A 57671-nucleotide genomic window follows, 5' to 3' on the forward strand; every position below is an offset into this window, starting at 1 on the left:
CTTTAGATAAACGCGCGTGAACGTATTTTCTAATCTTATCGTCTTCGGCAAGTTTATCACCATAATCGTTTCCTCCGTACCAGTTAGATTCCCATCCTCTGATAATTCCTAAGCGATTTCCGATTGGATTTGTCTTTTGTCCCATATCTATCTTAGCTTTGTGTATTATTGTTTGCTCCAACTACGATTGTAACGTGGTTTGAACGTTTTCTTATTCTATGTGCACGACCTTGAGGTGCTGGACGCAATCTTTTTAACATAGCCCCGCTATCTACTCGTATCTCTTTAACAAAAAGTTCTGCTTCTTCAATAGATGCGTCTTCGTTTTTAGCTTGCCAGTTTGCAATTGCAGATACTAACAACGTTTCTAAACGTTTTGAAGCTTCTTTTGAATTAAACTTTAAAATATTAAGTGCTTTTTCTACTTTTTCACCTCTTACTAAATCGGCTACTAAACGCATTTTTCTCGGTGATGTAGGACAGTTATTAAGCTTAGCAAAAGCAATTTGCTTTTTAGCTTCCTTAATAGCGTCTGCCATTTGTTTTTTACGACTTCCCATAGCTTACTACTTTTTACCTTTATTTTTAGCACCAGCGTGACCTCTAAACGATCTTGTTGGTGAAAATTCTCCTAATTTGTGACCTACCATATTTTCTGTTACGTAAACTGGTACAAATTGACGGCCATTATGTACTGCGATAGTTTGTCCTACGAAATCGGGTGTAATCATACTGGCTCTTGACCAAGTTTTGATTACTGTTTTCTTGTTGGAATCAACATTAGCAGCAACTTTCTTCTCTAATTTATAATGAACGTAAGGTCCTTTTTTTAATGATCTTGCCATGTCTTATTTCTTTCTACGTTCTACAATATATTTATTACTCGCTTTAGTTTTAGAACGTGTTCTATAACCTTTTGCTGGTATACCATTTCTAGAACGTGGATGTCCACCTGAAGATTTACCTTCACCACCACCCATTGGGTGATCAACTGGATTCATTACTACTGGTCTAGTTCTTGGTCTTCTACCTAACCATCTGCTTCTTCCGGCTTTACCTGATACTAACAATTGGTGATCTGAATTAGATATAACTCCAATTGTTGCCATACAAGTAATCAAGAGTAATCTTGTTTCTCCTGAAGGCAATTTAATTGTTGCGAATTTACCATCTCTTGCCATTAACTGTGCAAAAGCCCCTGCGCTACGCGCCATAACAGCTCCTTGTCCTGGACGCAATTCTACACAAGAAATAATGGTTCCTAATGGAATATTTGCTAAAGGCATTGCATTTCCAATTTCTGGAGCCACATTTTCACCTGAAACAATAGTTTGTCCAACTTGTAAACCATTTTGAGCAATGATATAAGCTTTCTCACCATCTTGGTAATTCAACAATGCGATAAACGCTGTTCTGTTTGGATCGTATTGAATTGATGCGACTACAGCAGGAATGCCTACTTTAGCTCTTTTGAAATCAATAATACGGTACCTTTTCTTATGACCACCACCTTTGTAGCGCATAGTCATACGACCTTGACTGTTTCTACCACCTGAACGTTTTTTCGGAGCTAATAAACTCTTCTCCGGCTTATCAGTTGTAATGGCGTCAAATCCATTAACAACTCTAAATCGCTGTCCTGGTGTGATTGGTTTTAATTTTCTTACTGACATTTGTCTTTAATTACATGTTAGTGTATAAATCAATTATCTCACCTTCCGCCAGTTGTACAATCGCTTTTTTCATCGCGTTTGTTTTACCATGTTGAATCCCAGTTTTTGTAAACTTGGTTTTTCTATCTGGACGGACATTTATGGTACGAACTTTTTCAACAGAAACTCCATAAGCAGCTTCAACTGCTTTTTTAATTTCTACCTTGTTCGCCTTTGTATTCACGAAAAAACTGAAACAGTTGTTTAATTCACTATTTGCAGTTGCTTTTTCTGTGATTATCGGTTTAATTAAGATATTCATCGTTTCCTTATTTACTTAAATTCGTTACAATTCCTTCTAAAGCTCCTTCTAAAAGCACAACTTGATTTGCATTTAAAATCTTGTAAGTACTTAATTCTGAAGCAGTTACAACCTCAGAGCTTTTTAAATTGCGTGACGACAAATATACATTATTATTCGACGCACCCAACACAAAGAGAGATTTTTTGTTTTGTAAGTCTAAAGCTTTCAAAATATTAGTGAAATTTTTAGTCTTTGGAGACTCAAAATTAAAGTCCTCTAAAACAACTAATGCTTTCTCATTTGCTTTCATACTTAATGCAGATCTACGCGCTAAACGCTTTAAGTTCTTATTAAGTTTTATAGAGTAGTTTCTTGGTCTTGGTCCAAACATACGACCTCCACCTCTAAATACTCCAGACTTGATACTACCTGCTCTGGCGGTACCAGTTCCTTTTTGCTTCTTAATCTTACGGGTACTTCCTGTAATCTCAGCTCTTTCTTTCGACTTATGTGTTCCTTGTCGTTGATGTGCTAAATATTGCTTAACATCTAAGTATACCGCATGATTATTAGGCTCAATAGCAAAAACATCGTTAGAAAGGTCTGCCTCTCTACCTGTTTTTTTTCCGTTTATATCTAAAACTGCTACTTTCATTATTTTCTAACAATTACATAAGCGTTTTTATGTCCAGGTACACAACCTTTAACAACTAGTAGATTCTTTTCAGCAACTACTTTTAAAACTCTTAAATTTTGAACTTTGATTGTATCTCCTCCCATTCTTCCTGCCATTTTCATTCCTTTGAAAACTCTTGCAGGATAAGATGCAGCTCCAATAGAACCTGGCGCTCTTAAACGGTTATGTTGACCGTGAGTAGCTTGACCTACACCACCGAAACCATGGCGTTTTACAACCCCTTGAAATCCTTTTCCTTTTGATGTACCTGATACATCAACAAACTCACCTTCTGTGAAGTGCTCTACAGTGATTGCATCACCTAATTTGTACTCCTCATCAAAACCTTGAAATTCTACGATTTTGCGTTTTACAGAAGTCCCTGCCTTTTTAGCATGACCTAAGTCAGCTTTAGTAGCACTTTTTTCTGTCGCGTCATCGAAACCAAGTTGAATAGCTTCATAGCCATCAACTTCTTCAGTTCTGACTTGGGTAACGATACATGGTCCAGCTTCGATAACTGTACATGGAATGTTTTTTCCATTTTCATCGAAGATGCTGGTCATACCGATTTTCTTTCCAATTAACCCAGACATAATTATTATTTATTTGTTATTATTATTTATTAAAAATACAAGGCTGAAAATACGTTTCAGCCTTGAATTGTATTTTTACCGTTTTTCCTTCGCTCGCAGCTTAGGACATGTTGTTTACTACTTAAACCTTAATTTCTACTTCTACTCCACTTGGTAATTCAAGTTTCATTAAAGCATCAATTGTTTTAGAAGATGAAGAGTAAATATCTAATAAACGCTTATAAGAGCTTAATTGAAATTGTTCTCTAGACTTCTTGTTTACGTGTGGTGAACGTAATACAGTGAAAATTTTCTTGTGTGTTGGTAATGGAATTGGCCCAGTTACTACAGCACCAGTACTCTTTACTGTTTTTACAATCTTATCAGCAGACTTATCAACTAAATTGTGATCGTAAGACTTTAATTTTATTCTAATTTTTTGACTCATTTTCTTTAGTTTTAAGCTTCTACGCCTTTAGCTGCCTTAATTACTTCTTCTGAAATATTTTGAGGCGTTTCAGCATAGTGTGAAAATTCCATTGTAGATGTTGCTCTACCAGAAGATAACGTTCTTAATGTGGTTACATACCCAAACATTTCAGATAAAGGCACTGTAGCTTTTACTGTTTTTGCTCCTGCTCTATCTCCCATATCACTTACTTGTCCTCTTCTTCTGTTTAAATCACCTACGATATCACCCATATTTTCTTCTGGAGTAATAACTTCTAATTTCATGATAGGTTCCATAATTACAGCTTTTGCTGCTTTCGCACAGGCTTTAAATCCTAGCTTAGCCGCTAATTCGAAAGATAATTGATCTGAATCCACATCGTGATAAGAACCGTCTTTTAGTGTAACTTTCATAGCATCGATTTCGTAACCTGCTAAAGGCCCGTTTACCATTGCCATTTTAAACCCTTTCTCAATTGAAGGAATAAATTCTTTAGGAACATTACCCCCTTTAATTGTAGATTCAAACTGAAGTCCAACTTGACCTTCATCTGCAGGTTCTACTGTAAATACAATATCTGCGAATTTACCACGACCACCAGATTGCTTCTTATAAACTTCTCTATGATCTGCACTTTGGGTTATAGCCTCTTTGTATTCTACTTGAGGCTGCCCTTGACTTACTTCTACTTTAAATTCACGCTTTAAACGATCTACAATTACATCTAAGTGAAGTTCACCCATTCCAGATATAATAGTTTGTCCTGAAGCTTCGTCTGAACGCACTGTAAATGTAGGATCTTCTTCAGCTAACTTAGCTAAACCAATACCTAGCTTATCAACATCTGCTTTCGTTTTTGGCTCTACGGCAATACCGATTACTGGATCTGGAAAATCCATAGATTCTAAAACAATAGGACTTTTTTCTGCTGAAAGTGTATCTCCTGTTTTTATAGATTTAAATCCTACAGCTGCACCAATATCTCCTGCTTCTATATATTCAATTGCATTTTGCTTGTTAGCATGCATTTGATAGATACGAGAAATACGTTCTTTTTTACCAGATCTATTATTTAACACATAAGAACCTGCATCTAGACGCCCTGAATAGGCTCTAAAAAACGCCAAACGTCCTACGAAAGGATCTGTAGCAATTTTAAAAGCTAAAGCTGCAAATGGTTCTTTTACATCTGGTTTACGAATTTCTTCTTGATCTGTATCTGGATTAACACCGACAATACCTTCCTTATCTACTGGAGACGGTAAGTAACGACATACAGCATCTAATAAAAACTGCACCCCTTTATTTTTAAACGCAGATCCACAAATCATAGGAATAATAGCCATATCCATCACAGCAGCTCTAAGTGCAGCATGCACTTCTTCTTCTGTAATAGAATCTTCATCTTCCATAAATTTCTCTAAAAGATTCTCATCGTAACTTGCTACTTCTTCTATTAAAAGTGCGCGATACTTACGTGCTTCTTCTTTCATATCTTCTGGAATATCGATCACATCAAAGGTTGCACCTTGAGTGTTATCATGCCATACAATAGCACGATTTTTAACTAAATCGATAATCCCTTTAAAATCCTCCTCGTCACCAATATTTAAAACGATTGGCACCGCATTAGATTTCAACATATCTTTTACTTGTTGGCAAACGCCTAAAAAGTCAGATCCTTGACGGTCCATTTTATTAACAAACCCTATTCTTGGCACTTTATAGTTATCTGCAAGTCTCCAGTTTGTTTCAGATTGAGGTTCTACACCATCAACTGCACTAAACAAGAATACTAAACCATCCAATACACGTAAAGATCTATTTACTTCTACAGTAAAATCTACGTGACCAGGAGTATCTATAATATTAAAGTGATATCCTTTTGTTTCAGGTGTAGGTTCTCCATTTTCAATTGGAAATTTCCACTCACATGTTGTAGCAGCAGAAGTAATTGTAATACCTCTTTCTTGTTCTTGCTCCATCCAGTCCATTGTAGCAGCACCATCATGCACTTCTCCAATTTTGTGAGAAACTCCTGTATAATAAAGAACACGCTCCGTTGTTGTTGTTTTACCAGCATCAATATGAGCTGCGATCCCAATATTTCTTGTGAATTTTAAATCTCTTGCCATTTCTTATTAAAATCTAAAGTGAGAGAATGCTTTATTTGCTTCAGCCATTTTATGAGTATCAACTCTTTTCTTAACCGCCGCGCCTTCTTCTTTAGCTGCTGCTAATATCTCTGAAGCTAAACGTTGCGCCATAGATTTTTCGTTTCTCTTTCTTGAATAGCTAATTAACCATTTCATTGCTGTAGAAACTTTACGGTCTGCACGTATTGGGTTAGGAATTTGAAAAGTCGCTCCCCCAACTCTACGACTACGCACTTCTACGTGAGGCATAACGTTAGACAAGGCATCCTTCCAAGTTTCTAATGCTGTTTTTTCTTCATCTGTTTTTTTTGAGTCTACGATATCAATTGCATCGTAAAACACTTTAAAAGCTACAGACTTCTTACCATCCCACATCATCATGTTAACAAAACGAGTTACTAACTGATCGTTAAAACGTGGATCCGGCAAAAGCGGTCTCTTTTTTGCTGCTCTTTTTCTCATGTCTTCTTCTTAAAGTTTTAATTACTTTTTAGGGCGTTTTGCTCCATACTTAGATCTACGTTGCGTTCTTCCTTCGACACCTGCGGTATCTAAAGCTCCACGAACAATGTGGTATCTAACTCCTGGCAAATCTTTTACCCTTCCACCTCTAACCAATACTATCGAGTGCTCTTGTAAATTATGACCTTCTCCAGGGATGTAAGCATTTACCTCATTACCATTTGTTAACCTTACACGCGCTACTTTACGCATTGCCGAGTTTGGTTTTTTAGGTGTTGTGGTGTAAACACGCGTACATACCCCTCTTCTTTGAGGACACGAATTTAAAGCAGCCGATTTACTCTTCTTGGTTATTTTGGCTCTTCCTTTTCGTACTAATTGTGAAATTGTTGGCATATATTTTATATATAATTTTACGTTCCCTTCTTCTAAGGGGCTGCAAAGGTAGTAATTAAAATTCAAAATTCAAATCCTAAAAGATTAATTTTCAGTAGTTTTTAAAAATTAAGCAATTACATATATTATATGTATTGTTTTTGCGTTAGTTTTACAAAACGAACTTATAGACAGCAAAGTGCAAAAACAGTATTCCCTTTTTTTTATTGCCATTTTTTTTCTCGCTCTGAACGCCTATTCTCAAAATTTAACACTTAAAATTATTGGTACAAATGATACTGAAACAGAGACCCTAAAAAACTTTTTATCTCAAAAAGAATTCACAGACTACAACTCTATGGTTTCCGAAACAAACACTATTAGGGATTTACTTTTTAAAGAAGGTTATATTGAAAACAGATTAGACACATTAACAAAAACTAATGACAGCTTATTCACAGCCACCATAACCCTAAACACAAAATACAAATCTATTTTAATACATTATGACACTACAGTTGTAGACAGAAAAACCGTAAAACACCTTTCGAATAAAAACTCAGAACACAACTTTACAATTCCCTTTAAAGATACTGAATATACCTTAAACTTCATAAACTCTAAAATTGCTGAAAACGGGCTTCCTTTCACCAAGCTTAAACTTTCTAGAATAAGAATTAAAAACAAAAACACACTCGAAGCCAACCTCATTATTATTAAAGATAATAACAAAAGAAGTTTAGACAAAATTGTTATTAAAGGCTACAAAAAATTTCCTAAATCATTTTTAGAACGTTACCTAAAAATCAAACCTGAAAACACCTTTAATATAGAATCCATAAAAAAAAGAATACAAGCACTAGACAACTTAAGCTTCGCTAAACAAATTAGAGAACCCGAAGTGCTTTTCACAAATGACTCTACGCAATTATACCTTTACATTAAAAAAACTTTAAGCAATACTTTTGATGGTTTTTTAGGTTTCAGTACAAATGAAGAAACAAACAATATAGAACTAAATGGCTACCTTAACCTTGAACTCAACAACAATCTAAATTACGGGGAATCCTTCAAGTTACTATATAAAAGCGATGAAAGCGAACAAAAGAATTTTGAAATCAAACTAAACCTCCCTTATTTATTTAATTCCCCCATAGGTACCGAGCTAGAATTAAATATTTTCAAAAAAGACTCCTCCTTTAACACGATAAGTCAAAAAGCAAAACTATTTTACCAATTAGACCCTAAAAGCAAATTGTTTTTAGGTATTGAGACTACAGAATCAAACCATTTACTAGAAGACGAAAACCTAACAAATATTGACGACTACAAGTCTAGATTTTTTGTGTTGAAATACGATTTTATAAACAGAACAAACCAAAACAGATTATCACAAGTCAAGACCCTATTAACTATAGAAACAGGCTTTGGAAACAGAGACTTAGACAACACTACTGAAAAACAAACAAAAATAAATCTGTCTGCTCATCACATATTCAAACTCAATCAAAAGCACAGCTTTCTACTAAGATTAAGTGGAAAATCATTAACTTCAAATTCCTTTCTAGAGAATGAATTGCTCCGTTTTGGTGGCATCAATTCCATAAGAGGCTTTCAAGAAAACAGCTTATCCGCAACACTTTATAGTTCCATAAACACAGAATACCGATACAATTTAAGCGACAACATATACACGCACACTATTATTGACTACGCTTGGCTAGAAAACAAAATTACTAATCAAAAAGAAAACCTATACGGCTTTGGCTTAGGTTTTGGAATTATCACTCAAGCTGGGTTGCTAAAATTCAACTTCGCTAATGGAAAATCTAAGAATCAAACATTCCAACTCTCAAACTCTCAAGTTCATTTAAGCTTAACTGCTTTATTTTAATCAAAACATAGTAATTTAACACAAAAACAGATTAAGACAACTCATTTTAACATTTAATTATTGTTTTATTCGGTATTTATTCTAATATTTAGAACAAATAACTAACAAAAACCCTTGAGTTCGATTAAATAATTGATTTTATATGTTTTTAACTACCTTAATTTTCATTACACTTTTGAGAACTGATCTAGTTTTAAAACCTAACAATATCCCTACAACTGATTTTAAGTTGTTTACTTAATATTTTTTTTACAACAAAATATTAAGTAACGATATTCTGCACCTAAAATCTAAAGTTTGAATCGCCTCAAACTAAAACCATTAGCAACACTTATGAAAACAAAAAGTAGTGTAATTTTAACGCTATTTCTAGCGTTAGCTGTGCAATTATCCTTCGCACAAGAAAAAACAATTTCCGGTACAATTTCCGATGAAGATGGAATTCCTCTCCCAGGAGTAAACATTGTAGAAAAAAACACGAGCAACGGCACACAAAGTAATTTTGATGGGAAATACGATCTTAATGTAAATACTGGAGCTACAGTCATTTTTTCCTCACTTGGCTTCAAAACCATCGAACACGTCATTGACACTCTTGACACAATCAATATCACAATGACCGAAGAAGCCTCCACACTAGAAGAAGTTCTCATTACAGGAGCTGTTGGAATTAAAAGAAAGCCTGATGAAATAACCACAGCCTATGAAAACGTAAAAGCAGAAGAAATTGTAGCCGCCAACAACCCTGATGCTGTCCAATCCTTAACAGGAAAGGTCTCAGGTCTACAAATAAACACAACCAACACTGGCGTTAATCCAACCACCCAAATTAGACTTAGAGGCACAAGATCTATATCTGGAGGCAATGAAGCCTTAGTTGTAATAGACAATGTCATCTCAACGGCTGGAATACTCTCAGATCTCGACCCAGAAATCATTGAATCCATCAATGTTATAAAAGGACCAAATGGAGCCGCTCTTTACGGCTCAAGAGGAGGCGATGGCGTAATAGTCGTGACCACAAAAAAAGGAAGCGAAAACAAAGGTAAATTAAATATAAATGTATCCAGCACTGTTACCTTTGAAGACATTGCTTTCCTCCCAGAACTACAAGACCGCTACGGGAAAGGATATTGGGGAGAGATAGACGCTTTTGATCAAGGCTCATGGGGTCCTGAATATGATGGCTCAACACAACCCGTAGGTTTACCTTACCCGACAGTGGATGATTTTAGATATGAAACCTATGCTTTTAAAAAAGACAACATCAAAGATTTTTTTGAAACAGGAACCATTATACAAAATACAATTTCCGTAGCCGGAGGAGATAAAGATGGATTTTATTCCCTAACAGCTAATCGAAGAAAAAACGATGGTATTATTGGAGACGATCAATTTAAAAAAGATTTTTTTGCTGCAAGCGCAGGAAAAACCTTTAATAAGCTATTTGTTTCAACCAACGCGCGTATAACAACGGAAAAACTAAATATATCTAATGGCGTTTATGGCCAATTATCTCAAGTACCTAGCGATATTGACATTTCTCAATTCTCATCAGGCAGCAATGCCGATCACTGGACCGCTTTTGGCAATAGTCCATATTGGGTAAGAGACAACCAAAGAACAATATCCAGAAGTACTAGATCTGATTTTTCTTCAGAAATAAACTACAAATTTAATGACAATATCAATTCTTTAGTAAGAGGAAATATTGTTAATAATAGCAGCTCAGGCTACTCATACATTAACGAATACCAAGAAGCCTATACCGTAACAGGAGATGGTAGAGACATTCAATCTGAACTAGAAGTTTTTCTTAACGAAACCAGAACCTTGTATTTTGACTTTATAAGCAATTTCAACTACAAACTTACAGATGATATTGGACTAAAATCCCTAATAGGGCTTAATGCTACAGAATCTAGAGGCTTTTCTCAAGTCACATCAGGGACAGATTTAACATTACCTGGCTTGTATACCGTTGAAAACATCTCTAGCGGAATACAGTTTAATGAAGACAACCTAACACCTAGATTTAAAAACTCTCTACAAGCCTTATACACGAACATAGATTTTAGCTACAAAGATTATTTATTTATAAACCTAACCGGTAGACAAGAATGGGATTCTAGACTACAAACTCCAGAAAGCACAACTAAATCTGTTGGATTTTTCTACGGCTCCGCAGGCGCTTCATTTATACCAACAAAAGCATTTCCTAGCATAAAGAGTAAAACGCTACACAAAATAAAAGTCTCAGGTGGCTATGTAAGCACTGCCAATTTATCCGCATTAGCCCCTCATGACTTGTTTGATATTGGTGTTCAACCAGCTGGGTTCCCTTTTCCAAACGGCACAAACTCTTTTATCATCCCTACTTCCACTTCTAGCAACAATATAGAACCTGAATTCGTTAGTACTTATGAAACAAATTTAAACTTGGAACTCTTAAATCATAATGGCACTCCAAGAATTACTTTAGATGGCAGCTATTCCTTCTACACTAATGACAACCAGATATTAAACACATCTGTTTCTAGCGCTACAAGCGTATTTAATGCCTTTGTAAATGTAGGCCAAACAGAAACCAATGCCTTTGAATTTGATCTAGGTTTAACCCCCATAAAAACAGACAATCTTAGATTAAATTTAAATTTTAGTTATGCTACGCAAAAAGCAATAGTTAACAAAGTTACAGATGCCTCTAACGAAATCGCCATCACCAACAGAGCTGGCTCGCTTAACCTATTTGCTGTAGAAGGAGAAGAATTTCCTTTAATAAAAGGATCTGCCTACGAAAGAGATGAACAAGGACGTATTATTATAGATGATAACGGAGTGCCAAGAATCGCTTCTGGTTTAAAAGTACTAGGAAAAACAACACCCGATTACATACTAAATTTCGGAGCAGAAATCACCTATAAAGGACTTAGATTAAGCGCTACTGCCGACTATAGAACTGGACATGTTTTCTACTCGGGTGTTTACAACAACTTAACCGGACAAGGACGCTCTTTCATTACAGCAGAAAATGGCCGCGGACACTTTATACTCCCCAATTCAACCGTGGCAGATTCTGGAGAAACCAACACCTCTGTGTTAACAGGCCCTTCTTACAGTGCCTCAAACCAGTACAGAGCTTACCAATCGTACATCCAAAGCCCAAATTTCCTAGGGGTAGACGAAAACTTCATCTTAGACGCTACCGCATTCAAAATAAGAGAAATAGCACTTAGCTACACCGTTTCAAGCGATTGGCTTAAAGACATCTTTCTTACAAACTTATCGTTCGGCATAAGCGGAAGAAACATATTAACAATTACACCTAAAGAAAACAGAAACTATAACGATCCAGAAATTGGATCTGGCATAGGAGGTTACGGACAAACCCCTCCAACTAAATTCTACTCAATGAATGTAAAACTTAATTTCTAAAAAAATGAAAACAGAAAACAACATATACACACTCTTCTTCATTGCTTTAGCTTTAATTATAACATCTTGTGAAGATGTTTTAGTAAACGAAGATCCAAATGGCGTAATCATTAACGAACTTAGCCCAGAGGTTATACTACCTGGAGCACAAACGATCCCTGCCAGCACCCTTATCACAACAATGAACGAGCTTGGAAACACAATGATAGCCACTTGGTCAGGTAACACTCAGCAAGTCCAAGCACCATACTTTATAGAATTTCAATACCAATTATCGACAGATTTCTACAGTAATATTTGGGACAACCTAATGGCAAGAACAGGTGATTTAACACAAATTATCGACAGCGAAATCCCAGATAATTACGATTATTATAAAGCTGTTTCAAAAATATACAGAGCTTTCTTTTTCCAATATTTAGTTGATTTATATGGAGACATTCCGTTTTCAGAAATTCATCAACGCGGAAGCAACCTATTCCCTAAATATGACAATCAAGAAGAAATTTACATCGCCTTAATCACACAAATAAACGAGGCCATAGATCAAATAAACAATACCGATACAGTAACCGCAATTCCACTAGGAAGTAACGATGTGGTTATGAATGGAGACACTAGCAAATGGATCAAATTTGCAAACACTTTAAAACTAAGAATGCTTTTACGCATCCACGATTACGCCACTACTAGCTCCATATCAACTTTTGTAAACGAGGAGTTTGCATTACTAAACAACTCAAACACTGAGTTTTTAGGCCCAAATGAAGACGTAACTATTAATCCTGGTTACACAGATCAAAACGACAAAATGAATCCTTTTGCAGCTACTTTTGGTTACACCGCAGGGAATTTCGGTATTGATGGTAGCGCCACATTCTCTAACAGAAGAGCTGGCCCTACAACCTTTTTAGTAGAATACCTTAACGGCACCACAACAGGCATAATTGACGACAGGTTAAATAGACTATATGCCGTTAGAGGCTCCCAAACCTCAATACAAGGCAATACACAAGGTGGTAATGGTCAACCTTCTCGAATAGGTCCAGGCCTACTATCCTCTCCTCAGCAAGATGGTTATATTATGACCGCTTCCGAGGCCCTATTTCTACAGTCTGAAGCCACACATAAAAACCTTTTAACAAATGGTAATGCAAAAACATTATTCCAAGAAGCAATAACGGCTTCCTTTACTAGACTTGGGGCATCAACAGGAACTTACATTACAGACTCTGATAACGTAGATAAAATTGGCTGGGAAGGCACTCCTAATAAACTTGAAGCTATCATCACACAAAAATGGATAGACTTAGGAGGCACAAATGGCATAGAAACCTGGATAGAATTCACACGAACAGGCTTCCCTAGCAACATGCCACTACCCGTAATAGCAACCAGACCCAATAGACCTTACAGATTACTATATCCCACCTCAGAATACACAGGTAATTCAGAAAATGTCACTCCATTTGGACAAACTGTAGACTCCGCATTTAACACTAATATTTTCTGGGACATTAACTAAAAAAAACTAAAAATGAAAAAAATACAAATACTATTAATCGCATTTATATCTTCTTTTTTAGCGACCGCCTGTCTAGTAGATGATGATCCTTCTGAAAAAGAAATTAATCAAGCTAACACCCCTATTGTTGTTGGTTTTCAAAACTCACAAGAAACAATAAGTCATTTTACAGATATAGGCGTAGTCGAGAACACCTTTCGCATGCTATATCTTGGTGGAGGCAAAGGATTCACAGAAACAGATCTAGAAATACCTTTTGAAATAGATCCTTCTAGCACAGCACAACAAGGGGTTGAATTTAACCTAAACTCAACAAGTATTTTACTCCCTTCTCATAGAGATTTTGGCAATCTTTTAATGGAAGTAAATACTGGAAGTTTTAATATAGACAATCCTACAGAGCTTATTTTAAGATTAAAACCCAACCCATCAGTTAGCACTACAGAAGCTCAAAGCTCCTTAAAAATCATATTCATTGGCTGCAAATCAAATTTAGGTGGCATCTATACGAATCCTGATTTACCTTCTGGAGCAAACGGCATCACCGATTTCACAGAAACAACTCCAAATAATTTCACTTTCACAATGCCATTTCTTGGAACTGGAGGCGGAATCAATCCTGTCTCAATGACTCTAGTAGATATTTGCGGAGACATCACACTTACTGAATGGGAAGGAGCTACCGCCATATCCGGCGATGTTTCAATTAACGAAACCACAGGTCAAATTACTATAGACAATTTAATCATATATAATGGAGACACTATTGACCCTGAAGACATTTGGTTCGATTTAGGAAGCTCTATTTACACACCTCAATAAAAAATAATATGAGAACTACTTTATTAAAACCAATAACGCTAGCGATATTAATTGCTAGCTGCATCACATTAAATTCCTGTGAAGATAATGATGATACTATAGAAAAAGAAGGCAAACCATCAATAACACTTTTAAACAATTCGGTTACAGTTACTGAAGGCGAAACCGCTGTATTCAACATGACTGTAGAATATCCGATCAACAATAAAATTGATCTTAGAATAGATTTATTAGACGAAAATAATAATCCACAGCCAATAGGAGAAGTATTAAATGGTAATGGCTTTGATTTATTTACTTTGGACAACATTCATTTTCCAATACATCCGGACGAGGCTAATTTCAGCCCCACATCATGTAATGAATTATCAGGCAATATGTACCGCAGTTGGTTCGGAGGAGGAGAGTTTTCATATGGGTATTTAGGAGGATCAGGGTACTACACATGCTATGAACCCTTTTCTGAAAGCCTACAATTAAACATCCCTACAAATGGAAATCTTCTTGAAAACAGCACTAACACAGTCAAACTAAGAATTAGTTCCACATCAAACCTTAGCGCAACAATTAATGAAATAATAACAATAACTATAGAAGACTCGCCTGTGAAAGATTTGAAAACGACATTAAAATGGGACGGCGATTACCTAGGTACAACAGATGTATGTGACATAAACCTTGGAATTGATTTAGATCTAGAATTATATATGGACAATACTTTAATTTCTTTTAGTTATGAGGACTGCCCTGAAACGCTAATCATACCTTCAGACGCACCAGACGCCTTGTACCGAATAGATGCCAGTCTTTGGACCACAAATGCTAATATAGCAACAGGTAACATCCCTGTTATGATTGAATTTCAAAAAGAAAATACGTTCTCTGAAACTATAGATCTCACCACCTTATTTCCAATAAATGATGGAGGGCTTGATGATGGTAACTCAAATGCAATCACCTCTTTTTTCATTCAAAAAAATGGAGCTACATACACAATAAAAGATCAAAACGACATTTTACTTACTTCAGGAAAAACAAATAACAGAATTTCAATCGAAGACAAAAAGAAGCTAAAACTGTAAATTAAAAACACCTCTTTAAGACTCAAAAAGCGTCATCAAAACACCTCTTTTGATGACGCTTTTACAGAAAGCATCTTATTTCACAAAACCCAAACCAAAACCCTGAAATACAACTAAATAAAAACAGCTACACGTTATTTTTAAATATTTTAAAATTTTACTTCTTTTAGAGAATCAAACATTCCCTTAAAATTAAGCTAAATCCATCAACATTTAATTTTAAAAAAAAATAATTCCTCAAGCTACACATCTTTCCCCCCCTTAAAATCATTAACCTATTCACGGCTGTTTAGACACAAAAAAACACCTTCTTTCGGTACTATGTATCAACATATTATTGCTTGCCACACAATAATTACCCTTCTAACAAAAACTTTAACAAACCCCGAATCTCATTAGTTTTAGGCGCATTACTGATGCTTATTGCATAAATTAACACTCTTCGTTAAAAAAATGTAAAGAAAAAATTGTTTTATTAACATTAAATTAGGATTTTTGGCCTAGACTAATTCAAATAAATTATAAAATGAAAACAAAGTTTAGTGGAATTTTAACGCTGTTTCTAGCGTTTGTTGTGCAGCTAACGTTCGCACAAGAAAAATCAATTTCAGGGACGATATCCGATGAAAACGGATTGCCGATGCCTGGAGTAAATGTTGTTGTTGTAGGTACAAGTACTGGTACCCAAACAGATTTCGATGGAAACTACTCCTCAATCCCGGCAAACACTGGTGATATTATTAGATTCTCTTCTGTTGGTTACAAAACTGTAGATAAAACAGTAGAAGCCTCTTCTAACGATATCAGTTTTAATATGGAAGTTGATGTTACGGCTATTGAAGAAGTTGTAATTACAGCATTAGGAATCAAGAGAGAAAAACGAGAAACTTCCTATGTAACCGAAAACGTAGATAGCGATAAGCTTTTAGCTATTCAACCGCAATCTGCTGCATCTGCCTTAGCTGGTAAAGTTGCTGGTTTACAAATTAATGTTCAGAATAATGGTGTTAAGCCATCTACGCAAATCTTACTACGTGGTCTTCGTTCAATAACTCAATCTAACTCTGCTTTGATTGTAATTGATGGGTCTATATCTACACAAGGTGCTTTTGATCAATTGAACCCAAATGATATCGAAGGTATTACAACTCTAAAAGGAGCTACTGCAGCAGCTCTTTACGGATCTAGAGCTGCCAATGGAGCACTTCTTATTACAACTAAATCTGGAACGAAAGGTGATGCTTTCACAATAGGTATTAACTCGTCGTACACTTCAGAGGAAGTTGCATACATGCCCGATTTTCAAGAACAATATGGTACAGGTTGGCAAGGGAGTTACGATCCTTATGAAAATACAAACTGGGGACCTAAGTTTGACGGTGTAACAAGAAGAGTTGGTCCAATATTTGATGATGGAACTTATCAAACGTTACCTTATGCTCCTGTAAAAGATAATTTGAAAGATTTTTATGAAACTGGAAGTTCTATAAGTAATACTGTATATTTATCAGGTAGTGATGAAAAAAACAGGTTTTATATGTCTTTTGGTAAATTAGAGACCGAAGGTATTGTACCAAATGATAGTTATACTAGAAATACTTTTAGAGTGAATGCTAGCAGACAAATGGGAAAACTTAAGTTAGGTATCAATTCAAGTTTTACAACTGATGAATCTGATTTAGCAGGACAAACCATAGGTTCTCAAGATAGACCATTATACTGGTTTATCCTTAATACTTCAGCAAATATTCCTTTAAGTAATTACAAAGATTGGAGAAATGATTTATATGCTTCTCCTAATGGATGGTATAATGCATACTATCAAAATCCTTATTGGGCAGTTGACACAAATAGAGACAAAGACAATACGAATCGTTTGGTAGCGAACATGAATGCTGATTGGGAAGTTACTGAATGGTTAAAACTAACAGGTCGTTTTGGTGTTAATAGCTTCAATCAAATAGGTAAAGAATACAGAGATGCTCAAAACTATCTTCCAAACAGTGCATATATAGAGACTGCTGGACGTCCTGATCCTGTGTCTTCATTCGTACGAGATTATGAAGCTCAAAGTTTTGACTACACTACTGACTTTTTAGCTCAAAGTGATTTCAATTTATCTGAAGATTTTACATTAAAAGCTATTTTAGGTGCTACTAGTTTAACACAAACTTTCAGAGAAAGTGCATATCAAGCAAATAATTTAAGTATTCCTGGATTTTATGATCTTTCAAACACAACTGGTCAATTAGCTGGAGGACTTGCTGGTGGTGCATTTGTTAACGAACGAGTAAAAAGAACTTATGGTCTTTTTGGTGATTTTACAGTTGGATATGACAACTTCCTTTTCGCAAGTTTTTCAGGTAGACAAGATTACACTTCTACTTTAAGCACTGATAATAACAGCTATTTCTATCCTTCTTTTGGTTTGTCTTTCTTGTTTTCTGATTTGTTAGATTTTGAACCATTAAATTATGGAAAGTTAACCTATAGTAATGCTACTGTATATAATGATCTTGGTCCTTATCAAGTTAATGAAACTTTTAATCAACAAGCTGGATTCCCTTACTCATCAACAGGTCTTAACGGTTTTGTAGTATCAGGAACAGCGGTAGATTCAGATGTTAAAAAAGAGAAAATTCTAACTAATGAATTTGGATTGAATTTAGAATTCTTTAATAATCGTGTTAGCTTAAATGCTTCTTATTATACAACAGAGACAACAGATCTTATTACAACGGCTACAACAGCACCATCTGCTGGGTCTAACAGTATTCTTACAAATATTGGTTCTATTGAAGGTTCTGGTGTTGAATTAACACTTGGAGTGGTACCAGTAAAAGCTGTTAATGATGGTGATTTTAACTGGGATCTTAATGTAAACTTTACAACAAATGAAAATAAAGTAACGTCTATACAAGACGGTCTAGATCAAGTACAAATTGGAGGTACAGCAACTTCTGGTTTATGGGCTGTTGTTGGAGAGGATTTCCCTCAAATTAGAGCTGTTGGTTATGAAAGAGATGATCAAGGACGTGTTATCGTTAGTGAATCAACTGGAAACCCAATAGTTGGAGGACTTACAAACTTAGGTAAAACAACTCCAGATTATATTATTGGTTTAACAAACTCTTTTAGCTTTAAAGGATTCACGTTAACAGGTACTATGGACTACAGAACAGGACACGTATACATTTCTCAATTAGCTGATGCTATGGAGTTTACAGGAAGATCTCAAGAAAGTGTATCTTCAAATCGTCAAGATTTTGTATTTCCTAATTCAGTAGTAAACATAGGTAGTGCTGAAGAACCTAATTATGTTGAAAACACAAATATACAAGTAACAGGAGGGCGTCAAAACTTCTGGACTAATACATATAACGACATTAAAGAAAATTACGTTAAAGACGCTACTGCCGTAAAATTAAGAGAGCTTTCTTTAAAATATGATTTACCTTCTAAATTATTAGATAACGCATTCATCTCTAAACTGTCTATAGGTCTTATCGCTCGTAATTTAATTACCTGGTTACCTGAAGAGAACAGATTCTCTGATCCAGAATTTAACAATGCTAATGCATCAGGAAACGGTATAGGTATCGGTGGATTTTTCCAATCTCCTCCAACAAGATCATTTGGGGTAAACCTTAATCTTGAATTTTAATTTTAAACACAATCTTGAAAATGAAAAATATATTTAAATTATTCTCAATTGTAATGGTTTCGGTTATTACATTTGGTTGTAGTGATAATTTTTTGGATGTCAATACAGACCCAAATAATCCACTAACAGCATCGCCTGACTTATTGCTACCCGTAGCACAACGTTACTCGGCTTATACAATTACTACTCCTCCTGGAGGAGCTAGAAGATTAAATACTCTTGGAAACCTTATGATGTACAACTGGAGTCAATCTGACGGGTTCTCTTGGTATCAAAGTGAATTTGAGTACACAGTAAACTCTACTTTTTATTCAACAATTTGGAATTATCAATATCAAAATGCTTTGAAACAGTATCAAACGATGGATGTTGACGATGAAAATTATGAGTATTATAAAGCGATTTCAAAAATAATGAAATCATATCACTTCCAAATCTTAGTAGACACTTTTGGTGATATTCCTTATTTTGAAGCCTTACAGAGAGGAGATAATCCAACCCCTGCTTTTGATGATGCTTTAACTGTTTATGAGGACTTAATTGTTCAATTGGACAATGCTATTACTTTAATTAATACTGGTAGTGCAAACTCTAATGTACTTAATCCTGGTGTAGCAGACATTATGTTTGGTGGAGATATGAACCAATGGAAGAAATTTGCAAATACTGTAAAGTTGAGAATTTTAGTTAGACAATCTGATATTTCTGGTAGAACAGGTTATATCACTCAAGAATTCCAAAAAATAGCGAATGAAGGGTCTGGTTACATTACAACTAATGCTATTGCTAATCCAGGGTATACAGATCAAGAAGATCAGCAAAACCCTTTTTGGGGTTACTATGGTAAAACTACAGCTGGTGAATATGTAAACAACTTTTTTGCAACTTCTGCAACACCATTTGTTTTAGACTTATTGACCGATTTTAATGACGCTCGTATTGACTATATTTATGAAAAACCAGAAACAGGACACCTTGGTGTTGAGCAAGGGTTATCTGCTTATCCTCCAGGAGGAGCATTAACTGAGCCTTTTGTTTCAAACATAGGTCCTGGCCTTTTAAAAGATGCTGAACAGAATTCAGTTATCTTTTCTTTAGCAGAGGCAGAATTCTTACAAGCTGAAGCAGCATTAAAAACTTATTTACCTAATGCACAACAGCATTACGAAAATGGTATTAGCGCTTCTTTCGATTATTTAGGTGCTCCAGATGCAGCTAGTTATTTCTCTCAACCAATTGATTTAGTAAACTGGGCTTCAAGTTCTGATAAATTAGAGGCTATTATTACTCAAAAATGGATTGCTCTAAACGGTATTGATGCTGCACAAAGCTGGTATGACTTTAGTAGAACAGGATATCCTTCAAATTTACCAATCTCTTTAGCATCTCCAGAACCAACGAGACCCGTAAGATTAGCTTACCCTGCTACGGAAATCTCTGGGAACGGTGCAAATGTACCAACGCAACCAAATGTATTCACAGATAAGATCTTTTGGGCTAATTAAATTTTAAAAAAATAAATATGAAAACAATAAATAAATTTTTAATCTTAATGATGTTATCACTATCATTTACATCGTGTCTTGTAGATGATGAAGTGATGACAGATGAAATTATTAGTTCTACTCCAGATTTAGTAGGATTTACTTCTGCAACAAGCAATGCCGCTGTAACACAATCCACTGGCAGCCATGATTTTACATCTACAATTAATATCGTTGGCCCTAATAGTGCTGCTATTACTGAAGATGCTCAAGTTACAATTTCAGTAAATGAAGAATCAACAGCTATAGCTGGTGTGCATTATGAATTATCAACAACGTCACTAACGTTATCAGCTGATTCTGATTTCACAGCTGAAGTACCGTTCACAATTCTTTCTGATGACAGTAGTATAACCGCTCCGAGTAGTTTTAGTTTAATTCTTGATATCGTTGATGCTACTGGTGGTAATGGTGTTATTCCAAGTGGAAGAACAGGTTCTGTAACCATAAAAGTATCTTATTTATGTAATTCAGATTTAGCTGGAGAATACACAGCTAGTGGTACTAATTTCCCTGACGCAACTATTACAGAAATATCTTCTGGTCTATATGCATGTAATGTACTGCCTGGTGTAGAATTAGGTGGTAATGCTTTACCATACGAGTTTACAGACACATGTGGAGTTATAGAAATTAACACTATCGTTAATGCTGGTAGTAATTTAGTAGTAGGCTCAGGAATTGTTGATCCTGTTACTGGAGTTATTACTATAAATGGATATCAAATATTTAGTAGTACAACGCCAGATAGTGATGTTGTAATAGACAATTCTACAGAAGTATATACATATACTCCTACTAACTAAATTAAAAATTAAAAATTAAATACTAATGAATAATATATATAAAAATTCTATTAAATTTTTATCATTATCTGCGCTATTATTAACAGCGTTCACATCTTGTGAAGATGATGATTTTGAAGCAGTAGCAGCAGTACCTTATACTCCTGTAGACATAACGGTATCTGTAGAGGAAAATGATGTTACTGTTATGGAAAATGATGGCGAAGTTACTTATACACTTACAGCTAGCATTGAAGAACCTCAAGAATTAGATTTCCCTGTTTTGTTCGAACAAACAGCTGGTGATGCAACAGAAGGTGTTGATTTCACTATTGACCATACTCTTGTTATTTCAGCTGGAAGCACTTCTGCTACAGCAGAAGTTGTTGTCTTACAATCTGGAGATATTGAAGAAGATGAGTCATTTACTATTACAGCTGTATCTACAGATGAATATTCAAACTTGATCCCATTCTCATTCAATGTAAACATCACTGATGATTACGTTAACAATGTCTTGGACCTAGTTTTATCTTGGGATGGAAGTGTTTCTCAAAATGGTGTTACAATTGATAGTTTCTGCCCAATTGATATGGATTTAATATTATATGATGAGAATGATGTACAAATAACTTTCATTGCGGCTACATCTGACTGTCCTGAAGTAGGTTCGATTTCTGGATTACCTGATGGAACTTATAAAATTGCAGCAGATCTATATGAGAACCCTTTTCAAGATCTAGGTTTAGCAAATCCTATTCCTTTAAAGTTAACTTATAGTCAAGAATACTTTTTAGACGAAACGACTCTTAGCTATCCTAATAGTTATACTTTAAGTACACCTGGAAATACTTCTCAAGGGAACCGTTTATTTATTGCAACAGTAGAAGTGCAAAATGGGTATGAGTACACAGTAACTCCTCTTTAATTATTAAACAAAAACTAAATAAATATTTAAAAGAGGCTGATTTTTATCAGCCTCTTTTTTTATACCTTTGCAGCAATGGAAAACAACACACAATTATTTGGTTTAAGAGCTGTCATAGAAGCTATAAAAGCAGAAAAAACTATAGACAAAGTATTTCTACAAAAAGGACTAAAAGGTTCGCTTTTTTTAGAGTTAGAAACGTTACTTAGACAGAAAGGGATCAACTCTTCTTATGTCCCTGTTGAAAAACTAAATAGGTTAACAAAAAACAATCACCAAGGTGTTGTCGCCCAAATATCACCTATTTCATTTTATGATCTAGAAAGCTTAATAGAAAAAACACTTGAAACGACCAAGACTCCCCTATTCCTACTATTGGATCAATTGAGTGACGTTAGAAATTTTGGGGCTATTATTAGAACAGCTGAATGCACTGGGGTACACGGCATTATAGTTCAAAAAAAAGGCGGTGCTCCTGTAAATGGCGATACTATAAAAACTAGTGCTGGGGCTGTTTTTAAGGTTCCTATTTGTAAAGTTGACCATATAAAAGACGCAATGTTTCTCTTACAAGCTTCAGGAATACAAGTAATAGCAGCAACAGAGAAAACCAACAATACCATTTATGATGTTTCTTTTAAAACGCCTTGTGCTATAATAATGGGGTCTGAAGGTAGAGGTATAAATCCTTCTGTTTTGAAATTAGCTGATGCTAAAGCGAAACTTCCCTTATTAGGAGATATTGAATCTTTAAACGTATCTGTAGCTTGTGGCGCTTTTTTATACGAAGCTTTAAGGCAACGTTTATAGCTTAATCTTTGTTTTCCTTAAACGTGTAATTAATATTAAAATTTGATTGTTCTATACTCTCAACATCCTTTTTATTCTCAATATTTTCTATAAAATTGCCATGCTCATCAAAATGCCTTAGAAACTCGTCATCTTCTTCATTATAATTTTCATTTTCCCATACATATTTCTTGGGTTTTGCAATTTTCCTTTTAAACAATATGGCAAATAATAAGCCTGTTAGTAGTCCAGCAGTATGGCCTTCCCAAGATATTTTTTCATCTATTGGAAGTGCATATACAAACATACTTCCGTAAATAAAAATAACGAGTAAAGATAAAGCTACAAGTCTGTAATGTTTTGTTAATACGCCTTTAAAAAAATTAAAACTAAACAACACATATATTAATCCACTTGCACCAATATGATAAGAAGGTCGACCAATGGCCCATGTTATAAGTCCTGAAATTAAAATTCCATAAATTATTACTTTCCAAGCGATTTGCTTATAAAAATAAAACAATGCAGATGATAACACAACTAATGGAATTGTATTGGAATACAAGTGTTTAATTCCAGAATGTATAAAAGGACTAAATAATATTCCTCTAAGCCCTTTAAGTGTTTGTGGATAAATTCCATATTTGTTAAAACGATAGCCGAAACGTATTTCGAAAACAAATACAGACCATAGTATTAACACAAACAATATGGGGTATACTACTACATCGTTTGAAAATTTGAAATATTCTTGCGCTTTACTCATATGCTACTAAATATACAAATTAGCGACCAATGTTCTTTTTTACGCAACAATGGCAGTCAATCGGATTTTTAAAAATAAAAAAGGTCATATTTCAAATATCTAAATTGTTTTATGAATAATTACTTTAATTTTGTTTTATGAATGCACCATTAGCAGAACGATTAAGACCAAAAAAGCTGTCCGATTATATGAGCCAAACGCATTTAATTGGTAAAGACGGGACACTAACAAAACAAATAGCACAAGGTTTAATCCCTTCTCTTATACTCTGGGGGCCTCCTGGTATTGGCAAGACAACTCTAGCGAATATTATTGCTACCGAATCTGGACGCCCATTTTACACGTTAAGCGCTATAAGCTCTGGTGTAAAAGAAGTTCGTGAAGTTATAGAAAAAGCAAAGCAAAGCGGTGGCTTGTTTACGACTAAAAACCCTATTCTTTTTATAGACGAAATACACCGTTTTAGTAAGTCCCAACAAGATTCTTTACTACAAGCCGTAGAGAAAGGCTGGGTTACACTAATTGGAGCTACAACAGAGAATCCTAGTTTTGAAGTTATTCCTGCTTTATTGTCACGCTGTCAGGTTTATATATTAAAACCTTTTGAAAAAAAAGAACTCGAAGCGCTTTTAAATCGAGCTATTACAATTGATAGTGAGTTATTAAAGAAAAAAATAGTGCTTAAAGAAACAGAAGCGTTACTGCGGCTTTCTGGAGGTGATGCGAGAAAACTTTTAAACATCTTTGAACTCATTATCAACTCAGAAAGTAGCAATAGTGTGACAATAACCAATGCTGGTGTTTTAGACAAAGTACAAAACAATACGGTACGGTATGATAAGACTGGTGAACAACATTATGATATTGTCTCCGCATTTATAAAATCTATTAGAGGTAGTGACCCGAATGCCGCTATTTATTATTTAGCTAGAATGGTTGAAGGTGGTGAGGATGTAAAATTTATAGCAAGACGATTACTTATTCTTGCTAGTGAAGATATTGGAAATGCTAACCCAACAGCTTTGGTTATGGCCAATACGACCTTTCAAGCTGTTGCAACCATAGGCTACCCAGAATCAAGGATTATTTTAAGTCAATGTGCTACTTATTTAGCTTGTTCTCCAAAAAGTAATGCGGCCTATATGGCCATAGGAAAAGCACAACAATTAGTTAAAAACACTGGAGATTTATCTGTTCCATTATCCATTAGAAATGCACCTACAACATTAATGAAAGACATTGGTTATGGTGAAGATTACAAATATTCTCATGATTATGAAAATAATTTCGCTTTACAGGAGTTCTTACCGGAAGCCATTAAGAACACCAAATTATATGACCCAGGGGATAATTCGAGAGAAAATGCACAACGTCAGTTTTTAAAACTCCGTTGGAAAGAAAAATACGGATATTAAAAGGTTTAAAACTTAATATTTAGAGTATCTACCTTTATAATACCATCCTTTTGCTCTGCTATTTCCCAAATATTATTTTCCTTATAGATGATAGCGTCTACTCCTTTTACTATGTAAACGTCTTTTCGTCCGGAGGTATAGATTGTATAAATAACTTTAGGCGTGGTATCCACCAATTGGAAACCATTAGGTATAGGCTGAGCATAAAGTACAGCTAATCTAGCCATATTTACTGGAGGCGCTATCGTTTCTATATCTTGCTTTGTATGCACTGCACTAGTAAGCTGTTGTTTCGTGTTACTTTGATTTTCTTTAAGAGCCGCTATTTCTTGTTTTAACAACTCTATCTCTTCTTGTTTTTCAATGTTTACATTTGAAACAGTAGAAGAAATACGTGTTGTTTTATCACTAGGCTCATATTTATAATCAAATGTCCCGAAAGACTCAAAAGTAGCTCTTAAAGCTTGATTATAAGCTACTTTGTATTTTTTTTCTCTTGAGATTCCTTCTTCGGAAGTGTATACAACTTCTCCCCTACAATTTTTTAATTCAATTCTAAGTTTTGTTTTAAATATTCCAGAGGATTTTAAAACCTCTGAGTTTAAAGCAAGGCATCCATTATTAATGATATCTTCAGGTAAAGCTTCCCCCTTCATAATCGCTAAATAGCCATATTTTTCAAACAATAATTTAGTTAGAGTGTTTAACTTATATTTATCTGTTTCGTTTAAAAACTCAAATTTATTGGGTACGATAATGTATTTATAATCGTTTAGATTTGTTTGAGCAGGTAGTATTGAAATTATAAAGAAAGCCAAGAAGGCAAAAAAAAATTTATTCGTTTTCATTCTTTTTAAAAATATAGTTAAATCCTAGCTGTAAAGATAAGCTTTGTGCTTCTGCTAAATTCCCAAATTTTAATAAATTATCTACCATCATATAGAAATTAACCCGTCCAAAAGATGATGACATCCCAAATCCTATATTGGATTTTGAATATGAATCTATCGTATAAGCGGTTTTGGCTTGCAATCGCTTATTTAAGCGTTTATAATAAAATGCCGTTAAAGCCACTTGAGGTGCCTTGGGTCTATTTATAGCAAATAACTGCAGTCCTATTTCGTTCTTATACTCTTTTTTATTTTTTCTACAATCACATTCATTTTCTAGCCCTTTACCAAAAGCATATCTTACTGCTGCATTTAATTTTACTGGCCGCCAGGTTGTATATTCTTTATTCTCTTCTTTAACTTCGAATAAATCTTCAAATTCGTTCGCTATTTCGTCCCAATAATCTTGTGCTGTCTGTCCTTGAAGTACCTCCTCAAAAAGAGGATTAACCCCTTCAAATTCATAATAGCCATTTAATTTATGATTTTCTACATCTTTTTTATGCCTTATAAACCCAATATCCTGGATACTAGCATCTATACTTAAATTGTCCTTTAGATTATAGGTGAATCCAAAGTCTATCCCAAATCCTATGTTCCCTCCAAATAATATTCTTTTTCGTAATATTGAAATATCATCCTTAAATTCAGAATTGTCATCATTATCTAAACTTGCTAACCCTGAAGTTTTAACTTCTAAATCTAGATTAAAGAGATGATTATAAATGTTATTTGTTCCTGGTACTGTTACAAACGTTCCTTTATTTTGGGTTGCATTCACGTTTATAATACTAGAATAGATTTTCCCTCGCACTCCAAAGGTTAATTTTTCACTTGTCTTTTTATTGTAGCCAACATGTAACACAGAAATTAATTCCCCATTTGCATTTAAATCACTGAGGTCAAAGGTTCTATTTATATTATTAAAATTCCCTTCATAAGCCAAAACGGCATAGTCTTTAGGAAAATAAACAAAAACGTCCAACTCTTCATATAACCCGAAAGAAAGGTATTGATTTTTTTCATGACTACTACCAAAAGCAAAACCGCCTGAGAGGATTTCCAATTGTTGATTTATTGCAAAAACATCCTTGTTATTCATACTATAAACAACATTCCGTAATTTTGAATTAAAATCACGACCATCTTTTGCAAAAAGATCATATGCAGAAAGTCCAGACAGACCTATATTAGCGTGTATATGAGATAATAGAGGCATTCCAAAATACCAATCATTTTCGACTGCTGCTCCAGGGTTAATTAATAGTGCCTGAGGGATCTCTGTAAACCCATACAGTAATTGTTTGTTCTGAGAAAAACAAATACAAGTAGTTAAAAAGAACAAGAGGGCTGTTTTTCTCATTCAGAAGTATTTATTCGAAAAAAGAAAACCCCATTAGATCTTAAACGCAATGCGCCTGGTGAATTGCTATTTAATGAAGAACCATCGTCACTTGGAAGCAGTGTAAAGGTTAATATTAATTTGTTTGTTGTTTTTAAAGCTTCCAAATTATCAGCTTCAAAAACTTCAATTTCTTCACTTAAAACAGGGACATTATCTACTGAAGTAGGCACATTAAACAGTATCGTATATTGCAATTCATCGGTTGCGTTTAAAAAATCGACTCTGGCTTCAAATCCTCTATTTATTGAATTTGTTGTTTCAAATTTAAAAATAGCTTTTTGAAGGTTATCAATTAAAAACTCATCATTAAAAATCTCTAGTACAACAGAAGTTTGAATAGAACCAGCTTCTATATCATTAATATCAATAAAAGAAGGTGCAAATACATCAAAAAATATCAGACTAGTTTCTATTGCAGGAGTAAGTATAATTTCTTCTGCTTGTTCAAAATCGACATCTTTAACACAAGCAGAACTCCCTAAACTGAGTAGTATAACAATAAATATAGTCTTTAACGTTTTCATATTTTTTACTTACGTGACAATAAAACGTTAAAAACACAATTCGTATTATAAAAAATCTTTAATTTCCTTTAGCGTCCTAACTTGTTTTATGTTGGGGTCTAGCTCTAAGTTACGATAATTAAAACAAATAGCATCTAATCCTATGTTTAATGCTCCAAGAACATCAGCCTCAATATCATCTCCGATCATTACACTCTTTTCCTTTGTTGTTTTTGCTAAATCTAAAGCATAATAAAACATTTTAGGGTTTGGTTTTTTTACGCCAACCATTTCAGAATTGGTGACTGTTTCGAAATAATCTGCAATTTTAGATTTTTCTAATTTATGTAGTTGTACTTCTTCAAAACCGTTGGTTATAATATGCAACTTATAATTAGGCTTTAAATATTCTAAAAGTTCTATAGTACCATCAAAAACATGATTATGAGTTGTTAAATAAGTAATGTAATCCTCTGAAAGTTTATTTACAGTCGCTGCATCTATATTAACTTCAATAGCGTTAAAAGCATCCTTTAATCTATTAAATCTTAGCCCCTCTTTACTAATTTTTTCTTCACGATAAAGCTTCCAATATTTTAAATTTATAGGTTCGTAATGCTCTAAAAAAACAGCTACAGGTACGTTAATTTCATTTCGTTTAAAAATGATCTCGAAGGTTAATTTTGAGTTCTTATCGAAATCCCAAAGGGTATGATCTAAATCAAAAAAAATATCGGTTATGCTATTAGTCATTTGTAGATTCTAAAATAATATTAAACAATTCTTTGTAGCCTTTCCACCTTTCAACATTTCCAAAGGTATAATTATGAAAAACAGAAACAAATGTACCATTAACCTTTTTTACTTCAGAAATGACTTCGTTTAAAACCTGTTTTTTATCTAAGAGAGATTGGGTTTTCAATAAAGCATAATCTAATAAATGATACGTATTAATTTTTAAAGGAGTTTGTATTTCATGATCCAAGTCGTAAAAAAAGAAAGGTGTACATGTTCCTGCTCTAAAACCGATATGATTAATATAGCCCATTGTATAGTCTTCTGGAATTTCCAATTCGACAAGATTCCTATATGATTCTGGAAGATTCAATTTTGAAAAAGACTGTCTTGATGCAGAAAGCGCGTTATTTGTGATGGCTTCCATTCTCAATTTTTCTTTTTTCAAAAGCGCTCTATCCTCTAATGCAAAATAACTCGCTTTAAGTCCTATTTTACAATAATCTGAAACGTGTTTTATTAAAGAGACAAACTTACGTTTGTGCACATTTACATTTTTATCATAAGTTGTAAAATCACCTATTAGAAAAAAAACAACAAACTTATGTTTAGATTGTTTTTGCCTATTTATAATATATTTAAAAGAATCAAAAGGGTCGTTTTTTAAGCCAAACAATACGGCATAACGCATATAAAGTGCTCTAAACTTAAACCCTAAACCATCCTTTAAGGTCCCACCAATAGTTCTCATAATCCCCTTTAACTTATATTTATATGCCATAGGGACATCTAGTACTGGAGAAATAGCATAACGACGTTCTAAAAACTCGAAATTTGGATAGTGTGTTTTTAAAAGGTCTCGAAATTTAAATGCCCAAATATCTACTACAGGCTGTTTTAAAAAATTAAATTTATAAGCTAAACTCTCTTCAGCCATAAAGCGGCCATACTCATCTTTTACATGTGGTAGATATTCTTCATAACGACTTAACAAATAAAAAGAAGCGGCAAAGATGTCGAAAGGCAATGCGCCTTGTCCTATATTTCCAAAAAAGCATTTGGTTTCTTCCCAGTTGGTAACATTTATATCCAAATCGTTTAAACCTTGCTCAAATAACAGTTCATGTGAAAATATAAACAACTCATTGCTAAGTGGCTGCCTAGTATAAGAGATTTTTAAACTATTATGAGCAATAAAATCTTCTATAGTCGTAGTAAAACGAACAGGAATCCCAATAATTCTAGTACAAATTTGTTTAAAGGTATACTTTAATCTTGGTGTAATTTTATGTGAGTAAATTAAAAGCATAAATTAAGTTAATTGCAACGAAGCAATATTACTTTATCAAAAATAAGGAATTAAAAGAGGAGTCATTTCATATTTACAATCTTAAATGCTACAGTATGTTTTTATCTGCAAAACTAAAGTATGTTTTTTCTGTAATAATGAGGTGATCTAATACTTTTATATCTAAGCTCCTTGCTCCTATTTTTAGTTTTTCGGTTAAATCTTTATCTGCTTGACTTGGTGTTAGTGTTCCTGAAGGGTGGTTATGAGCTAAAATAATTCCTACTGCTCCAACTTCTAATGCCGTTTTAAGAGCCAAGCGAATATCGACCATGGTGCCCGTAATCCCGCCTTTGCTTAATTGGTTTTTCTGAATAACTTTATTAGAATTATTTAAATATACTATCCAAAACTCTTCGTGAGGTAATTCTCCTATAATAGGTTGTAATAATTCAAAAACAGATCTACTGGACGTTATTTTTTTACGTTGCAATGCTTCACTACCACGGCGGCGTCTACCCAATTCTAATGCTGCCACAATAGAAATTGCTTTAGCTTCTCCTATTCCTTTAAAAGACATCAGTTGTTTTGTAGAAAGTTTACCTAATGCATTTAAATTATTATTCGTACTTGCTAAAATACGTTTACACAGAGCCACAGCACTTTCGTCTTTATTACCTGAGCCTATTAAAATAGCAACTAATTCTGCATCACTAAGGCTAGATTTCCCTTTACTTTGCAGTTTCTCACGAGGACGATCGTCTAGAGACCAGTTTTTTATTGAAAATGAGGAGCGTTCTTTGTGCATTTGTTAAAACTACATCTTTTTTTTTATATAACCCTCATTTCCTTTTAATTAGAACAAATTAATGCTTTTAAATTATTTATGATAAACTTAACTACATCTGCACTACTTATAAAAATGTTATGATCGCTTATGATTGTTTTCCAAAAAAATCAACTAACTTCGTTTAACTACCTGATCTAATACGTTAAAACAATTTATAATGAAAAAAAAGGCTTTAATTTTATTACTAAATATTTTAATTTTTGGTTGTGAAGAAAAAAAGGAAATCAGCTCTATAAATCCAGAAAATTGGATCAAAAGACACGCCACTATAAATGCTAAAAAAAACCTTGAATATGGGAAATCATATCTTTCTATTTATTCACAAATATATAGTAGTTCTGAGCACAAAACTCATAATTTAACCGCAATGGTTAGCATGCGAAATACAAGCGATACAGATACTATTTACCTCTTGAAAGCTAAGTATTATGACACCCATGGAAAACCTGTACGTACTTATTTTAATTCTCCTATTTATTTAGCTCCAATGGAAACCACTGAAATTATAATAGACGAGACCGATATTAAAGGCGGAACTGGCTCTAACTTCATAATTGAATGGAAAATCCCAAGGCATTGCCCTGAACCATTATTTGAAGGCATTATGAATTCAACTATGGGACAACAAGGTCTTTCCTTTACGACACAATCCAAGAGAATAAAATAAAATGCTTTTATAAAAATGTTATCCTTTCCTATTGATTTTATAAAAAAATCAATTAACTTAGTTTTAGACTCCAAGTAAAACACTGTAATTCAATAATTTAAATCATTTTATAATGAGGAATTATATAATAATTGGAGGCTCTTCTGGTATTGGCAAAGCACTAGTTAATTTATTAGAACAACAAGGTACTAATATTATTGCGACCTATCATAAAAATATAATTGAAGACAGACCAAATGTAAAGTACATCCAGTTAGATGTAAAAACAGATCGTTTAGATCTAGAGCATTTTCCTGAAGAAATTCATGGTTTAGCTTATTGTCCAGGTAGTATTAATTTAAAACCTTTTCATCGTTTTAATGATAGTGATTTTATAGATGACTTTAACCTTCAAGTTATAGGCGCAACTAAAATTATTAAACATTTGTTACCAAAAATTAAGAAAAGTAAAAATGCATCCATTTTACTTTTCTCAACAGTAGCGGTTCAATCTGGTTTTAGTTTTCACTCACAAGTTGCAATATCCAAAGGGGCCATTGAAGGGTTAACAAGAGCGCTAGCAGCAGAATTATCACCAACCATAAGAGTTAATGCAATAGCTCCCTCATTAACAAACACAAACTTAGCACATAGATTCCTTAACACCGAAGACAAAGTGAATTTACAATCTGAAAAAAACCCATTAAAAAAAATAGGCGATGCAAATGACATCGCAGAGGCTGCGGCTTACTTACTAACGCCTAAATCGTCTTGGGTTACTGGCCAAATAATACATGTAGATGGTGGGCTTTCAAAAATAAAGCAATGATCTACAATACGACTTTACAAGATAAGCGCTATTCCTTCTATAAACACAATATTACTCAACTAACGTTTTAACACTATTAAAGTCCAAACCGCCATAATTACCAGAGCTCATTAATAACAAGGCTTTGTTTTCTAAATCCTGAGAAAACAAGAACTGCTTAAACTCCTCTGCATTTGTATAAATAATTAAATCTTCACGTTGAAAAGCTTTTGCTATTTGCTCTTGCGTTATGGCATCCAACTTTTTAATTTGTAAAGCCTGTGGAGAGTAAAAAACAACAGCTACATCGGCAGCATCTAAAGCGCCTTGGTACTCTTTTAAAAACGCGGCATTTAAGCTACTATAAGTATGCAATTCCAAACAAGCTAACAAGCTTCTATTTGCATATTGTTCTTTCACTGCCTTCGTAGTTGCTGCGACTTTACTTGGTGAATGCGCAAAATCCTTATAAACAACACTATTTTTACTTTCAGCAATTTTTTCCAAGCGTTTACTTGCGCCTTTAAACGTGGCTATGGCTTCATAAAAGTCATCCTCATCAATCCCCATATGTTGGCAAATCCATTTTGCGCCTGCCAGATTGTTTAAATTATGTTTGCCGAATATTTCAATAGGCAAAGGGCCTTCTGGAGTTTCTAATAAGGTTTCACCGTTACTCACTGTATATTTAGGTGTTCGATATGCTAATTTACGTATTGGATTTTCACTAGCTTCCACGACTCGCTTGACTTCTAGATCTTCTTCATTATAATTAATACTTCCACCATTTACAATACTGTCTACAAACATGCTAAATTGCTCCACATAATTTTCGTAGGTAGGAAACACATTAATATGATCCCAAGCAATACCGCTCAATAAAGCAATATTGGGTTTATATAAATGAAACTTAGGACGCCTATCTATAGGAGAACTTAAATATTCATCCCCTTCCAAAACAATAAAATCATTCGTTTCGCTAAGTTTTACCATAACATCAAAACCCTCTAATTGAGCGCCAACCATATAATCAACATCACGATCATGATAGTGCATTACATGTAAAATCATCGAGGTTATAGTCGTTTTTCCATGACTTCCTCCAATAACAACCCTAGTTTTGTACTTAGACTGTTCATACAAAAACTCTGGATAACTGTATATTTTAACACCTAGCTCTTGCCCCTTTATCAACTCAGGATTATCTGCTTTGGCATGCATTCCCAGAACAATGGCATTTGTATCTAATGTAATTTTTTCGGGAAACCACCCCAATGCCTCGGGCAATAGGCCTTTTGCTTCTAACCTAGACTTAGAAGGTTCGAAAATAGTATCGTCACTTCCAGTTACTTGATATCCTTTATTATGTAAAGCTAAGGCTAAATTGTGCATTGCGCTCCCGCCAATGGCTATAAAATGTACGTTCATTGTTTTATATTGAAGAGAGTTCAAAGATACTTTTTTCACTGTAATTTCTCGAATAATTTAAGTCAAGAGTTTAAAAATCGATGGCGCTATAACTTATTGCTTTAAACTGCTGTTTAATTAGAGCGCGTTTATCTTATTTTTTTCGTCCCGAAAAGGTTCTAAATCTTTCTCAATTATAGCCTTATCTATCCAGAATAATGCTTCAACTTTATTTTTTTTATGCTTATAAATCTGTGCTAATCTATAATAAGCCCATGATTTTGGCACGCCATCTTTTGCACTATAATTATCGATATAGCGCTTTAAACATTTTTCACCTTTATCCAGCTGCAAATTATATTCTGCACAAACTTTTCCGATTTGGTAATGCATTGCATTTCTGTTGTGCTTTAGATTTGCTTCTTCTAAGTTTTTAATGGCTTTTCCATGTGCTCCTTGTGTTTCATACAATTGAGTAAGTTTATCGTAACAAGTTGTTGAACCGCCAACTTCAATCGCTTTTTTATAATACTTCTCTGCTAATTCTGGTTCATCATCATACTCATAAATATAACCTTTAGCTAAATAACCATCTACTACAGACAAAGCCTCTAACTCATTCGCGAATTGTAAGGATTTTTTCTTACTTCCACCTATAATCCCTGGTAATTGCATATATAATTCTACCAATGCCCAACGTGTATCGATATGTTTAGGGTCTAGCTTGGCCGCTTTAAGAAAGGCAGCTTTTATATCTCCTATAAAAGCTAAAGCCCTTATCTTGCTAATAGTAAGTGCTTTCATTCCTAAAGCACCGCCGTACTTATAATGGTAATTTGCTATATGCGCTTCAATGTCAACCAATTTCTTATATTCTTGGGCAGCTTCATCCCATTTTTTTTGATGCCCGTATGCATCGCCTAACAACTCAATTGCTCTTAAATCTGTTGGATGATTGCCTACAAAGGGAACTAAAATAGTTTCAGCCCTTGTAAACTGTTTTTGCGCTATAAATTGTTCTGCATCGCTATATAAAGATTGTCCAAAACACAACAAAGGAACCCCTAATAAGTAAAATAATAATTTCATAAATTAAATAATTAAAACAAAAATAATATTCTATTGGTATTGTTTTTGATTTGTGTTATAAAAGTTTTCGTTAACTTTAAAACACTTTTATTATACTCAATAAAACAGTGTATTCTCACTTTTAGTACCTAAAATCAAATTATGAGCAAATACAAAGTAAAAAAAAACACAACAATGAACAAGTACCTCTCTATTTTGATGATTATCCTCTTTGCTAATTTCTCATTCTCGCAAGACAATGATTATTCACAATTATGGAAACAAGTCGAAGCACTTGAAAAAGAAGGCCTATCTAAATCAGCATTAGAAAAAATAACCCTTATAGAAACTAAAGCTAAAGCCAGCGATAATACACCAGAGCTAATAAAAACATTACTTTTTAAAAGTAAATATGCTCTAATTCTGGAGGAAAATGCACAATTAAATATAATAACGCATTTAAAAGCAGAAATAGCTAATAGTAGTACTCCCACTAAAAACATATTAGAAAATGTTCTCGCAAATTTGTATTGGCAATATTTTCAACAAAATCGTTATAAATTCTACTCGCGTTCTAAAACAACAGATAAAGTTGATGACAATGATTTTCGCACTTGGGACCTAAAAACTCTGTTTAATGAAATACACCTCTACTTTAATAGGTCTTTGAAGAATCAAAAAATATTAAAGCAAACAAAATTAGAAGATTACAACACACTTTTATCCTTACAAAAAGATTCTAAAATATACAGACCTACAATATTTGATTTCCTAAGTCATAATGCACTAGAATTCTATAGCACAACAGAGCATACAATTACAAAACCCACAAATAAATTTGAAATAAACAATACTGCGTTTTTAGGTATTGCTGAAATCTTTTCGCGTTTAAAAATAACCGCTCAAGACTCTACTTCTCAAGAACTAAACGCACTTAAAATTTATCAAGAACTAATAAAATTCCACCTAAAAGACGACTCCCCTATTGCTTTAACCGATGTAAACATTAAACGCTTAGAATATGTTAAACAAAATGCGACTTTCGAGAATAAAGACATCCTTTTAATAGAAACGCTTAAAACTGAAAGTAAAAAACATGGTTCTCATGAGATTGCTTCGTTATATGATTTTGAAATTGCTAAGATTTACAATATACAAGGCCAGGACTACCACCCTGAATCGAATACTAAAAACAGATGGAAATGTAAAGAAGCTCTGGACTTGTGCCAAAACGTTATTTCTAAATTCCCAGAAAGTATAGGCGCCAAAAAATGTGCTGTTTTAAAATCTCAAATAACAAATCCTAACCTACGCATTCAAACAGAACGTTTTATTCCTATTCACACACACACACGTTTACTCATAAGATATAAAAACTTAAATCAATTAGACTTTAAAATATACAAACTCTCTGAGCAAGAATATATAACCTTCTTAAAAACATATAGAACAGACGAGCAACAAAATTTTATTTCAAAATTACCCCTTTACAAACAATGGCTATCTCCATTAAAAAATGAAAATGATTTCCAAAATCATTCCACAGAAATTGGACTACCAAAATTAGAAAATGGACGCTATTTAATTACCGCTAATAATAAAGCGTCTCATTTCTTATCGCATGATACCATCCAAGTAACCAATATCGCTACTGTAGAATGTGAAGACGATCAATACAAATACTTCCAATTCATAAATAGAAATAATGGAAGCCCTATCGCAAATACCGTTGTTGAATTAAACTACTATCTAAATAATATAGCACAAGAAAAAGACCATAAAACAACAGATGACCAAGGGTATATCAAGATATCTAAATCCCAAAAAAGTATTAGAAATTTAAAACTTAAAATCACACATAAAAACGATACCGCTTATTTTGGTGATTATTATATCCGCGCACAGTATAAAGGCAATAACAAGTTAAAATCGAATCGCAAAGCTTTTATTTTTACAGATAGAAGTATTTATAGACCTGGTCAAACGGTTTACTTTAAAGCTATAACTATGAAAACTGAAGACAAAACATCTGAAGTTTTAATTAATGAAAAGCTCAACCTAAAATTGGTAAACACTAATTTTGAGGATCTTAAAACCTTAACCTTAACTACAAACGCTTTTGGTTCTGTTTCTGGGGAATACATTTTACCTAATGATGGTTTAATGGGTAACTTCACCATTCAACTAAATGGTGAGCAACTAAACGCTAGTACTTCATTTTCTGTAGAAGAATACAAACGCCCTAAATTTGAAACACATTTTAACCCCATTACTGAAACCTTAAAAATAAACGACAGTATAACGGTAAAAGGAGAAGCTTTAGCTTTTGCAGGAAGTGCTATTACAGATGCTAATGTTGTATATCGCGTAAAACGTAAAGTACAATACCCACGTTGGTTTTATTGGTCTAGACCAAATATTTATACAAGTGAATCTCAAGAAATATCATATGGTGAAACAAAAACAAATGCCAATGGGCTTTATGAAATAACATTTAAAGCCATTCCCGATGAACGCATAAACAAAGACAATTTACCCATTTTTAATTATGAAATAACAGCAGATGTTACAGATATAAATGGTGAAACCCAAAGCACAACTACTATTGTTAATATAGGATACCATACGCTTACTGCAAAGATGACTATAGACAGCAAACTCGATAAAACGAATAAAAGACAAAGTCTTACCATAGAAACTCAAAACTTAAATGGCGCTTTCGTTACTACTGAAGGCTTTGTTAAAATATATAAATTATTAGCTCCAGAAAATGTACTTAGAGCACGCCCATGGCCAGCACCAGATTACCAAGCTTTTTCAAAAAGTGAGTTCAAAACCCTATTCCCGCATGATGCATATACTAATGAAGATAACAGTGAACACTGGAAAAAAGGGAAACTTGTTTTGGAAAAAACATTTAATACAGGAAAATCTAAAACGCTCAGTCTAGGAAATATAAAGCGATGGGAATCTGGCAAATATATTATAGAATTAACAACAAAAGACAAATATGGGCAACTGGTAAAAGATCAAACAGAAACTTTTGTTTATAGTGAAAAAGACAAAACACTAGCAGACAATCAATTATTTAATATAACGGCAAATAAAACAGAATACACTCCTAATGAAACAGCCATAATTACATTAGCGTCAGCTGCAAAAAATATAGATGTTACAATTGCCATAGAAAAAGAACATAAAATTGTGACCTCATATATTGTTCATTTAAACAATGAAAAGAAAACCATAATATTACCGCTCACCACAAAAGACCTAGGCGGTTTTGCTCTGTCTTACAGTTTTTCAGCTTTTAACAGCTTTCAAAGCGGTAATTTGATTATAAATATACCTTATCCTAAAACAGATTTAAATATAGAAACCCGCTCTTTTAGAGATAAATTAAAACCTGGAACAGCAGAAACCTGGTCCTTTAAAATAAAAGGGGCGAAAAGCGCTAAGGTTACTGCCGAATTATTAGCCAGTATGTACGATGCCTCTTTAGATCAGTTCAAACCACACCAATGGAATTTCAACCCTATTGCTCACGGGAGCTACCGTTCTCATATCTATAAAACAGCAAGGCATAGTTTTTCCACTTCAAACTTTAGCGTAAAACACAACAGTACAAAAACATATACTCCACAACAGCAGTATGATACTTGGAATTGGTTTGGATTAAGTTTTGGCTTTCAAAGAGGTAATGTTTTATATAAATCTATAGCGATAAGAGATAAAACAACACTAACTCAAGCCTCTAACCCTAATACCATTGAAGCTATAGAAGACAACGATGCTTTTAATTTAGCACGTACAAACTCAGATTTAAAAGAGCAAGCACAGCCAAAATCGGTATTGAAAGCACAAAACTTATCTAACATAAACATTAGAAAAAACCTTAAAGAAACGGCCTTTTTCTTTCCGCAATTACGTACAGATGACGATGGAAATATAAGCTTCAATTTTACCACTCCAGAAGCGTTAACGCAATGGAATCTACAATTATTGGCGCATACCAAAACATTAGAAAGCGCAACCACTATATTGGAAGCTGTAACCCAGAAAGCATTAATGGTGGTACCAAACACTCCTCGTTTTTTACGTGAAGGAGACCAAATTAAAATAAGCACTAAAATTGTAAACCTCACAAAAAAACAACGTTCTGGTCAAGTTTTTCTGCAACTCTTTAATGCACTTTCGGGCAAAGCTATAGATACTTTATTCAATAACCTCTCAAACAAGAAAAATTTCACTGTAGCCGCCAAAGGTAACACACAAATAAATTGGAATCTAGATATCCCCCACAATATACAAGTTATTCAATATAAGATAGTAGCTAAATCTGACAACTATGAAGATGGAGAACAAAGCGTTTTACCAGTATTAACAAACAGGATGTTAATAACCGAAACATTACCTATGTGGGTAAAAAGTAATAGTACAAAAACATTCTCCTTAAATAAGTTAAAGAACAATACGTCTACAACACTTAAAAACCACAAACTAACTCTTGAAATGACGAGTAATCCTGCTTGGTATGCTATACAAGCTTTACCCTACCTAATGGAATACCCATACGATTGTAACGAACAAATATTTTCGCGTTACTATGCCAATGCGCTAGCAAGTCATATTGCAAATACCAACCCAAGAGTACAAGACGTATTTAACCAATGGAGAAATACAGAGGCCTTACTAAGTCATTTAGAAAAAAATCAAGAGTTAAAATCTATTCTAATCCATGAAACGCCATGGTTAAGAGATGCTCAAAACGAAACCGAACAGAAAAAACGCATTGCATTATTATTTGATTTAAATAAAATGAACAACGCATTGGCCACTTCCAACCGGAAATTAAAAAACAACCAAATGCCTTCTGGCGCGTGGTCTTGGTTTTCTAATAAAAACGCGAACCGTTATATTACGCAACACATCATCACTGGATTTGGACATTTAAAGCAACTTAAAGTAGAAACTATAGAAAACACCCAAATGATAGAGAAAGCGATACGCTATTTGGATGCCGAATTTATAAAAGAATATCATCGCATTAAAAAATATGATAAGGATATTGATTTAAACTTAAATCACCTAAGCTACACTCAATTACATTACTTATATATGCGAAGCTTTTTCGATGATATCAAAACAGCTAAAGAAGTCAAGACTATTATCAAATATTACCATTCTCAAATTAAGAAATACTGGTTAAAACAACCTTTATACGCTAAAGGAATGATGGCTTTAATTACACACAGAATGGCAGATAAATCCACAGCATCCAAAATACTAAAATCCTTAAAAGAAAACGCGATTACTTCTAAAGAATTAGGGATGTACTGGAAAGCAAATACAAGTTCTTGGCATTGGTATCAAGCACCTATAGAAACACAAGCTTTACTTATTGAAGCCTTTTCCGAAATTGAAAATGATACAGAAACTGTAGACAATCTTAAAATCTGGTTATTAAAAAACAAGCAAACCAATCAATGGCAAACAACCAAAGCAACTACAGACGCTGTTTACGCCTTATTACTACAAGGAAGCGATTGGCTAAGTGTTACAGACATGGTAGATGTTGTGATTGGTAATCAAAACATAAAGCCTACAAAACTGGAAGATGTTAAAATAGAGGCTGGAGCAGGCTATTATAAAACGTCTTGGAATGGCTCAGAAATAACACCAGAAATGGGAAAAGTAAAAATCTCAAAAAAAGGGAAAGGTATCGCTTGGGGAAGTTTATATTGGCAATATTTTGAAGATTTAGATAAAATAACCTTTGCAGAAACACCACTTAAATTAAAAAAGAAACTCTTTTTAAAAACAAACACACAACAAGGAGAAGAGCTTTCTGAAATCACAAAAAACAGCAACTTAAAAGTTGGAGATTTAGTACGTGTACGCATAGAGGTGCAAAGTGACCGCACAATGCAATTTATACATATGAAAGATATGCGAGCTGCTGGCTTAGAACCCATAAATGTACTCTCACAATACAAGTATCAAGAAGGTATAAGCTATTATGAGAGCACCAAAGATGTCGCTACTCATTTCTTTTTCGACTACCTTCCTAAAGGGATTTATATTTTCGAATACGATTTAAGAGTAAATATTGCTGGTAATATGAGTAATGGCATTACAACCATACAAAGCATGTATGCTCCTGAATTTAGTAGTCATAGTGAAGGAATTAGAATTAATGTAGACTAGTTTTATGGTATTATTACTTTTCTAAAAAATATTTCTACAGAAAAATGAGAATAATTGATTAACTTTAGTTGTAACCAATTAAATTAATTATTATGAATTCAAAAACATTTATCATTCTAAGAATATTTCTTGGAATCTTTATTCTAGTTTTCGGTTTCAATAAGTTTTTTCATTTTATTCCAATGGAAACACCTACAGGAGATGCTGGTGCGTATTTTGGAGCATTAATGAGTTCTAAAACATTAATCCTTGTTGCCGTTGTTGAAATTATTGCTGGTTTAGCTTTAATACTAGACAAATTCGGAGCTTTATCTGCATTAATATTAATGAGTATTTCTATAAATGCTGTTTTATTCCACGCCACTTTATCTCCTAAAGACATTGCGGGTGCAGCCGTTTTGTTAATACTAAATAGTCTTGTACTCTATGGTTACAAAAAAAAGTATAAAAACTTACTCGACTAAGCACTAATAATAACAAAAAAGGAGATTGCGTTGCTATCTCCTTTTTATTTTTTTGGAGGATATTGCGTTAACACCTTATCTATTATTGCCTTTAATTTAGCTTCTCTTTGTTCGGGTTTTGCATTAGGATCGAAATTACTTTCACTTTTAGCCTGCCAAAATAACCCTGTTTTAGAATCATCAACAAATTCTATTGTAATTTGCCTATTCACACTAGATTTACCAACGGGAACACCAATAGATATTCCGCCTCCTAAGCCGCCACTTCCGCCTCCAACACCTAAACCGACATTACTTTTTTTATTTTCATAATATTCACGACTACTGATATCTATTACAAAATCTGGTGTTTCAGACATAGAAAACCCCATTGTATTTAGCTTCTCACTCAATACAAATATTAACCGTTTCTCATCCAATTCTGTTAATCCCGTTTTCATATCGTCATAAAAATTGTATGTTTTATAAGTTGAAAAATCGGTACTACTCTCATAATCGTAGCTCACATGAATAGGAGCACACGAAACAATACAAAAAACTAATAAAAAGATTCTTAGATGCCTCATAATATTCATTTTTATATAAAAATAACGAAAATAAAACCATCCTTGATTAATAGCCCAATAAAATTGGGCTTGCTTTTTTATTATAATAAGTCATTTAAACCTTTCTTTTGCGAGCAATAAAAGAATTACTCCTGCAAAATGCATCACAAAGCAATCTATTTTACAATTAACACAATCCCTTTCGGTGCAAAAAACAATAAAGATTAGAAATCGTTAATCATTCAACAATTTCCAAAGCTTATCCTTCAGTTCTGTAATACCTTGCTGCGCTACAGACGAAATAAAAGTATAGGGAATTGGCAATTCATTATCTAATTCGAGTTTCAATTCGCCTTTCAATTCATCGTCTAACATATCACATTTTGTAATGGCTATAATACGTTCCTTATCCAACATTTCTGGATTGTAGCGTCGCAATTCATCTAACAAAATATCGTACTGCTTTTTTATGTCTGGAGCATCCGCAGGAATCATAAATAGTAAAATTGAATTACGCTCTATATGGCGTAAAAAATAATGTCCAAGTCCTTTGCCTTCGGCAGCTCCTTCAATAATCCCAGGAATATCCGCCATTACAAAGGTTTGATAATCTCTATATTCTACAATTCCTAGGTTCGGTTTTAACGTTGTAAATTCGTAATCTGCAATTTTAGGCTTAGCTGAACTCACCACAGATAATAATGTTGATTTTCCGGCATTAGGAAAACCAACTAACCCTACATCTGCGAGCACCTTTAATTCTAAAGTTATATCTTTTTCTTCTAAAGGAATTCCTGGCTGAGCGTAACGAGGTGTTTGATTTGTAGCGCTTTTAAAATGCCAATTCCCTCTTCCTCCTTTCCCGCCTTCTGCGACAATAATTTCCTCTCCATTATCGGTGACTTCAAAAAGAATGGCATTGGTTTCTGTATTTCTAACAACTGTTCCTAAAGGAACTTCTATATACGCATCGGTACCATCGGCTCCTGTACTTCTTCCACTACTCCCATGCGCTCCATGACCTGCACGAATATGCCGTTTATATTTTAAATGTAATAAGGTCCAAAGATTCGAATTACCACGAATAATTATATGTCCGCCACGACCACCATCTCCACCATCTGGACCGCCTTTTGCGATATATTTTTCGCGATGTAAATGTGTTGATCCTTTTCCGCCATTTCCAGAAGTGACGTGCATTTTTACATAATCTACAAAATTTCCTTCAGTCATTGAAAAACTTATTTCACTTCCCTAACAAGGGAAATCATTCTCTTAAATATTTATTCTACGCCTCAAAAATTAAGAAGAGTAGCAACTTAATGCGTCTATGGCATTACATAAACGTCCTGTTATATCGGTAATATCTCCAATACCATCTACTCCAAAATACTTCTCTTGGGTAGCATAAAAATCTTTTAGCACTGCTGTTTCTGCATAGTATACTTTAATTCTATTTCGAATGATGCTTTCATCAGAGTCATCTTTTCTCCCGCTAGTTTTACCTCTTTCTAATAAACGCTCTACTAATACCTCATCCTCAACCTCTAAAGCAATCATAGCATCAACTTTAGAATCTTTATTAGCCATAATTTTATCCAATGCCTTTGCTTGAAACTCATTTCTTGGAAAACCATCAAAAATAAAGCCTTTAGCGCCTGCATTTTTCTCGACCTCAGCTTCAAGCATATCTATAGTTACTTGATCTGGGACTAAATGACCTTTATCCATATAAGATTTAGCCAAAACACCTAGTGCGGTCTCATTTTTTATATTAAACCGAAAAACATCCCCAGTAGAAATATGCACTAGATTATATTTTTCTTTCAAAAAATTAGCTTGTGTTCCTTTACCTGCTCCTGGAGGACCAAATAATACAATATTAGTCATGTGTTGTGTTGTTTTTAGTTGATATACTTCTGGCAAATCTCTACCTAATCCATCGTAGTCCAATCCATAGCCTACTATAAACTTATTAGGAATCTCCTTACCAACGTAATGTAGTTTAAAATCTTTTTTATATGCTTCTGGCTTATAGAACAATGTTGCAATCAACAATTGTTTTACGCCTTCATTTTTAAATATTCTATGTACTTCGTGTAATGTATTTCCGGTATCTATAATATCTTCTAATATTACAACAGTACGCCCTGTTAAATCTTGCGTTAATCCTATAAGTCTCTGAATATCTTCAGACGACTTAACACCTTCATAAGACGCTAATTTAATAAATGTAACTTCGCAAGGCTTAGGATATTTTTTTACAAAATCACTAACGAGCATAAATGACCCATTTAAAATACCAATAAAAACAGGAACTTCCGCTCCTAAATCATTAGCGACATCATTTGCCATACGCGTAACGGCATCATCAATCTCCTTAGCGGAAATAAAAGGCTTAAAATATTTATCGTGAAGCTTTATCATTACTTTAATTTTACGAAAGAGGCAAAGATACGGATTTGTAAAAAGATATACGCTTTTTTGGTTTATCATTTTATGCCGCTTTACGTTTTAAAATGTATTTTTGTATCACAAATTTCAATGTAAAAAATGAACTATTACTCATCCAATTTTAAATTAGGCATCCTTGGAGGCGGTCAACTAGGGAAAATGCTTCTAAATGAGACACGTAAATTTGATATTCAAACCTATGTTTTAGATCCAAGTGACGAGGCACCTTCCAAGGTTTCTTGCAATGTTTTCTCTAAAGGAGATCTAATGGATTTCAATACGGTAGTTAATTTCGGAAGACAAGTAGATCTCCTTACTTTTGAAATTGAAAATGTAAATGTGGACGCCCTTGAAGCTCTTGAAAAAGAAGGCATAAAAGTATATCCTTCCTCTAAAAATCTTAAAATAATTCAAAATAAAGCCTCTCAAAAACTATTCTACTTAGATCACGACTTACCAACATCTAAATTTTCTCGTTTTGCGTATACTTCAGAAATTAAAGATGCGATATCTAATGGTGGTTTACACTTCCCGTTTGTATGGAAAAGTGCGCAATTTGGGTATGATGGAACTGGGGTGAAAATTGTACGCGCTTTAGAGGATTTAAATAATTTACCTAAAGGAGAATGTATCGCAGAGCAACTTATAGATTTTAAAAATGAACTAGCCGTTATAATCGCTAGAAATGCAAAAGGGGATGTAAAAACCTATCCTGTTGTAGAAATGGAATTCCACCCAGAAGCCAACCAAGTAGAGTATGTTATTTGCCCTGCAAGAATCCCAGAACACATTGCTAAAAAAGCCCAAGAAGTTGCGCTAAAAGTATCTAAGGCTTTTAATCATGTTGGTTTATTAGCTGTGGAATTATTCCTAACTCAAGACGACAGTATTCTAATAAACGAAGTAGCCCCCAGACCTCATAATTCTGGACATCAAACTATTGAAGCCAGTTACACCTCTCAATTTGAGCAGCATATTCGTGCCATTTTAAACCTTCCCTTAGGAAGTACAAATAGCAAATTAGGCGGGATTATGGTTAACTTAGTTGGAGCCGAACATTATAATGGTAATGTTATCTATAAAAATATTGATGCTATTATGAAAATGGAAGGAGTGACACCTCATATATACGGCAAAAAACAAACACGCCCTTTTCGTAAAATGGGGCATGTAACTATTGTAAATAAAGACCTAAACAAGGCCAGAAAAATTGCAGAAGACGTTAAAAAGACTATAAAAGTAATTTCAGAATAATCACATTTAGTGCCCTTAGAAAACATCGGTTTTAAAATCAAAAAAGCGAGATACTAAATAAATTAAAAATATAAAAATGAGTAAAGTTGGAGTAATCATGGGAAGTATTAGCGATCTCCCAGTAATGCAAGATGCTATAGATATATTAAAAGGTTTCGATATTGAAGTTGAAGTAGACATTGTATCTGCTCACCGCACCCCAGAAAAACTATTTAACTACAGTAAAAAGGCACACACAAGAGGCCTTTCTGTTATTGTTGCTGGAGCTGGTGGCGCCGCTCATCTACCTGGCATGGTAGCCGCTCTCTCCCCCCTTCCCGTTATAGGAGTTCCTGTAAAAAGCAGCAACTCTATAGATGGCTGGGACTCCATACTATCTATATTACAGATGCCCGGAGGCGTTCCTGTCGCTACAGTTGCTCTTAATGGAGCTAAAAACGCAGGCTTATTAGCCGCTCAAATTATTGGGGCTAGCGATAACTGTGTTTTAGACAAAATAATAGCTTACAAAGAAGGCTTAAAACTAAAAGTAGAATCTACCGCTAACAATTTAGAATAAACTAATCCTCTTAATTTGAGCATCATTATTTTATCCTAATACTCAATCAAATTAAAGCATAAAAAAAAGCCCCAATAAACATTGAGGCTTTTCATCGCTATTAATCAATAATTTTTAAGTGAGTAACCAGCTCACAAGAAAAAATCGAGTCAAAAGTAACAAAATTTATTACTTACACATAATTAATTCTCTTTTTTTATGAAAAAAATAACAAACACATAAAAATCACTCTTTTTTTACCATTCGAAATCTTAATGTTCTCAGTGTACTTTATCTGTCATTCTAATTAACAGAACAACCATAACCACTCAATTACAGAACATTATAATTATATTAAAAAAAATGTATTTGCATGCACAATCAAATAAATGTATTTTGGAGTTAAGGCTACTTTAATTCACTTAAGTGCTATTATTACAATCTTGTCGTTAAACAAATACTCAATAATAAAACAAAATTCAACATTGTTATGAAAAAAATGACCTCTCCCTTTTCCACAAAATATAACTCAGCGCCTTTTTCAGAAATAAAAACTGAAGATTTCAAACCCGCTATTATACAATTAATTAGCGATAACAAAAGTCAAATTGATGCCATTACAAACAATACAGAACCAGCAACTTTTAAAAATACAATTGAAGCCTTAGAATTTTCTGGCCAACAGCTTAATCGCGTCACAAGTCTTTTTTTTAATCTAAATTCTGCAGAAACAAATAATGAAATTCAAAAAATTGCACAAGAAATATCACCACTCCTTACTGAATTCGCAAATGATATTTCATTAAACAAAAATTTATTCAATCGCGTAAAATCTATTTTTGACAAAAAAGAAACGTTAAATCTTAACACAGAGCAAGCAACATTATTAGACAGAAGTTACAAAAGTTTTTCTAGAAATGGCGCAAATCTAAATGAAGCAGATAAATTAAAGCTTCGTGCTATTGACAAAAAACTAGCGCAATTAAAACTTAATTTCGGTGAAAATATTCTTGCAGAAACCAATAAATATGAATTGCTTATTACCAATGAAGCAGATTTATCAGGTTTACCAGATGGCGCTAAAGAAGCTGCAAAAATACTCGCAGAAAACAAACATAAAGAAGGCTGGCTAATCACATTAGATTACCCTAGTTACATTCCATTTATGACTTATGCAGATAATCGCAAGTTAAGAGAAGAACTTTCCAATGCTTTTGGAAGTAAAGCCTTTAAAGATGACGCCTTAAGCAATAAGAAAATTGTTTTAGAAATAGCCAACCTGCGTTTTGAACGCGCTCAACTTTTAGGCTATAAAACACATGCACATTTCGTTCTTGAGGAACGTATGGCAGAAACGCCAGAAACAGTAAACGCATTCCTAAAAGACTTATTAGAAAAGGCCGAACCCGCTGCAAAAAGAGAATTCAGGAATTTAGAACAATTTGCTAAAGACTTAGATAATATAGACACATTACAAAAATGGGATGCTAGCTATTATTCAGAAAAATTAAAACAAAAATTATTTAGCTTAGATGACGAACAATTAAAACCCTATTTTAAATTAGAAAATGTTATTGAAGGTGCTTTTACTGTTGCTAATAAATTATTTGGTTTATCTTTTGAAGCTATTTCCGATATAGATACATACCATAATGATGTGATGACTTATAAAGTCACAGATGAAAAAGGGGAATTTGTATCTATTTTCTATGCCGACTTCTTTCCTAGGTCGGGAAAACGTAATGGTGCTTGGATGACCTCGTATAAACCACAATACATACAAAACGAAATTAACGAAAGACCCCATGTTTCCATTGTTTGTAATTTCACAAAACCGACAAAGAGTAAACCTTCTCTTTTAACATTCAACGAAGTTACCACCTTATTTCATGAATTTGGACATGCATTACACGGTATATTAGCCAACACAACATATCCTAGCTTATCGGGAACAAGTGTTTTTTGGGATTTTGTAGAATTACCAAGTCAAATACTGGAAAATTGGTGTTATGAAAAAGAAACCTTAGAGCTATTCGCTAAACATTATGAAACTGGGGACATTATTCCCATTGCACTAATCGAAAAAATTAAAGAATCCGCAACATTCCATCAAGGGATGCAAACCTTAAGACAAATTAGTTTCGGGTTACTAGACATGGCTTGGCATGGTAAAGATCCAGCAGGTATCACAGACGTGAAGGCTTATGAAAGTATGGCTTTTGAAGGCACTAATCTCTATCCAGATGTAATAACAAACTGTATGAGCACCTCCTTTGCTCATATTTTTCAAGGCGGATACTCATCTGGTTATTACAGTTATAAATGGGCAGAAGTTTTAGATGCCGATGCTTTTGACTATTTCAAACAAGAAGGTGTTTTTAATAAAACCGTTGCAGCAAAATTTAAAGAGAACGTATTATCGCAAGGCGGAACAGAAAACCCTATGATTTTATATAAACGCTTTAGAGGTCATGAGCCAAAACCAGAAGCGTTATTAAAGCGCGCAGGATTAATACAGTAATTATTTACATAATTTTAGCTATTAAAGCAACCTATTAGAATTAACACTTTGTAGATTCACATAGATTTATATCAAAAAACAGAGCAAGTTTGCTCTGTTTTTTGATATATCTTATCTTAAAAATAATTCGACTATTTATCGTTTTTATTTAATTAGTTTTAGCTCATCTATAGATTAACTCAATATTACACTTTAGAGAACAGCTTAAAAAAATGGTATCTGAAGTGTCATTTCATAGTACATTATTGACACTATGTAATTTAATAAAAAAACTAAGGTTGTATTTTAGAAAAAAGGCACAAAGATTAAATCTATTTTAGTTATTTTTGAAAAAAATTATTTAAAAATGCCAAATCACAAAATTGATCCGAACCAATGGATTACTTTGTATTCCGATTATTTATTCAATTACACAATTTCTCGTGTAAGCGATAGAGAAATGGCTCAAGACTTAGTCTCTGAAACATTTTTGGCGGGTCTTAAATCTATGAAAAACTTTAAAGGAGAAGCCAGTGAACGCACATGGCTAATCTCTATTTTAAAGCGAAAAATCATTGATTATTACCGCAAAATAAACTCGAATAAAGGTAAAGCAGAAGTTAGAATGTCCTACAATAGTGACTCTGAAACCGAAGGAGATTGGCTTGAAGAGCGCGTTGCTGATCCTTTTGATAAAACAGCTGAAGACAATATTGAAAACACAGAATTAGCCGTTGCTATACAAAATTGCTTAGATAAACTACCGAAAAAACAAGCTAATGTTTTCGAAATGAAAACAATCCTTAATTATGAAACAGATGCCATTTGTAATGAATTAAGTATAACACCGTCTAACTTATGGGTAATTATTCATAGAGCAAGAACAGCTATGGCTGGTTGCCTTGAAAAAAATTGGTTTTAAATTATGAGTGAAAATAAAATATTAATTCCCTGTGATGAAGCAAATCATGTTTGTGATAAGTCGCAATACAAAGAAGCCACTATTTGGGAAAAAATTAGGCTTAACATCCATTTGTTATACTGTAGAGCTTGCAGAAAGTATACCAAAAACAATACAGCACTAACACGTTTACTTAAAAAGAACCAACCCAAAGAAATCTTAAATGATTCTGATAAAGAAAATTTAAGATCCGTTTTTGAAAAAGAATTGGCTAATTATAAAGATTAGCAACCATAATATAGGAATACTTTCAACCCAAAAGGAGCTATAATATTTGCTCCTTTTTTTATTTGAAAAAATTACAAAGAACATTGTTATTATTGCAATTAAAAAAAGAGTTACAGATACACTAGTCGTTGATTTTTTCTTAAAACACTCAAGAGTAAAAAAAGCACCTAGCAATAGCCCCCCCATTATTTTGGTACACAACACTCCTATTTTTTGAGGTATTGTAGACAACTTCAAGCTATCATAGCGTAAATCACGTATTTCAAAAGGTAGCATCAAAACAATAACAAACACATAACGTTGTATAAAAACAACAAGCACATCCATACTCAATTCTACACTACTATTAACAACAGGTAAAAGCACAGTAACTCCAGCCCACACTAATGCGATGAGATACACTTTAAGTCCGCTAATACTTCTTAAATTTTGATTATGATCTATAAAAAACCGCTTAGGCAAAAAGGGTATTGCATATAAAAAAGTAATCAATGCAAAACCTCCAATATAAAACAAAACTTTTGTACTCAAGGTTAAAGCATAATGGCAGAGTAGTACAAAAGAAATTAAAGAAAATATCTGTATAACCTTTAATCGCGTTGTTAAACTTCTATGATGAAATTTAGCTACTCCAAAATATTTCACAAAATTATACCCAGTAATAGTAGCATAAAAATTAAAGTATAATATACTTTCATTATAAGAAATGTTAAATGTTATTAAAGTTACCCATGACAAAGCATATACTGCCAAAGCCACGTGAATACTGCTATTTATATAAAAATCGAAGAGTTCCTTTACTATTCTCATTAAACAAAAATACGCAAACTGTTAATAACCACTTTAAACGCTTAAAAACTTTCACTTTTAACTAAACAATATTTTAAGTTTTCCCTATTTTTGCGAGAATAAACACAACTCAATAATAATGAATACAAACGCTTTTGCATTACGTCATATTGGCCCCAGAGAACAGGACCAAAACCAAATGTTAAAAACACTGGGTTTAGAAACTATGGAACAACTTATTTATGAAACAGTTCCAGATGACATTAGATTAAAAAACAATTTAAATTTAGCAGAAGCCATGAGTGAATATGAATATTCTTCTCATATCAATGCGCTCTCTAAATTGAATAGCGTTTATAAAACATACATTGGTTTAGGGTACCACCCAACCATTCTCCCTGCTGTTATACAACGTAACATATTAGAAAATCCAGGTTGGTACACTGCCTATACACCGTATCAAGCCGAAATTGCACAAGGTCGCTTAGAAGCATTACTTAATTTTCAAACAATGGTTACCGACCTTACGGGTATGGAATTAGCCAATGCTTCGCTTTTAGATGAAAGTACGGCTGCCGCAGAAGCTATGAGTCTTTTGTTTGCTGTCCGTGATCGTGCTCAAAAAAAAGCAGGTGTTAATAAATTCTTTGTTTCTCAAGATATTTTACCACAAACGTTAGCCTTACTAGAAACACGTTCTACGCCAATAGGAGTTGAGCTTGTTATTGGAAATGAAAATGATTTCGATTTTTCTTCCGAATACTTTGGTTCTATCCTTCAATACCCTGGAAAAAACGGACAAATAACCGATATAGAAGCCTTCATTAGTAAAGCCAAAGCAACTGGAATAAAAGTAGCTGTCGCTGCTGATATTCTGAGTCTAGTAAAACTAGAAGCACCAGGTAAATTTGGAGCAGATGTTGTTGTAGGAACAACACAACGCTTTGGTATTCCTTTAGGTTATGGAGGTCCTCATGCTGCTTATTTTGCAACGAAAGAAGCTTACAAACGTGACATTCCTGGACGCATTATTGGTGTAACGAAAGATATGAACGGTAATAAAGCCTTACGTATGGCTTTACAAACCAGAGAGCAACATATTAAACGAGATCGCGCTACTTCAAATATTTGTACTGCTCAAGTACTTCTAGCTGTTATGGCCGGTATGTATGCTGTTTATCATGGCCCAAAAGGATTATCATTTATAGCCAATAATGTGCATAACACAGCTTCAACTTTAGCCAACACATTAGCAGCCTTAGGTTTAAAACAAACGAACACTTCTTTTTTTGATACCATTCAATTAAAAATAAACGCTTCAGAAGTCAAAACCATTGCAGAAAAACACAATGTTAATTTCTATTATCCAGATACTGAAACGGTAACTATTTCAATAAACGAAACAACATCGCTTTCAGATGTCAATGAAATCGTTTCTATTTTTGCTAAAGTTTTAGGAAAAACGCCCCTTGTAGTAGAACATATTTCGAAAGCAAATAATATTCAAGATTCATTACAACGTAAATCTGATTTTTTAACTTTAGAGATATTCAATTCACATCATTCAGAAACAGAATTGATGCGCTATATAAAATCATTAGAACGCAAAGATTTATCATTAAATCATTCAATGATTTCATTGGGTTCTTGCACAATGAAATTGAACGCAGCAGCAGAGATGTTGCCTTTAAGTGACCCAAGTTGGGGAGGGATACACCCTTTTGTTCCCTTAGATCAAGCTAAAGGTTATTTAACCGTTTTAAAAGCGCTAGAAGATCAACTCACAGAAATAACGGGCTTTGCGGCGACTTCTTTACAACCCAATTCTGGAGCACAAGGAGAATATGCAGGATTAATGGTTATAAAAGCATATCATGAATCTCGTGGCGATCACCATAGAAACATATGCTTAATCCCCTCATCTGCTCATGGCACAAACCCTGCAAGTGCTGTTATGGCAGGAATGAAAGTAGTGGTTACCAAAGCGACCGAAGAAGGCAATATCGATGTTAATGATTTACGTGAAAAAGCAGAACTACATAAGGATCATTTATCGGCTTTAATGGTAACATACCCATCAACACATGGTGTTTATGAATCTGCCATTAAAGAAATCACACAATTGATTCACGATAATGGCGGGCAAGTTTATATGGATGGTGCCAATATGAATGCGCAAGTAGGATTAACCAATCCTGGTAATATAGGCGCAGATGTTTGCCACCTTAACCTGCATAAGACTTTTGCTATTCCTCACGGCGGCGGCGGCCCTGGAGTAGGACCAATTTGTGTAGCAAAGCAATTAGTTCCTTTCTTACCCGGAAACCCCATTATAAAAACAGGAGGAGATAAAGCTATTTCTGCTATTTCTGCAGCGCCTTTCGGATCTGCTTTAGCTTGTTTAATTTCCTATGGTTATATAAAAATGCTTGGTGCAAAAGGGTTAAAACAATCTACAGAAATGGCCATTTTAAATGCAAACTACATTAAAGAAAGACTTCAAGGTTCTTTTGAGACCTTATACTCTGGAGAACGTGGTCGTGCTGCTCATGAAATGATTATTGACTGTCGCCCTTTCAAAGCTAACGGGATTGAGGTTGTTGACATAGCAAAACGTTTAATGGATTATGGCTTTCACGCTCCAACAGTATCCTTCCCTGTAGCTGGAACAATGATGATCGAACCTACAGAAAGTGAAAGCAAAGCAGAAATGGATCGCTTTTGCGATGCTATGATTTCTATTAGAAAAGAAATTGATGCTGCCGTAAAAGAAGACACGAACAATGTATTAAAAAATGCACCACATACAATGGCAATGTTAACAAGTAATGAATGGGATTTTCCATACAATCGTGAAACTGCCGCCTTCCCTTTACAATACGTTAGAGATACCAAATTTTGGCCTTCAGTACGCCGTGTTGACGATGCTTATGGAGACAGGAATTTAATCTGTACCTGCGCCCCTATTGAAGCTTATATGGATGCTTGATTCACAGGTTGAACATCGTAAAATATAGTAAAATAAAATTTGCCTCTATTTATTTGGGTTTATATTCGCTACATTAGCAAAAACGTCCCCAGATAACTAGAGGCAAATTCCTTTTTATTATGACTATAAAATTTACCGGAACAGGAAGTTACATTCCTAATATAATTGAAAAAAACGAAAATTTTCATCAGCATAGATTTTTAAATGAAGATGGTTCTAAAATAAATACGCCTAACGAGGTTATTGTTGAGAAATTTAAGGCCATTACAGGTATTGCCGAACGGCGTTATGCGAAACCGCATTTAAACTCTTCTGATTTGGCTTTTTTTGCTGCTGAAAAAGCTATAGAAAACGCAAACATAAATCCCGAATCCATAGATTATATTATACTCGCTCATAATTTTGGAGATGTTAGTTCTAATTCTACCCAAAGTGATGTCCTACCATGTTTAGCGTCTAAAGTAAAACATAGTTTACGTATAAAAAACCCAAAGTGCATTGCTTACGATATTTTATTTGGCTGTCCTGGTTGGATTGAAGGCGTTATACAAGCTAACGCGTTTATTAAAGCTGGTATCGCTAAACGCTGCTTGGTTATAGGCTCTGAAACATTATCCCGTGTAGTAGACAAACACGATAGAGATTCTATGATATATAGTGATGGCGCTGGCGCAGCTATTATTGAAGCTACGGATGACAAAGGCGGTATTCTAGCTCATGAAACAGCAAGTTATACCTACGACGAAGCCTACTTTTTGTTTTTTGGAAATTCTTATAATACAAAACTAAACGAAGAGACTAAATATATGAAAATGCACGGGAGGAAAATCTATGAATTTGCATTAAACAATGTTCCTGCTGCAATGAAAACCTGCTTAGACAAAAGCGGTGTCGACATAAAAGACATAAAGAAAATACTGATCCATCAAGCTAATGAAAAAATGGATGAGGCCATCATTAAACGTTTCTATAAATTATGTAAAACACCTATCCCTGAAAATATTATGCCTATGACTATTCATAAATTAGGAAACAGCTCTGTAGCTACCGTTCCTACACTTTTTGATCTCATTAGGCGTAATAAAATAGAAAAACAAGCCCTAAAAAAAGGAGATGTCGTTATATTTGCGAGTGTAGGCTCTGGCATGCACATTAACGCAATCGTCTATAAGTATTAATTAGTCTGTTTTACTTATATTCGTCTTTTAAGTTTAACAAAATGCTCTATATGAGATAAAACCCATATTTCTTAGAAAACAAATATGTACGAGGGACAATTTCCACATAAAAGGTATAAGCATACTTATCAGTTTTTAGAAAAACATATTTCTAAATCCGAAACTATTTTAGATTTAGGTGTTAAAAATCCATTTACAGAAATAATGCTTAAAAATGAGTATCAAGTAGAAAGCACCTATGGTGAAGATTTAGATACAGACATTTCTACTATAGAAAAATCGAATGCAGACGTTGTTACTGCTTTTGAAATTTTCGAACATTTACTATCGCCACTTACAGTTCTTAAATCGGTAAAAGCAGATAAATTAGTAGCGAGTATTCCCTTGCGATTATGGTTTACTCCTGCTTATAGAAGTAAAACCGACAAATGGGACAGACATTACCATGAGTTTGAAGACTGGCAATTTGATTGGTTATTAGAAAAATCAGGTTGGAAAATATTAGACAAGCAAAAGTGGACTAATCCTACAAAAAAAATAGGGATTCGCCCCATCTTAAGGTGGTTTACACCTCGATATTATATTATTTATGCAGAACGCATAAAGTAATAGATTACTTATTTAACGTTTAACTTTGAGATTCTAAAATTTAATATTTTTTGAAGATATATATTGTCATTCCTGCTCATAACGAAGAAACATCTATTGCCCTCACATTAGAGTCTTTAGCGTCTCAAACACTTTTACCTAAACAGGTTGTTGTTGTTAATGATAATTCCACAGATAAGACACAAGATATAGTAGAATCGCTAGCAAATAAATACAACTGGATTTCAATAGTTAACACTAGCTCATCAAATGCACACCTTCCTGGAACCAAAATTGTAAATGCCTTTTACAAAGGCTTTAACACTTTAGACAACAATTACGATGTTATTTGTAAATTCGATGCCGATTTAATTTTTCCTAATAATTATCTAGAAACTATTTCTAATCATTTTAAAACTAATAAAAATATAGGAATGACTGCCGGTTACTGTTATATTAAACAAGGGAATAAATGGGTTCTAGAATCAATTACAGGTAAAGACCATATTAGAGGTGCATTAAAGGCGTACACAAAGCAGTGCTTTCAAGATATTGGTCAAATAAAGCGATCTATGGGTTGGGACACTATAGATGAGCTTCTAGCGAAATACTATAACTGGGAACTTTATTTAGACCGTTCTTTAAAAGTAAAACACCTAAAACCAACAGGAGCTAGTTATAACAAAACAGCAAAACACTTTCAAGGCGAAGCCATGTATAAAATGAGATATGGTATCGTACTTACTTTTCTAACGGCTATAAAAATGAGTCTAAAAAAAAGAAGTCTCACCTATTTTATCAACTATATTTTGGGATACACTAAGGCTGTATTCCACAAACCTGATCGATTAGTTAGCAAAAAACAGGGGCAATTTATCCGAAGTTTACGCTGGAAAGGAATCTTTAATAAAGTTAAAGGCCGATAATTTTTACTTTTTATAAATTGTTATCATCTAAAATATTGATTTAATTAAAATGCCAAGTGCTATAACTTGCTGAAGCTTCTAATTTATTCTCTAGACTATCCTCTAATTCTGGAAAGAAATCTATCCCAGTTAATTGTTCAACCTCATCTACAGAGACAACATAGTTATAAAGTGGCTTACGAGAAGCTCTATGAGGTATTAAAAAGGCTAGCATTTTCGGTTCCTTTGAATTATAATCTATAATAATCTTGTAAAATTGATCTGGAACTGAAACGTCTTCATCTCCTATAGTTTTCAACCCTTGTTTTAAAACTCCTCCAGACACTACAAAAACACCATCATATCTAAGAGTCCAACTTCTTACCTTATGCTCTAATCGCTTCCAAATACCTGCGTTAAACGCATGTTTTTGTGGACTAACATTACTGGTTAAAAAAGTTTCATCGTAAGCTGACTTACTATACTTTCTATCTGCTGCGGGACATAAATGCCCACGATCATATCCCGATTTTTTGTAATTATTTAAATGTGCAGCCTGTGTTTTAACAGCTTTATCAATCTTGAAATAAGGGCGCTTAAAACGTGCGTCGTTTAGATGTGATGCTTTCAATTCGTAAGCCACCCATTCTGCTTGTTCATGTGGCTCACTATAGCTTAAGGAATAACCTTTGTGATATACAATCTGTCCTGTTGTACTTGTAGGTAAAAAATATTTGCTTGTTATATTGTTTTTCTCGCTACTCTTATTTGGGCCCTCGTTGTTAATTTTATGTTCTAAATAAAAATTAAAAAGAAACACTGCAATAAAGAAAGTTACCGCTAATACAGAATAAATTCTCTTTTTTGACATTAATTGCTATTAATCAGTTTATCTGAATTTTTGACTAAGTATTAACCTTTCACAAATTTCTGAGTATACCTCTTAATCCCATTTTGAACAATTTCAACAATATAAACAGCATTACTCATATTAGATACATCTACTTTATTCCCTTCTAACTTTTCTAAAGACATTAATTGTTGCCCTAACATATTATAAAGCTTAAGTGCGTCTATTTTTCGCAAGGCTTCAATCCCATTTATTGTTATAGACTCATCAATTACATTATATATGACTTGAAAATCATCATCCGAATTAAAATTAGTAACA

General features: G+C 33.8%; 50 protein-coding genes (2 of these 50 cut by a window edge). 24 read left to right on the plus strand and 26 right to left on the minus strand.

The window, feature by feature from the left end:
- From rpsC to rpsL, 11 genes are all read right to left on the minus strand, one after another.
- Nucleotides 1-145, minus strand: partial view of a 30S ribosomal protein S3 gene (gene rpsC, locus AC2D8I_RS02770; protein WP_484704463.1) — the 5' end (the start) only. Its footprint begins 581 nt before the window's first position; only the first 145 of its 726 coding nucleotides appear in the window; the start codon lies at nt 143-145; its stop codon lies off the left edge, out of view.
- A gap of 7 nt (nt 146-152) precedes the next feature.
- A complete protein-coding gene (gene rplV / locus AC2D8I_RS02775) occupies nt 153-560 on the minus strand; it encodes a 50S ribosomal protein L22 (protein WP_484704464.1) in 408 nt (135 codons plus the stop codon).
- 6 nt (nt 561-566) lie between these two features.
- Nucleotides 567-845, minus strand: a complete 279-nt coding sequence (gene rpsS / locus AC2D8I_RS02780) for a 30S ribosomal protein S19 (protein WP_484704465.1) — start codon at nt 843-845, stop codon at nt 567-569.
- Nucleotides 846-848: 3 nt separating this feature from the next.
- Entirely contained in the window at nt 849-1673 is an 825-nt protein-coding gene (gene rplB, locus AC2D8I_RS02785) for a 50S ribosomal protein L2 (protein ID WP_484704466.1), read from the minus strand.
- Between the two features lie 10 nt (nt 1674-1683).
- A complete protein-coding gene (rplW, locus tag AC2D8I_RS02790; protein ID WP_452597377.1) occupies nt 1684-1974 on the minus strand; it encodes a 50S ribosomal protein L23 in 291 nt (96 codons plus the stop codon).
- 7 nt (nt 1975-1981) lie between these two features.
- On the minus strand, nt 1982-2611 hold the full coding sequence (gene rplD / locus AC2D8I_RS02795) for a 50S ribosomal protein L4 (RefSeq protein WP_484704467.1): 630 nt from the start codon (nt 2609-2611) through the stop codon (nt 1982-1984).
- Nucleotides 2611-3228 carry a 50S ribosomal protein L3 gene (gene rplC / locus AC2D8I_RS02800; protein ID WP_484704468.1) on the minus strand — a complete coding sequence of 206 codons (618 nt, stop codon included), beginning with the start codon at nt 3226-3228 and terminating at the stop codon, nt 2611-2613. The genes rplD and rplC overlap by 1 nt, the downstream gene beginning before the upstream one ends.
- Before the next feature lie 121 nt (nt 3229-3349).
- The gene (gene rpsJ / locus AC2D8I_RS02805; RefSeq protein ID WP_007650482.1) at nt 3350-3655 is read right to left on the minus strand and encodes a 30S ribosomal protein S10; all 306 of its coding nucleotides are present in this window, start codon (nt 3653-3655) and stop codon (nt 3350-3352) included.
- 11 nt (nt 3656-3666) lie between these two features.
- A complete protein-coding gene (gene fusA, locus AC2D8I_RS02810) occupies nt 3667-5793 on the minus strand; it encodes an elongation factor G (protein ID WP_484704469.1) in 2127 nt (708 codons plus the stop codon).
- 6 nt (nt 5794-5799) lie between these two features.
- Nucleotides 5800-6276: a 30S ribosomal protein S7 gene (gene rpsG / locus AC2D8I_RS02815; protein ID WP_484704470.1), complete on the minus strand. Its 477-nt coding sequence runs from the start codon at nt 6274-6276 to the stop codon at nt 5800-5802.
- A 21-nt stretch (nt 6277-6297) separates the two neighbouring features.
- On the minus strand, nt 6298-6672 hold the full coding sequence (gene rpsL, locus AC2D8I_RS02820; protein ID WP_044399731.1) for a 30S ribosomal protein S12: 375 nt from the start codon (nt 6670-6672) through the stop codon (nt 6298-6300).
- Nucleotides 6673-6850: 178 nt separating this feature from the next.
- Here rpsL and AC2D8I_RS02825 point away from each other — a divergent pair, with 178 nt between their 5' ends.
- The 10 genes from AC2D8I_RS02825 to rlmB all read left to right on the plus strand — a co-directional run bounded on the left by AC2D8I_RS02825 (nt 6851) and on the right by rlmB (nt 23140).
- The gene (locus AC2D8I_RS02825) at nt 6851-8545 is read left to right on the plus strand and encodes a POTRA domain-containing protein (protein ID WP_484704471.1); all 1695 of its coding nucleotides are present in this window, start codon (nt 6851-6853) and stop codon (nt 8543-8545) included.
- 333 nt (nt 8546-8878) lie between these two features.
- Nucleotides 8879-11980 carry a SusC/RagA family TonB-linked outer membrane protein gene (locus AC2D8I_RS02830; RefSeq protein WP_484704472.1) on the plus strand — a complete coding sequence of 1034 codons (3102 nt, stop codon included), beginning with the start codon at nt 8879-8881 and terminating at the stop codon, nt 11978-11980.
- Nucleotides 11981-11984: 4 nt separating this feature from the next.
- Nucleotides 11985-13505: a SusD/RagB family nutrient-binding outer membrane lipoprotein gene (locus AC2D8I_RS02835; RefSeq protein ID WP_484704473.1), complete on the plus strand. Its 1521-nt coding sequence runs from the start codon at nt 11985-11987 to the stop codon at nt 13503-13505.
- Between the two features lie 12 nt (nt 13506-13517).
- The gene (locus tag AC2D8I_RS02840; protein WP_484704474.1) at nt 13518-14327 is read left to right on the plus strand and encodes a hypothetical protein; all 810 of its coding nucleotides are present in this window, start codon (nt 13518-13520) and stop codon (nt 14325-14327) included.
- Nucleotides 14328-14335: 8 nt separating this feature from the next.
- A complete protein-coding gene (locus tag AC2D8I_RS02845; RefSeq protein ID WP_484704475.1) occupies nt 14336-15409 on the plus strand; it encodes a hypothetical protein in 1074 nt (357 codons plus the stop codon).
- Between the two features lie 526 nt (nt 15410-15935).
- Nucleotides 15936-19073 (plus strand): SusC/RagA family TonB-linked outer membrane protein, encoded by a 3138-nt coding sequence (locus AC2D8I_RS02850; RefSeq protein ID WP_484704476.1) that lies wholly within the window; start codon nt 15936-15938, stop codon nt 19071-19073.
- Between the two features lie 20 nt (nt 19074-19093).
- Nucleotides 19094-20578 carry a SusD/RagB family nutrient-binding outer membrane lipoprotein gene (locus AC2D8I_RS02855; RefSeq protein ID WP_484704477.1) on the plus strand — a complete coding sequence of 495 codons (1485 nt, stop codon included), beginning with the start codon at nt 19094-19096 and terminating at the stop codon, nt 20576-20578.
- A gap of 17 nt (nt 20579-20595) precedes the next feature.
- Nucleotides 20596-21423, plus strand: a complete 828-nt coding sequence (locus tag AC2D8I_RS02860; protein ID WP_484704478.1) for a hypothetical protein — start codon at nt 20596-20598, stop codon at nt 21421-21423.
- A 25-nt stretch (nt 21424-21448) separates the two neighbouring features.
- Nucleotides 21449-22330 (plus strand): hypothetical protein, encoded by an 882-nt coding sequence (locus AC2D8I_RS02865; RefSeq protein WP_484704479.1) that lies wholly within the window; start codon nt 21449-21451, stop codon nt 22328-22330.
- A 75-nt stretch (nt 22331-22405) separates the two neighbouring features.
- On the plus strand, nt 22406-23140 hold the full coding sequence (rlmB, locus tag AC2D8I_RS02870; protein WP_484704480.1) for a 23S rRNA (guanosine(2251)-2'-O)-methyltransferase RlmB: 735 nt from the start codon (nt 22406-22408) through the stop codon (nt 23138-23140).
- A 1-nt stretch (nt 23141) separates the two neighbouring features.
- Here the strand turns inward: rlmB and AC2D8I_RS02875 are convergent, their stop codons facing one another.
- A complete protein-coding gene (locus AC2D8I_RS02875; RefSeq protein ID WP_484704481.1) occupies nt 23142-23885 on the minus strand; it encodes a rhomboid family intramembrane serine protease in 744 nt (247 codons plus the stop codon).
- 137 nt (nt 23886-24022) lie between these two features.
- On the opposite strand from AC2D8I_RS02875, the gene AC2D8I_RS02880 reads away from it, so the two are divergent.
- Nucleotides 24023-25300, plus strand: coding sequence for a replication-associated recombination protein A (locus AC2D8I_RS02880; protein ID WP_484704482.1), 1278 nt, complete (start codon nt 24023-24025; stop codon nt 25298-25300).
- A gap of 5 nt (nt 25301-25305) precedes the next feature.
- On the opposite strand, the gene AC2D8I_RS02885 is transcribed toward AC2D8I_RS02880, so the two are convergent.
- The 6 genes from AC2D8I_RS02885 to radC all read right to left on the minus strand — a co-directional run bounded on the left by AC2D8I_RS02885 (nt 25306) and on the right by radC (nt 30929).
- On the minus strand, nt 25306-26148 hold the full coding sequence (locus AC2D8I_RS02885) for a hypothetical protein (RefSeq protein WP_484704483.1): 843 nt from the start codon (nt 26146-26148) through the stop codon (nt 25306-25308).
- Nucleotides 26135-27553, minus strand: coding sequence for a DUF5723 family protein (locus AC2D8I_RS02890; RefSeq protein WP_484704484.1), 1419 nt, complete (start codon nt 27551-27553; stop codon nt 26135-26137). The genes AC2D8I_RS02885 and AC2D8I_RS02890 overlap by 14 nt, the downstream gene beginning before the upstream one ends.
- Nucleotides 27550-28119, minus strand: coding sequence for a hypothetical protein (locus AC2D8I_RS02895; protein ID WP_484704485.1), 570 nt, complete (start codon nt 28117-28119; stop codon nt 27550-27552). Before AC2D8I_RS02895 ends, AC2D8I_RS02890 begins: the two co-directional genes overlap by 4 nt.
- A gap of 45 nt (nt 28120-28164) precedes the next feature.
- Complete coding sequence (locus AC2D8I_RS02900) at nt 28165-28851, minus strand: YjjG family noncanonical pyrimidine nucleotidase (protein WP_484704486.1); 687 nt, start codon at nt 28849-28851, stop codon at nt 28165-28167.
- Nucleotides 28844-30142, minus strand: a complete 1299-nt coding sequence (locus AC2D8I_RS02905) for a polysaccharide deacetylase family protein (protein ID WP_484704487.1) — start codon at nt 30140-30142, stop codon at nt 28844-28846. The genes AC2D8I_RS02900 and AC2D8I_RS02905 overlap by 8 nt, the downstream gene beginning before the upstream one ends.
- Before the next feature lie 88 nt (nt 30143-30230).
- Nucleotides 30231-30929 carry a RadC family protein gene (gene radC, locus AC2D8I_RS02910; RefSeq protein ID WP_484704488.1) on the minus strand — a complete coding sequence of 233 codons (699 nt, stop codon included), beginning with the start codon at nt 30927-30929 and terminating at the stop codon, nt 30231-30233.
- A 199-nt stretch (nt 30930-31128) separates the two neighbouring features.
- On the opposite strand from radC, the gene AC2D8I_RS02915 reads away from it, so the two are divergent.
- Entirely contained in the window at nt 31129-31638 is a 510-nt protein-coding gene (locus tag AC2D8I_RS02915; protein WP_484704489.1) for a DUF3124 domain-containing protein, read from the plus strand.
- Between the two features lie 112 nt (nt 31639-31750).
- Nucleotides 31751-32446 (plus strand): SDR family NAD(P)-dependent oxidoreductase, encoded by a 696-nt coding sequence (locus tag AC2D8I_RS02920; RefSeq protein WP_484704490.1) that lies wholly within the window; start codon nt 31751-31753, stop codon nt 32444-32446.
- A 51-nt stretch (nt 32447-32497) separates the two neighbouring features.
- On the opposite strand, the gene AC2D8I_RS02925 is transcribed toward AC2D8I_RS02920, so the two are convergent.
- Entirely contained in the window at nt 32498-33853 is a 1356-nt protein-coding gene (locus AC2D8I_RS02925; RefSeq protein ID WP_484704491.1) for a UDP-N-acetylmuramate--L-alanine ligase, read from the minus strand.
- Between the two features lie 117 nt (nt 33854-33970).
- The gene (locus AC2D8I_RS02930) at nt 33971-34921 is read right to left on the minus strand and encodes a tetratricopeptide repeat protein (RefSeq protein ID WP_484704492.1); all 951 of its coding nucleotides are present in this window, start codon (nt 34919-34921) and stop codon (nt 33971-33973) included.
- A gap of 174 nt (nt 34922-35095) precedes the next feature.
- On the opposite strand from AC2D8I_RS02930, the gene AC2D8I_RS02935 reads away from it, so the two are divergent.
- Complete coding sequence (locus AC2D8I_RS02935; RefSeq protein ID WP_484704595.1) at nt 35096-41107, plus strand: alpha-2-macroglobulin family protein; 6012 nt, start codon at nt 35096-35098, stop codon at nt 41105-41107.
- A 92-nt stretch (nt 41108-41199) separates the two neighbouring features.
- Nucleotides 41200-41571, plus strand: a complete 372-nt coding sequence (locus AC2D8I_RS02940; RefSeq protein ID WP_484704493.1) for a DoxX family protein — start codon at nt 41200-41202, stop codon at nt 41569-41571.
- Nucleotides 41572-41615: 44 nt separating this feature from the next.
- On the opposite strand, the gene AC2D8I_RS02945 is transcribed toward AC2D8I_RS02940, so the two are convergent.
- From AC2D8I_RS02945 to AC2D8I_RS02955, 3 genes are all read right to left on the minus strand, one after another.
- Nucleotides 41616-42137 carry a DUF4136 domain-containing protein gene (locus tag AC2D8I_RS02945; protein ID WP_484704494.1) on the minus strand — a complete coding sequence of 174 codons (522 nt, stop codon included), beginning with the start codon at nt 42135-42137 and terminating at the stop codon, nt 41616-41618.
- Nucleotides 42138-42350: 213 nt separating this feature from the next.
- Complete coding sequence (obgE, locus tag AC2D8I_RS02950; RefSeq protein ID WP_484704495.1) at nt 42351-43349, minus strand: GTPase ObgE; 999 nt, start codon at nt 43347-43349, stop codon at nt 42351-42353.
- 69 nt (nt 43350-43418) lie between these two features.
- Complete coding sequence (locus tag AC2D8I_RS02955) at nt 43419-44543, minus strand: adenylate kinase (RefSeq protein WP_484704496.1); 1125 nt, start codon at nt 44541-44543, stop codon at nt 43419-43421.
- Between the two features lie 126 nt (nt 44544-44669).
- On the opposite strand from AC2D8I_RS02955, the gene AC2D8I_RS02960 reads away from it, so the two are divergent.
- The 5 genes from AC2D8I_RS02960 (at nt 44670) to AC2D8I_RS02980 (ending at nt 50051) form a co-directional block, all read left to right on the plus strand.
- Nucleotides 44670-45824: a 5-(carboxyamino)imidazole ribonucleotide synthase gene (locus tag AC2D8I_RS02960; RefSeq protein ID WP_484704497.1), complete on the plus strand. Its 1155-nt coding sequence runs from the start codon at nt 44670-44672 to the stop codon at nt 45822-45824.
- A 76-nt stretch (nt 45825-45900) separates the two neighbouring features.
- Nucleotides 45901-46383, plus strand: coding sequence for a 5-(carboxyamino)imidazole ribonucleotide mutase (purE, locus tag AC2D8I_RS02965; protein ID WP_484704498.1), 483 nt, complete (start codon nt 45901-45903; stop codon nt 46381-46383).
- Between the two features lie 469 nt (nt 46384-46852).
- On the plus strand, nt 46853-48883 hold the full coding sequence (locus AC2D8I_RS02970) for a M3 family metallopeptidase (protein ID WP_484704499.1): 2031 nt from the start codon (nt 46853-46855) through the stop codon (nt 48881-48883).
- A gap of 346 nt (nt 48884-49229) precedes the next feature.
- On the plus strand, nt 49230-49784 hold the full coding sequence (locus AC2D8I_RS02975; protein WP_484704500.1) for a sigma-70 family RNA polymerase sigma factor: 555 nt from the start codon (nt 49230-49232) through the stop codon (nt 49782-49784).
- A gap of 3 nt (nt 49785-49787) precedes the next feature.
- On the plus strand, nt 49788-50051 hold the full coding sequence (locus tag AC2D8I_RS02980) for a glycine dehydrogenase (RefSeq protein ID WP_484704501.1): 264 nt from the start codon (nt 49788-49790) through the stop codon (nt 50049-50051).
- Here AC2D8I_RS02980 and AC2D8I_RS02985 read toward each other — a convergent pair.
- Nucleotides 50007-50861, minus strand: coding sequence for a UbiA prenyltransferase family protein (locus AC2D8I_RS02985; RefSeq protein ID WP_484704502.1), 855 nt, complete (start codon nt 50859-50861; stop codon nt 50007-50009). The two genes, AC2D8I_RS02980 and AC2D8I_RS02985, sit on opposite strands and share 45 nt — an antisense overlap.
- A gap of 118 nt (nt 50862-50979) precedes the next feature.
- Here AC2D8I_RS02985 and gcvP point away from each other — a divergent pair, with 118 nt between their 5' ends.
- From gcvP to AC2D8I_RS03005, 4 genes are all read left to right on the plus strand, one after another.
- On the plus strand, nt 50980-53829 hold the full coding sequence (gcvP, locus tag AC2D8I_RS02990; RefSeq protein WP_484704503.1) for an aminomethyl-transferring glycine dehydrogenase: 2850 nt from the start codon (nt 50980-50982) through the stop codon (nt 53827-53829).
- 119 nt (nt 53830-53948) lie between these two features.
- On the plus strand, nt 53949-55007 hold the full coding sequence (locus AC2D8I_RS02995) for a 3-oxoacyl-ACP synthase III family protein (RefSeq protein WP_484704504.1): 1059 nt from the start codon (nt 53949-53951) through the stop codon (nt 55005-55007).
- An 84-nt stretch (nt 55008-55091) separates the two neighbouring features.
- Complete coding sequence (locus tag AC2D8I_RS03000) at nt 55092-55616, plus strand: methyltransferase (protein WP_484704505.1); 525 nt, start codon at nt 55092-55094, stop codon at nt 55614-55616.
- 50 nt (nt 55617-55666) lie between these two features.
- Complete coding sequence (locus AC2D8I_RS03005; RefSeq protein WP_484704506.1) at nt 55667-56521, plus strand: glycosyltransferase family 2 protein; 855 nt, start codon at nt 55667-55669, stop codon at nt 56519-56521.
- Between the two features lie 40 nt (nt 56522-56561).
- Here the strand turns inward: AC2D8I_RS03005 and AC2D8I_RS03010 are convergent, their stop codons facing one another.
- Nucleotides 56562-57371 carry a DNA/RNA non-specific endonuclease gene (locus AC2D8I_RS03010; RefSeq protein ID WP_484704507.1) on the minus strand — a complete coding sequence of 270 codons (810 nt, stop codon included), beginning with the start codon at nt 57369-57371 and terminating at the stop codon, nt 56562-56564.
- A gap of 41 nt (nt 57372-57412) precedes the next feature.
- Nucleotides 57413-57671, minus strand: partial view of a T9SS type A sorting domain-containing protein gene (locus tag AC2D8I_RS03015; protein WP_484704508.1) — the final stretch only. 2684 nt of this gene lie beyond the right edge of the window; the window shows 259 of its 2943 coding nt (coding positions 2685-2943); its start codon lies beyond the right edge, outside the window; the stop codon is at nt 57413-57415.

Source organism: Lacinutrix sp. YIN62 (assembly GCF_057219185.1).

Excerpts from the sequence above, each read along its gene's own strand:
- rplV (WP_484704464.1), bottom strand. The coding sequence starts at position 560 with ATGGGAAGTCGTAAAAAACAAATGGCAGACGCTATTAAGGAAGCTAAA.
- rpsS (WP_484704465.1), bottom strand. The coding sequence starts at position 845 with ATGGCAAGATCATTAAAAAAAGGACCTTACGTTCATTATAAATTAGAG.
- rplB (WP_484704466.1), bottom strand. The coding sequence starts at position 1,673 with ATGTCAGTAAGAAAATTAAAACCAATCACACCAGGACAGCGATTTAGA.
- rplW (WP_452597377.1), bottom strand. The coding sequence starts at position 1,974 with ATGAATATCTTAATTAAACCGATAATCACAGAAAAAGCAACTGCAAAT.
- rplD (WP_484704467.1), bottom strand. The coding sequence starts at position 2,611 with ATGAAAGTAGCAGTTTTAGATATAAACGGAAAAAAAACAGGTAGAGAG.
- rplC (WP_484704468.1), bottom strand. The coding sequence starts at position 3,228 with ATGTCTGGGTTAATTGGAAAGAAAATCGGTATGACCAGCATCTTCGAT.
- rpsJ (WP_007650482.1), bottom strand. The coding sequence starts at position 3,655 with ATGAGTCAAAAAATTAGAATAAAATTAAAGTCTTACGATCACAATTTA.
- fusA (WP_484704469.1), bottom strand. The coding sequence starts at position 5,793 with ATGGCAAGAGATTTAAAATTCACAAGAAATATTGGGATCGCAGCTCAT.
- rpsG (WP_484704470.1), bottom strand. The coding sequence starts at position 6,276 with ATGAGAAAAAGAGCAGCAAAAAAGAGACCGCTTTTGCCGGATCCACGT.
- rpsL (WP_044399731.1), bottom strand. The coding sequence starts at position 6,672 with ATGCCAACAATTTCACAATTAGTACGAAAAGGAAGAGCCAAAATAACC.
- AC2D8I_RS02830 (WP_484704472.1), top strand. The coding sequence starts at position 8,879 with ATGAAAACAAAAAGTAGTGTAATTTTAACGCTATTTCTAGCGTTAGCT.
- AC2D8I_RS02835 (WP_484704473.1), top strand. The coding sequence starts at position 11,985 with ATGAAAACAGAAAACAACATATACACACTCTTCTTCATTGCTTTAGCT.
- AC2D8I_RS02840 (WP_484704474.1), top strand. The coding sequence starts at position 13,518 with ATGAAAAAAATACAAATACTATTAATCGCATTTATATCTTCTTTTTTA.
- AC2D8I_RS02845 (WP_484704475.1), top strand. The coding sequence starts at position 14,336 with ATGAGAACTACTTTATTAAAACCAATAACGCTAGCGATATTAATTGCT.
- AC2D8I_RS02850 (WP_484704476.1), top strand. The coding sequence starts at position 15,936 with ATGAAAACAAAGTTTAGTGGAATTTTAACGCTGTTTCTAGCGTTTGTT.
- AC2D8I_RS02855 (WP_484704477.1), top strand. The coding sequence starts at position 19,094 with ATGAAAAATATATTTAAATTATTCTCAATTGTAATGGTTTCGGTTATT.
- AC2D8I_RS02860 (WP_484704478.1), top strand. The coding sequence starts at position 20,596 with ATGAAAACAATAAATAAATTTTTAATCTTAATGATGTTATCACTATCA.
- AC2D8I_RS02865 (WP_484704479.1), top strand. The coding sequence starts at position 21,449 with ATGAATAATATATATAAAAATTCTATTAAATTTTTATCATTATCTGCG.
- rlmB (WP_484704480.1), top strand. The coding sequence starts at position 22,406 with ATGGAAAACAACACACAATTATTTGGTTTAAGAGCTGTCATAGAAGCT.
- AC2D8I_RS02875 (WP_484704481.1), bottom strand. The coding sequence starts at position 23,885 with ATGAGTAAAGCGCAAGAATATTTCAAATTTTCAAACGATGTAGTAGTA.
- AC2D8I_RS02880 (WP_484704482.1), top strand. The coding sequence starts at position 24,023 with ATGAATGCACCATTAGCAGAACGATTAAGACCAAAAAAGCTGTCCGAT.
- AC2D8I_RS02885 (WP_484704483.1), bottom strand. The coding sequence starts at position 26,148 with ATGAAAACGAATAAATTTTTTTTTGCCTTCTTGGCTTTCTTTATAATT.
- AC2D8I_RS02890 (WP_484704484.1), bottom strand. The coding sequence starts at position 27,553 with ATGAGAAAAACAGCCCTCTTGTTCTTTTTAACTACTTGTATTTGTTTT.
- AC2D8I_RS02895 (WP_484704485.1), bottom strand. The coding sequence starts at position 28,119 with ATGAAAACGTTAAAGACTATATTTATTGTTATACTACTCAGTTTAGGG.
- AC2D8I_RS02900 (WP_484704486.1), bottom strand. The coding sequence starts at position 28,851 with ATGACTAATAGCATAACCGATATTTTTTTTGATTTAGATCATACCCTT.
- AC2D8I_RS02905 (WP_484704487.1), bottom strand. The coding sequence starts at position 30,142 with ATGCTTTTAATTTACTCACATAAAATTACACCAAGATTAAAGTATACC.
- radC (WP_484704488.1), bottom strand. The coding sequence starts at position 30,929 with ATGCACAAAGAACGCTCCTCATTTTCAATAAAAAACTGGTCTCTAGAC.
- AC2D8I_RS02915 (WP_484704489.1), top strand. The coding sequence starts at position 31,129 with ATGAAAAAAAAGGCTTTAATTTTATTACTAAATATTTTAATTTTTGGT.
- AC2D8I_RS02920 (WP_484704490.1), top strand. The coding sequence starts at position 31,751 with ATGAGGAATTATATAATAATTGGAGGCTCTTCTGGTATTGGCAAAGCA.
- AC2D8I_RS02925 (WP_484704491.1), bottom strand. The coding sequence starts at position 33,853 with ATGAACGTACATTTTATAGCCATTGGCGGGAGCGCAATGCACAATTTA.
- AC2D8I_RS02930 (WP_484704492.1), bottom strand. The coding sequence starts at position 34,921 with ATGAAATTATTATTTTACTTATTAGGGGTTCCTTTGTTGTGTTTTGGA.
- AC2D8I_RS02935 (WP_484704595.1), top strand. The coding sequence starts at position 35,096 with ATGAACAAGTACCTCTCTATTTTGATGATTATCCTCTTTGCTAATTTC.
- AC2D8I_RS02940 (WP_484704493.1), top strand. The coding sequence starts at position 41,200 with ATGAATTCAAAAACATTTATCATTCTAAGAATATTTCTTGGAATCTTT.
- AC2D8I_RS02945 (WP_484704494.1), bottom strand. The coding sequence starts at position 42,137 with ATGAGGCATCTAAGAATCTTTTTATTAGTTTTTTGTATTGTTTCGTGT.
- obgE (WP_484704495.1), bottom strand. The coding sequence starts at position 43,349 with ATGACTGAAGGAAATTTTGTAGATTATGTAAAAATGCACGTCACTTCT.
- AC2D8I_RS02955 (WP_484704496.1), bottom strand. The coding sequence starts at position 44,543 with ATGATAAAGCTTCACGATAAATATTTTAAGCCTTTTATTTCCGCTAAG.
- AC2D8I_RS02960 (WP_484704497.1), top strand. The coding sequence starts at position 44,670 with ATGAACTATTACTCATCCAATTTTAAATTAGGCATCCTTGGAGGCGGT.
- purE (WP_484704498.1), top strand. The coding sequence starts at position 45,901 with ATGAGTAAAGTTGGAGTAATCATGGGAAGTATTAGCGATCTCCCAGTA.
- AC2D8I_RS02970 (WP_484704499.1), top strand. The coding sequence starts at position 46,853 with ATGAAAAAAATGACCTCTCCCTTTTCCACAAAATATAACTCAGCGCCT.
- AC2D8I_RS02975 (WP_484704500.1), top strand. The coding sequence starts at position 49,230 with ATGCCAAATCACAAAATTGATCCGAACCAATGGATTACTTTGTATTCC.
- AC2D8I_RS02980 (WP_484704501.1), top strand. The coding sequence starts at position 49,788 with ATGAGTGAAAATAAAATATTAATTCCCTGTGATGAAGCAAATCATGTT.
- AC2D8I_RS02985 (WP_484704502.1), bottom strand. The coding sequence starts at position 50,861 with ATGAGAATAGTAAAGGAACTCTTCGATTTTTATATAAATAGCAGTATT.
- gcvP (WP_484704503.1), top strand. The coding sequence starts at position 50,980 with ATGAATACAAACGCTTTTGCATTACGTCATATTGGCCCCAGAGAACAG.
- AC2D8I_RS02995 (WP_484704504.1), top strand. The coding sequence starts at position 53,949 with ATGACTATAAAATTTACCGGAACAGGAAGTTACATTCCTAATATAATT.
- AC2D8I_RS03000 (WP_484704505.1), top strand. The coding sequence starts at position 55,092 with ATGTACGAGGGACAATTTCCACATAAAAGGTATAAGCATACTTATCAG.
- AC2D8I_RS03010 (WP_484704507.1), bottom strand. The coding sequence starts at position 57,371 with ATGTCAAAAAAGAGAATTTATTCTGTATTAGCGGTAACTTTCTTTATT.